Below are 54,949 nucleotides of genomic sequence, written 5' to 3'. Positions count from 1 at the left end.
GCGGGGCCGCTTCTCGCCGATGGAATCGTCGACGTCGACGATGAAAGGCACCTCCGCGAAGATCTTCTTGAGTTCGGCCGTGACAGCGCGGCGCGTGGCCGCATCGGGACCGTAGATTTCGGCGAGCAGCGTCGAGAGCACCGGCGGCCCGGGCGGCACTTCGACCACCTTGATGCTGGTGCCATTGGGCGGATCGAGCGCCTTCAGCTTCTCGCGCAGCTCGAGCGCGATCTCATGGCTGGCGCGCTTACGCTCGCCGCGGGAAGCCAGGTTGACCTGCACCTCGCCGAGTTCGGGCCGCTCACGCAAGTAATAGTGCCGCACCAGGCCGTTGAAATTGAAGGGCGCCGGTGTGCCGGCATAGGATTGCAGCGAGGTGACCTCCGGCAGTTGTCGCGCGAGCTCGGCCGCGCCGAACAGCACGCGCTCGGTCGCTTCCAGGCTCGCTCCTTCCGGCAGATCGACGACCACCGCGATCTCGGACTTATTGTCGAACGGCAAAAGCTTCACCGTCACCGACTTGGTCGCAAACAGCGTCATCGACAGCAGCGTCGCGATGCCGACACCGAGCAGGAATATCCAGGCCGATCGCTTGCTCCGCACGATCGGCGCGGCGAAGCGCCGGTAGATCCGGCCGAGCCGGCCCTCATCGTGCGCTGCATGGGCGGCCGCATTGTCGCCTTTGGGCGCGAGCTTGAGCATCAGCCATGGAGCCACCACCATCGCGACAAAGAACGAGAACAGCATGGCTGCCGACGCATTGGCCGGAATCGGCGCCATATAAGGACCCATCAGGCCCGACACGAACAGCATCGGCAATAGCGCGGCGACCACCGTCAGCGTCGCGACGATGGTCGGGTTGCCGACTTCCGCAACCGCCTCGATGGTCGCCTGCAGGCGCGGCCGACCATCGCGCATGGCCCAGTGCCGCGCGATGTTCTCGACCACCACGATGGCATCGTCGACGAGAATGCCGATCGAGAAGATCAGCGCGAACAGGCTGACGCGGTTGATGGTGTAACCCATCAGGTTGGCGGCGAACATCGTCAGCAGGATCGTCGTGGGGATCACGACGAAAGTCACCAGTGCCTCGCGCCAGCCGATTGCGATCGCGATCAGGACGACGATCGAGATCGTCGCGAGGGCGAGGTGAAACAACAGCTCGTTGGCCTTCTCGTCGGCCGTCTCACCATAATCGCGCGTCACCGTCACCTGGACGTCGTCCGGGATCAGGCGGGACTTCAGTCCTTCGAGACGTTTGGCAATGTTTTCCGATACGACAACCGCATTGGCACCGGCGCGTTTGGCCAGGGCCAGGCTGACTGCTGGCGTTCGTGCCCACTGTCCTCCGGCGTCGTGCGTATCCGTCCAGACCCGATGCTCGATGGTGCTCGGCCCGACGACGACGGAGGCGACGTCCTTGACGTAGACCGGGCGGCCGTCGCGGGTCGTGATGAGCAGCAATCCGATGTCCGGGATGCCCGACAGCGTTTGGCCGGCCGCGACGTTCCGCACGAGACCGGCATCGCGCACCTGCCCCGCCAGGAACGAGCGGTTGGCATCCTTCACCTTGGCCACGAGTTGCTGCAGCGTGATTCCGAACAGCGACAGCTTCTCCGGATCTGGCTCGACCCGGATCTGCTGCGCCGCGCCGCCGGAAATGTAGGTCAGGCCGATATCGTCGACCTTCATCAGCTCGGCGCGCAGCTTGTCGGCGAGCTCGTAGAGATCCTTGTCGGTCCAGCGGCTGGCCGCTTCGGGCTTGGGCGAGAGCGTCAGCACCGTCACCGCGACGTCATTGATGCCCCGGCCGACGATCAGCGGCTCGGGGATGCCGACGGGAATGCGATCGAGGTTGGCGCGGATCTTCTCGTGCACCCGAAGGATAGCGTCCTCGAACTTGGTGCCGACCAGGAAGCGCGCGGTGACCATCACGCGATCGTCCTCGGTCTGGCTGTAGACGTGCTCGACGCCATCGATGCCCTTGACGATCGATTCCAGCGGCTTCGTCACTAGCTCGACCGCGTCCGGTCCGCGCAAACCGTCGGCCGTGATGCGGATATCCACCATGGGAACGCTGATCTGGGGCTCCTCTTCGCGCGGGATCACCACCACGGCGATCAACCCGACGACGAGCGCCGCAAGCAGGAAGAGCGGCGTCAGCGGAGATGCGATGGTCGACCTCGTCAACCGACCCGACAGTCCGAGATTCACGGCCGCACCAATTGGTCGCCGGCTGAAATGCCGGACAGGATCTCAAGTCCGTCGGGAAGCGTCGGCGTCGGCAGGTCGCGGCCGCGCTGCACCGGGACGTCGATGGTTCCGGCGTCCTTCTGAAGCCGAACGTAATCGATGCCGAACCGGGTCGTCACGTAGCCCGACGGCACAATGAAGGCCGACCGCGTGCCACCGGAGATCCAGACCCGCAAGCGGTCACCGACGTAGTACTCGCCGAGCCCGTCGACGGTCGCGTCCGCGATGACGCGGCCCTCCTCGATCTGCGGATAGACGAGGTCGATGACGCCCGATTTGGCGCCTTCGCCGACGAACTCCGCGCCGTCAATTCGAATCTTGTCGCCCGCCTTGAGGAAGCGCGCATGCCGCTCCGGCACGCGGAGCCGCAGTTTGAAATTCTGCTGGGCGACGGTGACGATGGGATCGCCCGCGAGCACGACGGAGCCAACGGTGATGAGCCTCTTCAGCACGCGACCATCGGCCGGCGCGAGCACTTGCCCCTGATTGAGCTGCTCGTTGATGACAGCACGTTCTGCCGTTTTGGCACGCAAGCCGTTTTCCGCGACGTTCAGCGCCGTGCGCTGCTCGTCGAGCTTGATCCGTGGCAGGATACCGCGCTCGACCAGACCTTCGGTCCTGTTAAAGTCGAGCTGCGCCTGGTTCGCCTGTGCCTGCAGCGCTTCGATCTGCGCATCGAGCGATTTCATCTGCAGCACGAGCTTTTCGTCACCGATGGTCGCGATCGCCTGGCCGGCGGCGACGCGATCCCCTTCCCTGACCTTGAGCTGAGCCACGGTGCCGCCGATGCGCCCGCGCGCCGGCACGACGCTGATGCTTTCGACGGTGGCGAATACCGCCTTTTCGTCTGCGATCGATTGCGGCGCGACGACGAGCGTTTCGGCCGCCGTCGCCGGTGTTCCAGACAGGCCGATGGTCGCGAAGGCGGCCAGCAAGCCCACATATCCTGCCATACATCGCATGGGACAATTCCGTTTCGTCATCAATGCATCACGCTGCTGCGCGGGTCATTTCATCTGCATCGGAGTGGGGCGCGTTGATCCTGCTCAAGGCGACCTTCCCGAGCTCGCTTATGCTTCATTTGGTCCTGGCTGACTTCGGCGCACAGAACGCCTGATAGAGCGTCTTCAGCACTTCGCGCGCCGGCTCGCTGGCGATCGAATAAAAGATGGTCTGCGCCTCGCGTCGGGCGGACACCAGGCCATCCTTGCGAAGGAGCGCAAGATGTTGCGACACGGTGGAGTCGCGCAGATCGAGGAACTCGGCGAGTTCGCCAACCGATCGCTCGCCATCGATCAACTGGCAGATGATCAGCAGGCGGTGCCGGTTGGCGAGCGCCTTCAGCAGCTCGCTCGCCTGGTCCGCCGCCCGCTCCATGATGTCAGCATTCATATTCATACTTGCGTATATACGAAATTACGAATATATAGTCAAGCACTGCACGACGGCCGGAACTGAACCGGCGGAGCAGATTGGTCCAACGGAGGTACCCATGGCGGAAGTCGTTGTAATCGGAGCCGGCCTGAGCGGAACGCTGATGGCCTATGAATTGCTGCCCCAGTTGAGAAAGGACGATCGCCTCAGCGTCATCTCGCAAGGCGCCGTTTATCATTTCGTGCCCTCGAATCCCTGGGTTGCGGTCGGCTGGCGCAAGCGTGAGGAGATCGAGATCGATCTCGCTGACATCATGAAGCGCAAAGGCGTGCGGCTGCTGACGCAGGGCGCAAAGCGCGTGCACCCGACCGAGAACCGCGTCGAACTCGGCGACGGCACGTCGATCGGGTATGATTACCTGGTCGTCGCGACCGGCCCCGAGCTGGCGTTCGACGAGGTTCCGGGTCTCGGGCCGCAGGGCCATACCCAGTCGATCTGCCACGTCGATCATGCCGCGCATGCCCAGGAGGCCTTCGAGAAGCTCGCCGCCAATCCCGGTCCGGTCGTGATCGGAGCCGTTCAGGGCGCATCCTGCTTCGGCCCGGCCTACGAATTCCTCTTCATCCTGGAAACCGAGCTGCGCCGGCGGAAGCTGCGCGACCGGGTCCCCATGACGTTCGTCACCTCGGAGCCGTATATCGGCCATCTCGGTCTCGACGGTGTCGGCGACACCAAGGGCCTTCTCGAAAGCGAGATGCGCGAGAAGCACATCAAGTGGATCACCAATGCCCGCGTCGACAAAGTCGCCCCAGGCATGATGTCGGTGGAGGAGCTTGCCGACAACGGCACGTCTCACAAGGCCCACGAGCTGCCCTTCGCCTATTCGATGATGTTGCCGGCCTTTCGCGGCGTCGAAGCGGTGCGCGGCATCGAGAAACTGACGAATCCGCGCGGCTTCGTCATCGTCGACAAGCATCAGCAGAACCCCACCTTCCCCAACGTCTTTGCGGTCGGTGTCTGCGTCGCGATCGCGCCGGTGGGCGCGACGCCGGTGCCGGTCGGTGTCCCCAAGACCGGCTTCATGATCGAGTCCATGGTGACGGCGACCGCGATCAACATCGGCGCCCTGCTCCGCGGCAAGGCTCCGACGGCGCAGCCGACCTGGAACGCGATCTGCCTCGCCGACTTCGGCGATTCCGGCGTCGCCTTCCTCGCGCAGCCGCAGATCCCGCCGCGCAACGTCAACTGGTCGTCCAAGGGCGAGTGGGTGCACTTCGCCAAGGTCGCCTTCGAGAAGTACTTCCTGCGCAAGATGCGGCGCGGCGAGAGCGAGCCATTCTACGAGCGCTTCGTTCTCGACAAGCTGAACATCGCCAAGATCAAGGAGGTCCGAACCGGCACATGAGCACCACACGCCAGATCGTCTGTGGCAGTTGCGGGCGCGTCAATCGCCTGCCCGTCGAGCGCGCGGCGGAAGGCGCGCGCTGCGGCGCCTGCCACCAGCCGATGTTCACCGGTCATCCGATCGAGGTGGACGAGGAGGCCTTCAGCCGCCATGTCGCGAACAACGACATTCCCGTGCTGGTGGACGTCTGGGCACCGTGGTGCGGTCCGTGCCGCGCCATGGCGCCGATGTTCGAGCGCGCCGCACAACAGCTGGACCCGAAGGTCCGGCTGCTGAAACTCAATTCGGACAACGCGCCTTCGGTGTCGTCACGCTTCAACATCAGCGGCATCCCGACGCTGCTGCTGATGCGCGGCGGGCGCGAGATTGCCCGCCAGGCCGGTGCGATGGACGCACGCAGCATCGTGGCCTGGACCGAAGCCGGCCTGACCCGTTCGGAACGTGATCATCCTTAAGAGGAGCATACCATGAATGTCGATAAAGCCGTTCTCGCCTTCGCAGGATTCGTCGTCCTGCTCGGACTTGCGCTGGGCACATACGTCAATGCGTACTGGTACCTGCTGACGGCCTTTGCCGGGCTGAACATGTTGCAGGCCTCGTTTACCGGCTTCTGCCCCGCGGCGATCGTGTTCAAGAAGCTGGGCCTGACGAGCGGCTGCGCGTTCTCGTGAACGCGACTGCGTAGATCGTGATGCGGGGGAATTTGCCATGACCGACGACACCTTCATCGAAGGGCCTCTCTACGAGAAGCGCAAGAAGGTCTATCCGCAGTCGGTGCACGGGCAGTTTCGCCGCATCAAATGGGCGGTCCTCTGCGTCACGCTGGGCATCTATTATCTGCTGCCCTTCGTGCGCTGGAATCGCGGCCCCGGCCTGCCCGATCAGGCCGTGCTCGTCGACCTGCCCCATCGCCGTTTCTACTTCTTCTTCATCGAGCTGTGGCCGCAGGAGGTCTATTACTTCACCGGTCTCCTGATCATCGCCGCCCTGACGCTGTTTCTGATGAACGCGGTGGCGGGCCGGCTGTGGTGCGGCTATTTGTGCCCGCAAACGGTGTGGACCGACCTGTTCTACGCCGTCGAGCGCTGGGTCGAAGGCGACCGGCGCGAGCGCATGCAGGCAGACAAGCGTTACTGGAGCTTCGGTCACATCCGGAAAGTCGCAACCAAGCACTTTCTCTGGATCATGATCGCGTGGTGGACCGGCGGCGCCTGGGTGCTCTATTTCGACGACGCGCCGACCCTGGTGAAGCAATTGGCGACTTTCCAGGCCCCGTTCATCGCCTATCTCTGGATCGGCATCCTCACCGCCACGACCTACCTTTTCGCCGGGCACGCCCGCGAGCAGACCTGCATCTACATGTGCCCCTGGCCGCGCATCCAGGCCGCACTGACCGACGAGTGGGCGCTCAACGTCACCTATCGCCGCGACCGCGGCGAGCCGCGCATGTCGGTGAAGAAGGCGGACGCCGCCCGCGCCCATGGCGATGTCGCCGGTGACTGCGTCGACTGCCATCAGTGCATCAATGTCTGCCCGACCGGCGTCGACATCCGCCATGGAATCCAGCTCGGCTGCATCCAGTGCGGCCTGTGCATCGACGCTTGCGACAACGTGATGCGCGAGATCGGCCGGCCCACCGGCCTGATCGGCTATGACACCGACATCAACATGCAGCGTCGTCGCGAAGGCAAGGCGCCGATCTACCGCGTGATCCGTCCGCGCACCCTGATCTATGCAGCCGCCATCGCGGTGGTCGGGACCATCATGCTCTATACGCTGGCCACGCGCGCGACGATGGACGTCAACGTGCTGCACGAGCGCAATCCGCTGTTCGTCCAGCTCTCGGATGGTGGCGTGCGCAACGACTACACCGTACGCATCCTCAACAAGGGTGCGGAGCGATCGTTCGCGCTCGACCTCTCCGGCCTGCCAGGTGCAACCATCCGTGTCGCCGGCGTCGTGGCCGGCCCCGACGGCAAGCCGGTCGTCGAGGTCGGGCAGGATCAGACCCGCGAGGTTCGCCTCTCGGTGCAGGTCGGCAAGGCCAATGTGCCGCCGGCGTCGCGCGACATCGATATCACCATCACCGACACGGCCGGCGGCGGACAGGCCAGCGCCCGCGACCACTTCATCCCGGGTGACCAGTGACATCAGGAATCCGGCGGCGTGCCGCCGGATGCTCAATGAGCCGTTAACAATACCGCTCGAATTGAAGCCGCATCCCCACGGTATTTTCCAATCTTTGCGCTAAGCATGCGCGGCAACGCCGGTTCCTGCCGGCGTGAACGGGGACGACGGGACGTGGTCGACATCGCTCACCAGGCTGCGACTGGTTCGGCATCGGCAAAGGATGCAACGCCCGCGCTCGTCCCGCTGATGGCGATCGAGCCCGGCCGGTGGCGCGCGCTGGCGCAGCGGGCAGTCGAGCCGAACGGCTATTATTTGCCTGCCTGGGAGCTCGCCGTCAGCGCAACCGCGCGCGGCCGCATGGGTGCCTCGGCCCTGTCCGTCTGCGGCGGCTCGTCGACGCGGCTGATCGGGCTGCTGCCGGTGGTCTCGCTCTGGCAGGCCTGGAAGATTCCCCTGCCCGCGCTGGTGAGCGCGCATCCCTATGGCACGCTGTGCAGCCCGCTGGTCGATCGCGATGCCTCCGCCGAGGCCGCGACACGCCTGTTGCAGCGGGCGCGCAAGGCCGGCGCACATGCGCTGATCCTGCGCGACGTCGCGCTCGATGGCGCCGCGATGGCATCATTCAAGGACGCGCTCGGCCGTGACGGCCTGAGGCCACGCGTGCTCAGCTCCTATGTCCGTGCCAGCCTCGATGCGTCACAGGATGGCGACAGGCTGCTGCAGGAGGCTCTCGGCGCCAAGAAGCTCAAGGAGTTGCGCCGGCAGCGCCATCGCCTGGAGGAGCACGGCGCGATCAGCTTCGACGTCGCGCGCAAGGTGGATGAGATCAAGCCCGCGCTCGAAACCTTCCTGCAACTCGAAGCCAGCGGCTGGAAGGCCGAGCGGGGCACCGCGCTGATTCAGGACCCGGGTGATGCGGCCTTCATCCGCCGTGCCGTCCCTGCCCTCGCCGAGACCGCGCAATGCGAGATCGTGACGCTTCGCGCCGGCGCAACGCCGGTTGCCGCCGGCATCGTGCTGCGCCACCAGGATCGCGCCTTCTTCTTCAAGCTCGGCATCGACGAACGCTTTGCCAAATATTCGCCGGGCGTGCAGCTCACGCTAGATCTGACGCGCCATCTCTGCGCCGATCCGCTCATTGCGAGCGCGGATTCCACTGCAAGCGCGGACCATCCCATGATCAACCCGATCTGGCGCGGCCGCTTTGCGATCGGCGACGTGCTGATCCCGCTGCGGCGGCATGATCCGATGGTGGCGCTGATTCACGCATCGCTGGTGGCGCGCGACCTCGCACGCGAGACGGCGCGCCGCGCAATCCACCTGCTCCGCAAATAACTCGCGTTACTCCGCCGCCTGCGCGTTGATCTCCGCGGACACCTGGCGGATGGCGCGGGCGAGCAGGTTCGGATCCTGGGCGCCTGAGACGGCGTATTTTTGCGCAAACACGTAGGTCGGCACGCCCGAGATTCCTTTCTCGGCGGCCTCCTGCGCGTCGGCCGAGACGCGCGCGACGTCCTCGTCGGTGGCGAGGCGCCTGCGCACATCATCGCCATCAAGGCCGACATCGGCCGCCGCCTGAACCAGCACGTTGACGTCAGTGAGATCGCCACCGTCGCGGAAATACAGCTCCATCAGCCGCTGCTTCATCTCGGGCGCCTTGCCGATCGCCTCGGCCCACAGGATCAGGCGGTGGCAGTCGGTCGTGTTGGGCTGACGCGCGACCAGCTCGGGCTTGTAGACGAGCCCCTCTTCGCCGGCGGCAGCAACCACGCGGCCGGCGATGCCCTTGTAGGCCTCGACAGAGCCGAACTTGGTGGTGAGATAATCCTCACGGCTGATGCCCTCGCGCGGCACCCAGGGATTGAGGAAGAACGGACGGAAATTCAGCTTCACCGGCACGTCGGGCACGAGCGCCAGCGCGCTCTCGATCCGGTGCTTGCCGATATAGCACCACGGGCACACCACGTCGGAGACGACATCGATCTGGAGCGGTTTCAGGGTGCTCATGAGCGCCTCCTTCGGGCCAACAAGAGTTTGTCCCAAGATAAGCCGAACCCGCACCGAGGCAAGGGCACTGGATGAGGCCGCTAGGACAGGGCGGCGGCCATCTGCCTGAGCCGCTCCGCAGTGCGCTCGTCCGCCGGGAAGAACGTCTCCAGCGCCAGCTCCGAAAGCGTAATGTCGACCGGCGTGCCGAACACCATGGTGGTGGAGAAGAAACTCAGTATCTCGCCGTCCTGCCGCAGCTTGAAGGGAATCGCAACGTTGTCGCCCGACAACGGTCCCGAGCGCGCCGGAATCGGGTAGCTCTTGAGATCGTGATAGAGCTTGATCAACTCAGGGTCGGCCGTCGCCTCGCATTGCCGGTGCAACCGCTCGAGCAGATGCGCACACCACTCCGCGAGATTGACGGTCCGCGGCGCCAGTCCTTCGGGATGAAAGGCGAGCCGCAGCACGTTGAAGGGCTGGCCGAGCAGCCGCTCCGGGACGCCGGCGAGCAGCGGCGCCACCATACGGTTGGCGGAGACCAGGTTCCAGTGCCGGTCATAGGCCAGCGCGGGATTGGGCTCGTGCGCTTTGAGGACGAGATCGATCGCCTGACGGGCTGACTTCAAGGCGGGATCCTCCAATGGGCGCTGCGGAAAGGCCGGCGCATAGCCGGCGGCGACCAGCAGCACGTTGCGTTCGCGCAAGGGAACGTCGAGGCGCTCGGCGAGCCGCAGCACCATCTCGCGCGAGGGTGCGGCACGACCGGTTTCGACGAAACTCAAATGGCGCGCGGAAATCTCCGCCTCGCCCGCGAGATCGAGCTGGCTCATGCGGCGGCGCTGCCGCCATTCGCGCAAATGGTCGCCGATATGGACCGGCTGGGAAGGTTCGGCGCGTGCCGTGGATGCATGTGCGTTCATGCCAGAAACCTACCACGCGCATTTCACCCCATCCATTACCCCCGAGGTAATCGAATTCGGTCCTGCTCGCGCGCATCTTCGGTCACGACAGGAGATGACCATGATCGCGTTGCTGCTCTATCGGACCGTCGCCGACCACATCCTCCCCTGGGTCATGGCGTTCGCGACCCGGATGCTGGCACGAGCGCTCAACATGCCCGAGCCGCTGGTGCACTCGGCTGGCGACTATGTCGTCGCGCAGGTCACCGCCTTCGAGCACAGCGTCGGCAGGAGCCTGTGCCCGTTCCGCCTCGCCCGTCTGCTTCGCGCCTGGTGGCGCGGATGCCTTTGAGTTCCCTCAAGCCTAACCAACCATGGAGACCTCTGATGATCGACGCATCCACCTTCCTGCGCCGCGCCCTGCTCGCCGACGCCGTCTTCAGCGGGCTCGCCGCACTCGGTTTCACCTTCGGCGCCGGTGCGTTCGCGACAACGTTCAACCTGCCTGAAGCGCTGTTGCGCGAAACCGGCCTGTTCCTGATCGCCTACGTCGCGTTGGTCGGCTGGCTCGCCTCGCGCACGACGGTGCCGAAACCACTTGTGCTGCTGGTCGTGATCGGAAACGCGGCCTGGACGGTCGGCAGCATCGCGCTGCTGCTCTCGGGCGCTGTGTCACCGAACATCGCCGGCGAGCTCATGGTCGTGGCGCAAGGGGTCGCGACCGGCGTATTTGCCGAGCTGCAATATGTGGGCCTGCGGAAGAGCGGGCGTGTAGTGACTGCGTGAAGATCTCGTGTCCCGGACGCGCTGCAACGCTCTCGCGTTGCGGCGCTGAGCCGGGACCCACGCCGTACGGAGAATTACACCTTCGCTCGGCCGACCTTGCCGGCAAAATGCTTGCCGTTCAGCTTCTTCTTTTTCACCGCGGTGGTTTTCGCACCCGCCTTCTGCGCCTTGCGCTCCGCGCGCGCCTTCACCTTGGCGCGTTCGGCACGCGCCTCGGCGCGCTGCTTCTTGCGCTTGTTTTCGCAGGAGGGACACTTGCAGCCGATCGGTTTCAGATAGGCTTTGAAATAGTCGGTGCCGTAATCGTAGTTGATCTCCTCGCCCGGCTCGATGTTCTTGATGGCGCGGATGAACACCTTGCGCTCGCGCGGACGAACGTCGGATTCGGCGTTGGGCCGGCAGGAATGGTTGATGTAGCGGGCGAGATTCTTGCGCACCGAGCCGTCGATGGTCCAGCGGCCGTTGAGCTCGAACAGATATTTGTTCTCGATCTCGTCCTGCTCAGGAATGCGGCAGTCCAGGATCGGCCCGAAATAACGGATGATCCGGGTGCCCTTCTTGATCGGCATGGTGGCGAAGAGGCCAAGTCCGGTCTTGGAACGACCGACGCGATAGGCTTTGCGAGGAGCGATGGCTGGCATGATCGAAAGAGATGAGGAACGCAAACTGGGCCGGATGCCCAAGCGAAGCCGCTCTTCTAGAACGATTCCGCGCCGCTGTCAGGTCTATCCGCGTCTGAGCCTTGCCCACTGTGAACTTGCCCACAGTGAAGATGTCGATTGACGGAGTTCCGCAAGCTGCAGGCGTCGTCGTGGTGTGTGTCATGTCGGCCTGCCCGGCACTACCTCGGGAGTTTCCCCGCCACCGCCGACTTCAGGATCGCTTCCAGAAGCTGTTCGGCCGTCGTGCCCTCGGGCAGCCGCTGCAATATATCCTCGAGCCTTCCGTCGAGCAGCAGCATGGTGAAACCGTGCACCATCGACCAGGCCCGCGCGATCGCAGCCCCCTGCTCGATGGTCAATTTATGGCCGCTGATCGGCTCCTGCCGCATCGCGCCGATCGCATTGGCAAGTCCGGCGAAAGACGATTCCGCGGCCTCGTGCAGCGATGGCCTGGAATAGTCGAGCCGCTCGGTCCGGAACATCAATCCGTACATGCCGGGATGCGCCTGCGCATAGGCGACATAGGCTTTCGGTCGCGCCAGCGCCCGTTCCAGCGGCGAGGTGATCGTCTCGCAGGCCGCGGCCATCGCCGCATTGAACTGGCGGAAGCCGATCGCCGCGAGCTCGCTGACGAGCCCGGTGAGATCGCCGAAATGATGGGTCGGCGCGGCATGCGAGACGCCGGCCTCGCGCGCCACCGCGCGCAGCGTCAGGCCGGCGAGCCCGTCACGCTCCAACACCCGTTCGGCCGCCTGGAGCAGCGCCTCGCGCAAGGCGCCATGGTGATAAGGCGTCTCGGTCTTTGCGCTCGCCGGGCGGCGCGCCGGACGCGATGCCGGCGAAGTCTTTTTCGGGGGACGCGGGCTCCGCGCGGTTTCGCTCTTGGTGTCGGCGGTGGTGTTTCTCTTGGCCATTTGCAAGCTATATGACGCAATATTGACAGTGTAAAGATTTCGCTTGACGAATGCGACTTTCGGCTCTATGCGATCTTTACGATGTAAAGATAGGGAGGATACGCCGTGCTTCAGGATGCGACCGCCGAGCGCCGCAACAACATCGCGCCGATCCCGTTCGAGGCGGACGCGCCCTTTCTCAACATCGTCGGCGAATTGCCGCGCGAGCTGAACGGCACGCTCTACCGTAACGGACCCAACCCGCAGTTCTCTTCGCCGGGTGCTCACTGGTTTGTCGGCGACGGCATGTTGCATGCCTTTCATCTCGAGGAGGGACGCGCAAGCTATCGCAACCGCTGGGTCCGCACGCCGAAATGGCTCGCCGAGCACGATGCCGGCCGCGCGCTGTTCGGCGGCTTCGGCCGCAAGCTGCCGGATGCGCCGCCAGGTCTCACCGATGGCGGCGTCGCCAACACCAACATCGTCTTCCATGCCGGCAGGCTGCTTGCGCTCGAAGAGGGACATCTGCCGACCGAGATCGAGCCGGGCACGCTAGCAACGCGCGGCTATTGCAATTACCAGGGCCGCATCGCCGGCCCTTTCACCGCACATCCAAAGATCGATCCCGTGACGGGCGAACTGGTGTTCTTCGGCTACAATGCGGCGGGGCCGCTGACGTCCGCCCTCTCCTACGGATCGGTCGATGCCACCGGCAAGGTCACGCGCTTCGAGCGTTTCGAGACGCCCTATGCCAGCATGGTGCACGACTTCATCGTCACCGAGAATCACGTGCTGTTTCCGATCCTGCCCCTCACCGGCAGCATGGAGCGCGCGATGAGCGGCAAGCCGCCCTATGCCTGGGAGCCAGAGAAGGGCGCCTATGTCGGCGTGATGAAGCGCAACGGCACGGCAAAGGACATCGTCTGGTTCCGCGGCGAATCCTGCTACGTCTTCCACATCATGAATGCGTGGGAGGATAGAGGGCGCATCGTCGCCGACGTCATGCAGTTCGAGGAGGCCCCGCTGTTTCCGCATCCCGACGGACGGCCGACGGACCCGGAGAAATCGCGCGCCCGTCACTGCCGCTGGGCCTTCGACCTCTCGGGCAATACCGATCACTTCCAGCAGACCTATCTCGACGATCTGACCGGCGAATTCCCACGCATCGACGATCGCCGCGCCGGCCTGAAAAGCCGTCACGGATGGTATGCCTGCGCCAATCCGAAGGCGCCGATGTTCGGCGCGCTGTCAGGCATCGTCCATGTCGACGGCACGGGAAAGCGGCTCGGCCAGTATCTGCTGCCGTCAGGCGATACCATCTCAGAGCCGGTGTTCGTCGAGCGATCAAAGGATGCGGCGGAAGGCGACGGCTGGCTGCTGGCGGTGGTCTGGCGCGCGCGGGAGAACCGCAGCGACCTCGCCGTGTTCAATGCCACCGACATCGAGGCCGGCCCAGCCGCGCTGGTGCAACTCGGCCATCGCGTGCCCGACGGCTTTCACGGCAATTGGGTCGGCGCGCCGTAGCTCCCCCTCGTCATTCCGGGGCGACGCGAAGCGTCGAACCCGGAATCCATTTCGCCCCGGAAATTGCCGCCCGATGGATTCTCAGGTGCGCAATTGCGCACCGTAGCTCGGCGCTTCGCGTGCCCCGGAATGACGGCAAGAGGAGGCCCGCATGCACGTTCCCACAATCACGGCGAACTATCTCGCCGTCCTCGCGCTGATCTACGCTGCGCTCGCGCTGCAAGTCGTCCGGCTGCGGCGGAGCGGCGGCGCGCCGTTCGACGATGGCGGCAACGAAGGCCTGCGCAGCGCGATCCGTGCCCATGGCAATTTCATGGAATACGTCCCCATCATCGTCCTGATGGTCGCCCTGCTCGAAATGTCCGGCGCATCGGCCTTGCGCGTTCACCTGATGATGGGGACGCTCGTGCTGTCCCGGCTGTTGCATCCGCTCGGCATGTACGCAGCGCCGGGCTCGCTCAAATTCACGATCTGCCGCGCCGGCAGCATCTTCCTGACCATCGGCCTGTTGATCTACTGCGCGCTGACCATCCTGTCGCGCCTGCCCTGGGCCGCGCTCGCCGACGAGATTTCGGATCAAGTCATTGCAGGAATTGATCTTTTGAAGATGATCGCTCTTATTTTGACAGTGTAAAGATTTAGCTTGACCCGCTCCTCGTCCTGAACTATCAATCTTTCCACCGTAAAGATTGGTTCGACCGAGGCGACCATGACGATCTTCCTGATCCTTGCCCCCTACGGCGTCTACACCCTCCTCATGTTCCTGACGTCGGCCACGATCAGCGTGTTCGCCGCCTCCGCAATCTGCCTCGCCACCATCGCAATCGACATTGCGCGCGGCCGCTCGGTGAAAATCCTGGCCGTAGGCTCGGCGGTCCTGTTCGCCGGGATCGGCCTCTACCTCGCACTCGTCGATCCCGGACTCAGCGCGCTCGGCGTCAAGCTCTCGGTCGACATCGGCATCTTCATCATCTCGCTCGGCTCGATGCTCGCGCGCCGGCCCTTCACACTGCAATACGCGATCGAGACCGTTCCGGCCGAGACCGCGGCGATGCCGGGCTTCCTCGCCGCCAACTACATCATCACCGCCGCATGGACCGGGGCCGCGCTGCTGATGATGGCAGCCAACATCGTGCTGCTCTACTTCCCAGGCCTGCCGGTCTGGCTGGGCCTCGCCGTCGCTTTTGCCGCGCGCAACAGCGCAATCTATTTCACGAAGTGGTATCCTGAATATCGCCAGATCAAGTATGGTGCGCCTCATGGCGCGCTGCCCGAAGCCCAGTGAGACAGGACCGACAAATGAAGGACGTATTCGCCCGCCTCGCCTCTGACTTCCTGTCGGCCATCGTCTTCCTGGTGATCTACCTGCTCACTGACAACGTCATCCTCGCAACATCGGTGGCGATATCAGGCGCGATCGCGCAGGTGATCTACGCCCGCGTCAAGGGGCGCGAGCTCGGCTACATGACCTATGCGAGCATCGCGCTCGTCGTCGTCCTTGGCACGGTGACGCTGCTGACCAACGATCCCCGCTTCATGATGGCAAAGCCCGCGGTCGCACATTTCGCGATTGGCCTGATCATGCTCAAGCGCGGCTGGATGCTGCGCTACATGCCGCCGATGGTGGTCGAGACTGCGCCGGAATATGTCACCGCTGCGGGCTATGTCTGGGCCGCGCTGATGTTCGTCCTCGGCGCCGGCACGATCGCGGTCGCCGCGACCGGCGACCTCAAGCTGTGGGCGTTCTACATCTCCGCCGTCGCGGGCGGCGCCAAGGCCCTCGCCTTTGCCGTGCAGTACGTGGTGTTCAGGCTCGTCGTCACCAGCCGCCGGCGCGCCGCAGCCCGCGCCTGATTGCCGCTCATAGGGCGTTAGGCGGCGGCTTCAAGTTGCGCTATAGGCTCCGCTCTGGACTGGCTGCGGATCATCGCAGCCCGCCGAAATATCGTTCGGGAGACGCGAATGGCCGTGGACGGCAACTGGAATCTGACCATGACGACGCCGATGGGCGAGCGCCAGGCCACGCTGAGCCTGAAGGCCGCAGGGAGCACGCTCACGGGCACGCAGGGCGCGGAAGGCAATACCGCCGAGATTTTCGACGGCACCGTCGACGGTGACAACGTGTCCTGGAAAGTCTCGATCACCAACCCGATGCCGCTGACGCTGGAATTCAACGGCACGGTATCCGGCGACAGCATCAGCGGCGAGATGGGCATCGGCCCGATGGGCAGCTTTCCCTTTACCGGCACGCGGGCGTAAGGTCCGCAGCTCGTGTCCCGGACGCGGTGCAGCGCGTAACGCTGCTCCGCAGAGCCGGGATCCACATGTCGACGATGGACCCCGAATCAGCAGCGCATCACTTCGTGCTGCGCGGCGTCCGGGGAAAGTAGCCTCAGCCGAGATTCAACTCCTTGAAGAAGTCATTCCCCTTGTCATCGATGATAATGAACGCCGGGAAGTCGACGACTTCGATGCGCCAGATCGCCTCCATGCCGAGCTCGGGATATTCGAGCACCTCGACCTTCTTGATACAGTGCTCGGCGAGGTTCGCCGCCGCGCCGCCGATCGAACCGAGATAGAAACCGCCATACTTTTTGCAGGCCTCGCGCACCGCCGGCGCGCGATTGCCCTTGGCCACCATCACCATCGAGCCGCCGGCGGCCTGGAACTGGTCGACGAAGGAATCCATGCGACCCGCCGTGGTCGGACCGAACGCGCCGGAGGCGTAGCCTTCGGGCGTCTTGGCGGGGCCGGCGTAGTAGACCGGATGGTTCTTGAAATAGTCCGGCAGGGGCTCGCCGCGCTCGAGCCGCTCGCGCAGCTTGGCATGCGCGCTGTCGCGCGCGACGATCATGGTGCCGGTCATCGACACCCGCGTCTTGATCGGGTGCTTCGAGAATGTCGCCAGAATGTCCTTCATCGGCTGGTTGAGGTCGATCTTGACGACCTCGCCGCCGAGCGATTCTTCCACCTCCGGCAGATATTGCGCGGGATTGTGCTCGAGCTCCTCGAGATAGACGCCGTCCCTGGTGATCTTGCCGAGCACCTGGCGGTCGGCCGAGCAGGACACCCCTAACCCGATCGGCAGCGATGCGCCATGACGCGGCATGCGGATCACGCGGACGTCGTGGCAGAAATACTTGCCGCCGAACTGCGCGCCCACACCCAGGCTTTGCGTCATCTTGTGGATTTCCTTCTCCATCTCGACGTCGCGGAAGGCGTTGCCGTCAGGCGAGCCGTGGGTCGGCAGCGCATCGAAATAGCGGGCGGAGGCGAGCTTCACCGTCTTCATGCAAAGCTCGGCCGAGGTGCCGCCGATCACGATCGCAAGGTGATAGGGCGGGCACGCCGCGGTGCCGAGCGTGAGGATCTTCTCCTTGAGGAAGGCGAGCAGCCGGTCCTTGGTCAGCACCGACGGCGTTGCCTGGAACAGAAAGCTCTTGTTGGCGGAGCCGCCACCCTTCGCCATGAACATGAACTTGTAGGCGTCATCACCCTCGGCGTAGATCTCGCACTGCGCCGGCATGTTGTTGGCGGTGTTCTTCTCCTCGTACATCGACAAGGGCGCGACCTGCGAGTAGCGCAGGTTGCGGCGCAGGTAAGCATCACGCGCGCCTTCCGACAGCGCCGCCTCGTCGTCACCGTCGGTGATGACGTTGCAGCCCTTCTTGCCCATGATGATCGCGGTGCCGGTGTCCTGGCACATCGGCAGCACGCCGCCGGCCGCGATGTTGGCGTTCTTGAGGAAGTCCAGCGCGACGAACTTGTCGTTCGGGCTCGCCTCGCCATCCTCCAGGATCGCGCGGAGCTGCTTCAGATGGCCGGGCCGCAGATAATGATTGATGTCGCCAAAAGCCGCCTCCGACAGCGCCCGCAGCGCCTCGCGCGACACCACCAGCATGTCTTTCCCCAGGACCTTCTCGACCCGCACGCCCTCGGACGAGATCTTCTTGTAGGGCGTCTCGTCCTTGCCCAGCGGAAACAGCGGGGTGTGCTTGTAGGGCGGAACGGGCTTGGACTGGTCGGGAAAGGCGGTCGGAGCGTTCATGGGCGGATCTCGGGGTTTGGAGCCCTTTAGGGCCTCTAAGCATAGAAGCGTTCTAAGCTTTTTTGCCGCAAAGGGAAGGCGTTCCGGCGCGGCCGGGGCATCCCGATTCGGTGCCATGGCGGCCATTTTTCGGGACCGGCCTGCACCTCTTGCGCTTCGCGCGCCGCGACGGTTGAATGCGCGCCCTAAGGGGCTTTTCATCATGATTTTCAAACTGGACTTTCGCGGCGCGATGCTGCTCGCCGCTGCAATCATCGGCCTTGTCACCCTCGATGCGCCTGCGCGTGCCGACCAGTGCGACGACATCGCCAGGCAGCTCGCCGGGGGCATCGACGGGCTGAAGGTCAACTTCAAGGCCGCCAACATCATCTATCTCACCCACCCGGCGGCGAAGGAGCTGTCGCTCGGCTGCCGGTCGCAGGGACAGGCCTATTCCAACGAGCTCTATGCCAAGGGCGACCGCAAGCCGACGCCGCAGTTCTACGATCTGGTGGCCTCCGCGGCGGCGATCATCTTCACGGTGACGAAGGACGACACCACGACGGGCGCAACGCGCTGCCTGAAGCGCATGGGCCTGTTACGCGGCGACAAGGTCACGATGCGCTACAAGCGCCTCAACATGGAATGCACGCGCACCAAGTCGGAAGCCGCCATCGCGATCACCCGACCGAAGGACGAGTAGCGAGCTACCGGATCCCTCGCATTTTAACGATTGCGTTGAAGGAAATTTCGCTTCCTCCGGCGCAGGGTCGATCGTTTCCATCTGTGAGGATCCGTGGATGAGCGTTTCCAACATTTCGACGGTTGCTCCGCCGCCGATCGCGATCGTGGTCCCGAACTACGACACGACCAAGCAGGACGACCAGACCAAGACCGGGGATAACGACCCGACCTATCAGCCGACGCCGCCTGCGCCGCTGCCGCCGGGCCAGGGCACGCGGATCGATCAGCTCGCCTGATCGATCCTGCCGACGGAGGTTCGCCCGATCCGGTTGATCGGGCCTTTCGCGCGTCCGGCCCCATCTTTGCCGGATAGCATGGCCAAGGTCGTGCGAGATTGCCCGGGGATCCGCGCATGATCGCACGCCTGTTGTTGCAGAACACGATCTTCGTCATCGCGATGGGCGCATTGTTGTTCGCCTCCGCAGGTACGTTGCGTTGGCCGTCGGCCTGGGTGTTCCTCGTCACCTCCGCCCTGGTGGGCCCGCTCTGCGGCTGGTGGCTGTACCGGATCGATCCGGGGCTGCTGGCAGAGCGGCTTCGTCCGGTGATCCAGAGGGACCAGCCCGGCGCCGACAAGGCGTTCATGATCGCCTTCATGGTCTGGCTCATTGCCATCGGTCTCGACCGGCGCGCTGTTGCCTCGAATGTACCGCTCGCATTGCAGGCCCTGGGCTTCGTGCTGTACCTTGCCTGCACGCTCTTCACGATGTGGGTGTTCCGCGAGAACTCATTCGCCGCGCCCGTGGTGAAGCTGCAGGCTGAGCGCGCCCAGCACGTGATCTCGACTGGGCCTTACGCTTATGTCCGCCATCCCATGTACAGCGGCATGCTCATGTTCTTCGCGGGCGTGCCGCTGTGTCTCGGCTCGTGGTGGGGGCTTGCGATCGCGCCGATCCTCGTCCTGTTGATCGCGGTACGCATCCGCATCGAGGAGCGCACGCTGACCGCAGGACTATCGGGCTATGCCGATTACGCCGCGCGGGTGCGCTACCGCCTGATCCCCGGCGTGTGGTGACTCACGCATCCAGCTCCTTGTAGCGCCGGAAGATACCCTGCTCGTTATAGTCAATGCGGCGCTCGCTTGCGAGATAGGCCTTGATGTTCGGTCGGGCCGCGACACGGTCGCGCAGGTCGACGAGGCCGGGGATATCTTTCTCGAACGCCTTCATGCGGTTCGGGAAGGCGTAGCGCAGCCCGTCGACGATCTGGAACAGCGAGAGATCGACGTAAGTGAGACGACGACCGGTGACATAGGCGCCGCCGGCGTCGTCGAGAAGCCGTTCGAAATAGCCGAGATATTTCGGCACGCGCTCGTCCCAGAATTCGGCGCTGCGCTTCTTCGCCGGCGCCTTCTGGTCTTCGTAGTACAGCGACGGACCGAGCGGATGATGTGTGTCGTGGATCTCGACGACGAAATCGGTGATGGTCAATTGAAGCTGGTGGACCCACAGCTTTCCGGCTTCGGTCTTCGGCGCAAGTCCGTGACGATCGCCGAGATAGAGCAGGATGTTGGCGGTCTGGCCAATCACGAGCTTGCCCGCTTTCAGGAACGGCGGCGCAAATGGCGGCGTGCCCGTGTGGGCATCCATCATCTTCATCATCGCAGCCGAGCCGCGCGGGCCCCGCGCGACGTCGACATAACCCGCACCCGCCTCCTCCAGCGCCAGCCGCACATATTCACCGCGGCCCTGGATCTCGGGCCAGTAATAGAGCTCGTATTTCATGAGACAGTCCTTTGAGACGCGCGGGACAAGCCTACCACGCGCCGCAAGTTCCGTCGTCACGCGGCAGAGCGCGCCTCAATTCGCGGCAAAACAATACAACAGGCCGTCGCCGCCGGTGCTCTTCAGATCGGCCTGCGAGCAGCCGCCGTCGGGGCCGCGCGAGAGATGAGAGCTGTTCCAGGATTTTGACACCTCGTCGTCGCGCAGGCCTTGGCGATCGGCGTGACCGACGACCGCCGCGCCTTGCGTGCTCGACGTCCAGTTCTTGCAGGTCTTGTCCTCGCCCGCGGCAAAGGCGGTGCCGTCGGCTTGCGATCCCGTCAGGATGTCATGTCGGTTCGGCGTGTCGCCTCGGCCGTTGATGACCTCGCCCTTCTCGCTGAGCGCGGTCTGCTTGGTGAGGTTGTTGCTCGCGCTGTGCAGGTCGGCGACGTCCTTGGCAATCACCACGCCCTTGGCATTCTGCCACGGTCCCTTGCCGATGCGGTCCTTTGCGTTGACTGCGGGCTTGCCGTCGGCCGCTTGCGTCGAGAGATAGGCGTGCCAGGTCTTGGTGCCGGCGCCACCGGTTTGTGCCAGCTTCTGGCATTGGGCATCGGCCCCCTCCAGGCCGCCGAGATCGGCGCCCTTGCCCGGGCCGCTGGAGGTCACGAAGAACGTCATATTGGCCGACTGCGCCTGTGCCGATGGCGCCGCCAGCAAGACAACAGCGAGCGCGAAGCCTGACATCGTCGCGGATCTATCGATGCGGATCATCCTGTCCTCCCGGCTGTGTTTATCGTTGGTCGCTTGATGTGAACACGACGCGGGCCCGCTTATTCCGATGCCTCGATGCGAGAGCCGCAAAGAAAAAGGCGCCGTGCTTGAGGCACGACGCCCTCGCTTTGTCGCTCTTGTGCGATCAATTGGTCTGCTGGATCGCCGACAATTCCCAGGGGCTGCCCGGGCGGCGCGCGAAGGTCCAGACTTCCGTGACTTCGCTCGGCTGCTCGCTTCCGGCGACGATTGCGCCGGTGTTGCGGTCGATGGTCTTGTCGATGAGCGCGAAGCGCATCGCCACCGTTGCGTAGTCGGTCTCGCCTTCGCGCCAGGCTTCCGCGAGGTCGCCCTGCAGCAGCTTGACGTTGGTCACCTTGTTGACGGCGTTGCGCGCCCGGTTCTGGGCGAGGTCCTGCTCGAAATAGGAGACCATTTCCGGCGTGGCCAGCGTGTGCAGCTTGGCCACGTCCTCGTTGGACCACGCCGACTGGATGTCGCCGAGCAGGCGTTCGAACGCCTCGTAATCGTCAGGCTTGATCTCGAGCGGCGCGTTGTTGTTGGCGCCGAAGCCGAAGCCGCCACCAAGGCCGCTGCGATAGTTCGCCTGCGGCCCCGGAGCGGCGCCGGCATAGGCTGCTTGCGGCGAATTGCGCCGCTGCCACCAGGACATCGCCAGGCGCACCACGAACACGATCAGCACGATCTGGATGATCAGGCCCAGGATGGACGACAGCCCGCCAAGGCCGCCGAACAGGCCGCCGCCGAACAGCATGCCCAGCAGGCCTGCGCCGAGGAAGCCGGCCGCAAGACCGCCGAGGAAACCGCCGCCACGGCCGAACAGGCCGCCGCGCGAAGGGGCAGCCGTATTGAAGCCGCCGCCCGGCTGGCTGTAGGTGCGGTTGAATTGCGAGGTCGAGCCCGGCGCGGTCGTGGTCGACGGCGGGGCCGAGAAGGTCCGCGAACCGCGCGAACCCGACGAGAAGCCGCCGCCGACGCGGGCGTCAGCGGACGAGATCGCAAGCGCCGTCGGCAGCGCCAGCGCCAGAACGATGGCGATCGTCTTCACGAGACTGCGGGACCATTGCGAAAACTTCATGTGCGTTTCCCAAATCCCCGGCATGGGGAAGTGCCAGTAAGATGGGCAGCCCTCACCAAAAGGGAAGCCGGTTCCGCGACTTATAGCTGCGGCGCTCGGTCGCGGGGAAGCGGCAAAAGACGTGATTTGGCGGGGGTTTGGCGGCGGCGGGACACGAATGTGGTCGCCGGTTACCGGCAGTCTGGCGACGCGAATTCCGCTTTCCCGCCCGCATTGACGGCGGATGAGGCACTTCACCCCTGCTTCGTCATCGTCTCCTTCACCGCCGCCACGAGCTGGCTGAGCGTGAACGGTTTCGGCAGGAAGTCGAATTGCTGGCCCTCGGGCAGGCTCTTCTCGAAGGCGTCCTCGGCATAGCCGGAGACGAAGATGAAGCGGATATCAGGGTTCTTCTCCCGCATCGCCTTGAGCAGGGTCGGCCCGTCCATCTCCGGCATCACGACGTCGGAAACGACGAGATCGATCGCGCCGCTCTGCTCCTCCAGCACCTCCATCGCCTCGACGCCGTTCTCGGCCTCGACCACGGTGTAGCCGCGCGAGCGCAGGCCGCGGGCGTTGAGCGCGCGCAGGCCCTCTTCGTCCTCGACCAGCAGGATGGTGCCCTGCCCGGTGAGATCGGTGCGAGGCTTGGCCTCCACCGCTGCGGGGGCGGCTTCCTTCGCAGCGCCGTTCGTCGCAGCGGTCACCGCCGCAGGCTGCTCCTGCACCTCCGGCTCGGCGTGATGGCGCGGCAGGAAGATGTGGAACGAGGTGCCCTGCCCCGGCTCGGAATCGACATAGATAAAGCCGCCGGTCTGCTTGACGATGCCGTAAACGGTCGAGAGGCCGAGGCCGGTGCCCTTGCCGACTTCCTTGGTCGAGAAGAACGGCTCGAAGATCTTGTCGCGGATGTCGGCGGGGATGCCGGTGCCGGTGTCGGCGACTTCGATCCGCACATAGTCCGCCGCTGGCATGCCCTTGTAGGCGAGCTTGCCCGCCTCTTCGGTGGCGACATTGGCGGTGCGGATGATCAGCTTGCCACCGTCGGGCATGGCGTCGCGCGCGTTCACCGCGAGGTTCACGATGACCTGCTCGAACTGGGAGACATCGACCTTGACCGGCCAGAGGTCGCGGCCGTGGATCAGGTCGAGCTTGACCTTTTCGCCGATCAGCCGGCGCAGCAGCATGGTGAGATCGGACAGCGCATCACCGAGATCGAGCACCTGCGGCCGCAGCGTCTGCCGGCGCGAGAACGCCAAGAGCTGCCGCACCAGGGTCGCAGCGCGCGTTGCGTTCTGCTTGATCTGCATGATGTCCTGGAACGACGGATCGGTCGGCTTGTGCGCGTTCAGCAGGAAGTCGTTCGCCATCATGATGGCGGAGAGCACGTTGTTGAAGTCGTGGGCGATGCCGCCGGCGAGCTGACCGACCGTCTCCATCTTCTGCGACTGGTTGATCTGATTCTCCAGCGCGCGCCGCTCGGTGGTTTCGAGCATGTGGACGATCGCAGCTTCCGCGTCGTTCTCGGCCGCGTCGACCGCCGTGACGAAGAACTGGCCCCAGCGCTCCTTGGGCCCCTCCAGCGCCACCTCGACCGGCGCGATGTCGGCCTGGCCTTCGGCAGCCTGGTTGATCGCCGCGATCACCAGATGGCGGTCCCGGGCATTGATGGCCCGGAAAATCGACTTGCTGGCGCTGTCGAGCCCGAGGGCCTGCGCGAGCTTGGCGTAGCGCGCGTTCGCCCGCACGACGTTGCCGGCGCGATCGACGGTGGCGATTGCCATCGGTGTGTGGTCGAAGAAGCGCATGAAGCGCACTTCGGCGGCGCGATCGGGATCGCTGCGCTCGTCGCGGGCCCGGCTGATGACCAGCGTACGCGAGGGCCCCGGCGCGCCATCCGCACCGAAAGCGAGCTTGTGATAGAGCCGGACCGGCATGGTCTTGCCGGTGCGCATGCGCAGATCGATGTCGAAGACTTCGGTCTTCACCTCGCCCGGCACCGCAACGATCGCGCTGAGCAGCGAAGCCCCGTCGCCGGAGACGATGTCGGCGAGCCTCAAGCCGCCCGAACCTATCTCTGCGAGGTCGTAGTCGAGCCAATTCGCCAGCGTCGCGTTCACATAAGCGAGCTCGCCGGCGGCATTGACCGAGAAGAAGCCGCACGGCGCATGATCGAGATATTCGATCGCGTGCTGAAGCTCCTGGAATACGTCCTCCTGGCGCTCACGGTCACGGGTAATGTCGGCGATCGACCATACCGCGTATCTCGCCTCGCGCTTGCCGTCGCCGAGCGGGCGCACCCGCATGCGCAGCCAGCGGCCCTGATTGCCGTCCTGGCCGGAAATGCGGACCTCTTCCTGCTGCCGTTTTCCTTCGCGCGCGGCCTTGAGCAGCCGGAACACGGCTTCCGAGACGTCGGGGTTGCCGATGAAGACGCGCTCGACCGGACGCACGTCTTGAGGCCCGGTCGCGCCGGTCAGGCTCTGATAAGCGGAATTGGAATAGACCACGTGGCCGCGCGCATCGGTCACCGCGAGCCCATCGAAGGCATGATCGGAGATGCGGGCGATAATGGGATCATCGAGATTGCGGTCGGCGAAGCGGACGATGCCGGCGGCGAAGGCGAACAGATTGAACAGGCCGATCATCGCCAGCACGGCGAGGATGCCGAGGATATAGGGCTGCGCCTGCGCGCGCCCGAGCGTCATCAGCCCGATGGCGACCGCGACGAGGCCGGTGGCCACCAGCAGCACCAGCGCAATGCTGCCCGAGCGCGGCGACGGCTCATGCGCCGCAACGGGCTCGCGTGACAGGTCGTGGTCGGTCTCGGCGGTCATTTCACGCAAGGTCAGCCTGTCGGCAGAGAATCAACGCGCCACGGGGCACGTGGGGTCCTCCCTGCCTGAATCGGACCCGCAGACGCAAGGGCGACAGGGCCGAAAGGTACGCTGATTCCCAGTTTACGGCCATTTCCGGTACTTTTCGGGGTTTTATTGCCTCGCGGCGCTGAATCCGCGCTTCATCCGCATGACGTAACCGATGACTTCGGCGACGGCATGGTAGTGCTCCATGGGAATTTCCTGGTCGATCTCGACGGTGGCGTAGAGTGCGCGGGCCAGCGGCACGTTCTCGACGATCGGAATGTCGTGCTCGCGCGCGATCTCCCGGATCTTGAAAGCGATGACGTCGACGCCCTTGGCGACGCAGATCGGCGCCGACATGCCGCGCTCGTAGGAGAGCGCAACGGAATAGTGGGTCGGGTTGGTGATGATCACCGAGGCCTTGGGAACCGCGGCCATCATCCGCTTCTTGGAGCGCTGCTGCCGCAATTGCCTGAGCTTGCCCTTGATGTGCGGGTCGCCTTCGGACTGCTTGAACTCTTCCTTGATCTCCTGCAGCGACATCTTCTGCCGCTGGAACCAGCTGCGATATTGGAAGAAATAGTCGCCGATGGCGATGATCGCGAGGGCAGCGACCACCGCGCCAAGCAGGTGGACGGTCAAGCCGGTGGCGGCGCCCATCATCGCCATCGGATCGAGCTTGACCATCGCCTCCATGCGGTGCCGCTCCGGCCACAGGATGGTGGTCATGACCGCGCCGAGCACGACGAGCTTGCCGATGCCTTTCAGGAAATTCACTCCCGCCTGCTTGCCGAAGATGCGCTTGAAGCCGGCTGCCGGCGAGAGCTTGCTGAATTTGGGCTTGAGCGATTCGCCCGACCACACCAGCCGGTGCTGCAGCATGTTGCCGGCAATGGCCGCGATCACCAGCATCAGCAGCGGCACGCCAACCGCGGCAAGCACTGCGACTTCGATCTGCTGCATCAACGCAAGCAGGTTTCCGGGATCGGTTTTGATCATCCAGGAATTGGCGAGCAGATTGCGCATCGGCGTCAACAGCCCGCTGCCGACCGAACCCGAGAAGGTCGAGACCACGAGCGTGCCGCCGGCAATCATGAACCAGGTGTTGATCTCCTGGCTTTTGGCGACGTCGCCGCGTTCGAGCGCCTCTTCGAGACGTTTTTGCGTCGGGTCTTCTGTTTGACTCTCTGGATCGTTGTCGTCCGCCATGTAGCGCCCGCTTTCCGAAGTTCGTCACTCTTGCAGCTCCTGTGCGCGAATTTCGGAAAGCACAAGGCGCTACAAGACTCTAAGGTTGCTAGTGCCGCTGATCGATTTGAAGTTCCTGGTCGGATTTGCGGCTGGCACTGCAGGAACTTCAAATCGGCGGCACTAGCCTCGCTCTTATTTCAACGGCATCATCTGGTGCATGACACCGATGAAGTAGTCGAGATAGGTGCCCATCATCGCCGCGAGCACCACGGCCAGCACCATGAAGCCCGCGAAGATCGACAGCGGCACGCCGACGAAATAGACCTGCATCTGCGGCATCAAACGCGCCAGCACGCCGAGCCCGATATTGAAGACGAGGCCGAACACGAGGAACGGCCCCGACAGCTGCAAGCCGAGCAGGAACGCGGCCGAGAAGGCGCGCGTCGCCAGCGAAGCAACGTCGCCGCTCGACACGGTCTCCCCCGGCGCGAAGATCGAATAGCTGTCGTTCAGCGCCGCGATCACCAGATGATGGCTGTCGGTGGCGAACAGCAGGGTGACCCCGAGCATAGTGAGGAAGTTGCCGACCAGCACGCCCTGCTGCCCCTGGGTCGGATCGACCGAGGTGACGAAGCCGAGGCCCATCTGCTGCGCGATCACGGCGCCCGCGACCTGGAGCGCCGCGAGCGTCACGCGCGCGGTCGCGCCGAGCACGATGCCGATAACGATCTCATGCAGCATCAGGACCAGCATCGGCGCGAGCGAGCCCATGTCGACGTGATAGGCGTTCCGATGCAGCGGCAGGATGATCAACGTCAGAACCAGCGCGATCGACAGCTTCACCCGCGTCGGGATATTGCTCTCGCCGAGACCCGGCAGCAGCATCACCATCGCACCGACCCGGGCGAAGGCCAGCATGAAGGCCGCGGCAAGCGCTGGCAGCAGCGAGACGTCGATGCGCATGACCGAATGCCTCGGCTCCAACATTCGCACGCCATTGCGGCTGGCACTTTTGCGAATGTTGGAGCCAAAGAGGCATTCGCAAAAATCAATCGTCGTGCGGCTATTGGATTTGACATTCGCCGGCGCGACTAGCGGAGCCCCTGGGGCGAATGTCAAAGCCACCGCACGACGCATTCTGCCTCAGCCGCCGATGATTCGCGACGATATCCGCAGCATGTGGGAATGGAGCGCGTCCGCCATGAAAGGTAGCGCCAGTAGCATCGTGGCGAAGATGGCCAGGATCTTCGGCACATAGACCAGCGTCTGTTCCTGGATCTGCGTCAGCGCCTGGAACAGCGACACGATCACGCCGACCACGAGCCCGACCACCATGAGCGGCGAGGACACGATCACGATGGTCCAGATCGCATCGCGTGCGACGTCGAGGGTCTCGGGTCCGGTCATTTTGGATTTCCGCGGTTAGCTGGTTTCATGACTTGAGAATGCGAATGGCGAGTAGCGAATGGCGAACAGGAGATCCCCATTCGCTACTCGCCATTCGCCACTCGCCCCCCAATCAAATCGGCATCTTCATGATGTCTTCATACGCCGCGATCACGCGGTCGCGGACCGAGACCAGCGTCGACACCGCGACGTCGGTGTCGGCGACCGCCGTCACCACGTCCATCACGTTGGCCTTGCCGTTGGCCATCGCCACGGTCTGCGCGTCGGACTTGCGGCCGGACTCCAGGACGCTGCCGACAGCATCCTTCAGCAGCGAGGCAAAGGACTGTCCGTTCGGCTCACTGCCCTTGCCGGCGCCGCCGTTCTCCAGCACGCGCGCAAGGTTGGCATAAGCATTGGCTGCGATTGTCGGTGTTGCCATGGCCTAAGAATTCCTGTCAGGTCTTGAGGATGTCGAGCGTGCGCTGGATCATGCGGCGCGTCGCGCTGATGATGTTGACATTGGCCTCGTAGGACCGCTGCGCATCGCGCATATCGGTCATCTCGACCACCGAATTCACGTTGGGATATTTGACGTTGCCGCTCGCATCGGCGGCCGGATTGTTTGGCTCGTATTTGACGCGGAAAGCGGATTGGTCGGGCTTGATCCTGCCGAGGGTGACGACCTGCGCATCGAGCGTGCGGTCGAGCGCCGAGGAGAACGTCGGCACCTTGCGCCGATAGGGATCGCCGCCCGCGGTCTGCGAGGTCGAGTCCGCATTCGCTATGTTTTCCGAGATCACCCGCATCCGCCCGGCCTGCGCCCGCAACCCGGAGGTCGCGATCGCCATGGAACGGGCAAAGTCACTGCTGTCATTGGCCATGATGAGGCTCCCCTAGCTCTAGCCCTTGCCGATCGCGGTCTTCAGAAGATGCAGGCTCTTCGCATAGAGCGAGGTTACCGCCGCGTAATCCATCTGGTTGTTGGCGGATTTCATCATCTCCTCTTCGAGATTGACGGCGTTGCCCGCGGGGCGGGTCTCGAAACCCGCATTCCTGTTCTGGTCGAAGCTCGAGGCCGCGCCGGAGGGCGTCATGTGCGAGGCGCTGGTGACGGTCATGGCCAGGGGGCCCATCGAGCTCGCAGGCGTGCCCGCCTTGTCGAATTTCGGTTCGACCAGCTCGCGCGGCCGGAAATTGGGGGTGTCGGAATTGGAGACGTTCTCGGACAGGACGCGCTGGCGTTCCTGGTGCCACTGCATCTTGGTGCGGAGCGCCGACAGGACCGGGAGATCGTTGATGGACATCGTTGCGGCTCCTTCCGCCTCGCAAGGGGTCCCAAGTGCAAACCTTGTCCCCAAGCTAGGCAGAATTTGCCGCGTGTATGGTTAACAGGTGGTTAAGGCACGGCGGATGCATGTTTCCGATTGAGACATGAAATGGCTCCCCGATGATTCGCCCCATTCCAAAAGCCGCATTAACCCAACCGCTTGGCGGCCTGAACACGGGCCAAGAAGTCGTTTTGGATCGAGCGATTCATAGGTTATTAAGAGGTGGGGACGGCAAAACTTGCCGTGGGACGTTAAGAAATCGCAGTTTTGGGGCATCGCAGGCCGTGGTCGGCCATCCGACCATAGGCACGAGAGAAGCGCCATTTACCGGGGACAGGTATGAACGGTAGCCCTATCACCTTCATCGTCGCGTTCATCGTCGTACTGGCGTTGATCGGCGTCGCGGCATGGCTGGTTCGCCGATTCGCGACCACCCGGCTCGGCGCCAATACCCAGCGCGGCAGGATGCCCCGACTTGCCGTAATCGACGCCGCGGCGGTCGATGGCCGCCGGCGCCTCGTGTTGGTCCGCCGCGACAATGTCGAACATCTCCTGATGATCGGCGGCCCGACCGACATCGTCGTCGAGCCAAATATCGTCCGAGCCGCGGCTGGCCGCGACCAGATTCCGCAACGCCCCAGCGCGGCCGAGGCGCCGCGCCTCGCCCCGATGCCCGATGCCGGCAGCTGGGCGGATGAAGCCCCGCGGCCCGAAGTGCTCGACCATCCCGAACCGCACATGCCGGAGCCGCCGCCGCGACCCTCACGCCCCTCTTTCGCCGATGAGGTCCGTCGGCCGGCGCCCACCCTGGCCGAGCGCCGCGGCGAGCCGCAGCTCGGCGGCTTCTCACCTGAGTCGATGCCACCGCGCTTCGAGCGCGAGCCCCGTCCCGAGCCGGTGCCGCCGCGTATTGCGCGCAGCGAGCCGCCGCCGATGCCGCGCCCGCCGCGCCAGAGCGATCCGGCGAAGGTGCCGCCGGTGCGCGCCGAGCGCGCAGCCGCGCCGCCGCCTACACCGCCCGTGCCGCAGGCCCCGTCCGGATTGCAGGCGCCGCCCATTGCGCCGCCGACCCCTGCTGCTGCCGCACCGTCGAGCGCCGAGCAAAATCTTGCCGAGATGGCGCAGCGCCTCGAGGCGGCCTTGCGCCGTCCGGCCGGTGAGAGCATCGCTCCGCCCGTTGCACCGGATGCGCCTCCGCCACGCGCCGCACGCGTCGAGCCGCCTCCTCCGGCGGCGCCGCCCAAGCCGGCCACGGAGAAGACCAGCTTTGAAAATCTCGAAGACGAAATGGCCTCGCTGCTCGGCCGTCCGAAGCCGTCTTCGTGAGGCTGCCGTCCTTCCCGCGTAGAGTTCTTGTCCCTTCTGTTCTGATCGCCGCGGCCTTGCTCGCCACGGCTTTCCTTGTCACGCCTGCGCACGCGCAGGACATCAGCATCAATCTCGGCGGCCAGGGCGGTGGCGGCGTCACGGAGCGCGCGATCCAGTTGATCGCGCTGCTCACGGTGCTCTCGATTGCACCATCCATCCTGATCATGATGACGTCGTTCACGCGCATCGTGGTGGTGCTGTCACTGCTGCGCACCGCCATGGGCACGGCGACCGCGCCGCCCAACTCGGTGATTCTTGCGCTGGCGATGTTCCTCACCTTCTTCGTGATGGGACCGGTGCTGCAAAAATCCTATGACGACGGCATTCGTCCGCTGGTCGCCAACGAGATCGGCGTCGAGGATGCGCTTCAGCGCGCCGCCGTCCCCTTGCGCGGTTTCATGCAGAAGAACGTGCGCGAGAAGGACCTGAAACTATTCCTGGACCTGTCGGGCGAGCCGCCGCCGGCGACGCCCGACGAACTCGCGCTGCGCATCCTCGTCCCCGCCTTCATGATCTCCGAACTGAAGCGCGCCTTCGAAATCGGCTTCCTGCTGTTCCTTCCCTTCCTGATCATCGACCTCGTCGTCGCCTCGGTGCTGATGTCGATGGGCATGATGATGCTGCCGCCGGCAACGATCTCGCTGCCGTTCAAGCTGATCTTCTTCGTGCTGGTCGACGGCTGGTCGCTGGTGGCGGGAAGTCTGGTGCAGAGCTACGGGGGCTAGCGTCCCGGCGACGGAGGGGCGATGCGCATGGTGACATCATGCCAGTGTTTTGCCCGACGGGTCAACTTTATTTCGTAAAATCCTCATTCCACGCGCAACATCGGCTAACCCGTTGATCCGGTTGCGGCCGCCTACTGTGCATGGGGTTGTTTTCGCTACCGCGTCATCTTGATCTGCCGCACCACCGGAATCGTCGGCAGCGAGCCGGTGTGCTCGGCCTCGTCCTTGGCTTGCGGCGAGCTAGGTGCGCGGGCGGTGGCATCGGGGAAGCGCTGCTTCATCTCGCGCAAGAAACCATCCAGCGTGTCGACGCTTGCGGCGAGTTTGGCGATCTCGGCGAATTCGGCGCTGGAGGCGGCGGCCGGCTTGCTGGCGATGTCGAAGGCGAGCCGGTCGGCGCTCTCGCTCATCAGGGGCGCGTATTTCTCGCGGAAGCGCGACAGCCCGATCGAATCATCGGCGAGCGCATAGCCGACGGCGGCACGGATGATGTCGCTCTTCTCCACCGCGTTGAGCGGCTTGAAGTCGCGGAACCGCTCGCCGTAATAGAGCTCGATCTGCTCGGCGGACTCGCGCCAGCGCCGCGCCGCCCAGAAGATGTCGGACCGCAGCCGCAGCACCTCGCGCCCCGAGACGTTGGAGACGATGTCAAGCGCGAGGTCATGGCGGCCGACGTCGCTCTGCGCGCGCGCCTCCAGCAACAGGCGCTGCTGCCTCAGCTCGCCGGAGAGGTCGCTGATGCGGCTCGCCCGCAGCGCCGTGATCGCCATGTCGGGCTTGCGGTTGGCAAGATAGATCATGGCAAGGCGCGCGGCGACCTGGGCCCGCGCCGCGCCTTCGAGGCGGTGGTCGACCTGGTATTGCAGCAGCTCGGCGGCCTGGTCGAGCAGATCGACCGAGGCGAGACGATCGGCGAGGCGCCGGATCAGCTCGTCGCCGCGGCGCCCGATCGGCGTCAGCTCGCGGAACTCGTAGAACATCCCGAGCGCCTCGACCGGCGGCAGCTCGTCGCCCTTGGACCCCAAGAAGATCTGCGTGAACAGGTCCGACGCCAGATCCTGCGCCTGGCGCGAGGCTTCCGCGTTGGGCTGCAGCCTGGTCGCCGTCCGCGCCGCGGTGAGCGCGTCACGGTAGCGTCCATTCTCGGAATAGAGCTGCGACAGCATCTGCAGCGTCCTGACCTCGATCGCATCGCCGCGCCAGGTCATCGACAGCGTCTCGAGCTCGCGCAGCGCCTCGTCCTTGCCGATCTCGTCGCGCTTCTGCCGCAGCGCGACCTCGAGCTGCTTGGCTTCGGCGGCGGCCTGCCGGTCCTTCGAGTCCACGGCGAACTTGTAGTCGTCGAGCGCGTCCTTGTCGTGGCCGAGCGCTTCGGCGAGCCGTCCGCGCAGCACGGCAAAGCCGGGCGCGGCCTCCGGTGGCACACCGATCACCTCGATCTCACTGCGGCGCTTGGAGGCGCCGGCATAGTCCTTGACCTCGAGCGAGGCGCGCATCGCGTCCATCGTCACGATGCGCTGGATGTCGAGCGGCAGCGAGGCGATGGCGAATTCGACGTTCTTGAATTTTTCGCGGGCATCCGCCCATTTGCCCTGGCGCGCATAGGCGAGCGCCTTCCAGAGCTGGGAATCGTGGCTGTTGCCGATCACGGGATTGGCGAGATCCTTCAGGCCCTGTGCCGGCCGCCCGATCAGGATGCTCGCGATCGCGTGGATGATCAGCGCACTGCTCTCCTCCTTGTTGAGGGGATCGGCCAGCATCAGTTCGGTCACGGATTTGGCTTCGTGATACATCGCGCGCGACATGTAGAACTGCGCGAGATCGAGCCGCGGCAGCGAACGCTGCGCCGGTTCGACAGCCGCGATCGCCGAGATCAGCTCGCTCTGCCGTGTCCAGAAATCTTCCGACTGGCCCTTGCGCCAGGCCTCGGGACTGAACACCGGACGCACCGCGGTAGGTGCGCGCTCGGCCGAGACGTCGACCGGCGACAGCGTCAGGCCGCCCTTCTTGCCGAGAATGACCTTGTCGGATCCGACCTCCACACCGACATCGTCGGAGTTCGGCCGGATCGCGATGCCGTGTGCGGATTCCAGCAGCGAGAGATCGACGAGGTCCTGCCGCTTGATGAAGCCACGGACCGGCCGCTGCGCCGTGACGACGTAGAGCATGTCGCCGGCATCGGGATCGGTGACCTTGTGCATCAGGCCCGGATTGGCAAAGGGGATCGCGATATTGGCGAGCGCTGGATCGGTGATGTTGCGCGACACCATCAGCGGCAGCGGCGTCGCCTGGATCTTGTCGGCCAGCGTGAGCAGCCAGTTGGTTTCCTTGCCGACCTCTTCGCTGGTCAGCGAATAGACCAGCGGGCGCGTGAGACGGATACGCACCGCCTGCCCTTTTTCGAGCGGAATGCGGCCGACCTCGCCGATCATCGCGCCGCCCCGGGCGCGGATCGGTTCGACGTCGATCGGTTTCGGCGAGTCGAACACCAGCCACACCGTGTCGCCGCGGCGGAACGCTGCTGCAGGCGTTGTCACGGCAAATGGGAACGTCACGCGCAGGCCGTCGCTGTCGCGCCGCGCATCGACGCTGGCAACGGAAGCCGATGGCGCAGATTGCGCCTCTGCAGGCGCGGGCTTGGCTGCAGGCTTCACGACCTCTTTCGGAACGTCCCTGACCGGCTCCTTGGCCACTTCTGCCGCGACCTGCTTTGGCGCTTCGGCAACGGCGGGCGGCGCCGGCTTGGCGGGCACGGCCGCTTCCTTCGTGGGCACCGCGGCCTCTTTGGGCGCATCGGTGGCGTGCGGGGCTTCAGTCACGGGGACCGCAACCGCAGGCGGCGGCTTCGGCGCCTCAGTGATAGGCATCGTGGCCGGCGCTTCCGGCTTCGCCTCCGACTTGACGTCGGGCTTGACGTCGATTTTGGCTTCGCGCGCGATCGTCTCCGAAGTCGGCGGCGTGATCTCGCGATGGGCGTCTTTCGGCTTCGCGGCCGCCGGCTTTTCCGCCGCGGGTCCGCGACCGCCAGCCCCGGCCTGTGCAATCGCGGCTTCAGGCGTTGCGGCCGCCTTGCTCCTGTCGGGCTGGAAAGCGACGTCGACGACATAATTCTTGTCGTCGCGGAAGGAGTGCACGTCGGAATCGCCGATCAACGCGATCTCGATGCTGGTCTGGTCGACGTCGGCCTTCTGCTTGATCGAGGCGACGTTCGGAGGTGCGGCAACGACGGCATCGGCGAGGTCGAAATTGAGGTTGGCGTTGAATGCGAGCGTCAGCTTCTGCTCGTTGAGCACCGACGAGACGCCGACGCCGTCGGGCATCTCGAACACGAAGCGCACGAAGGTCGGCTGCACTGAAGCGCGCACACGGATCGGCGGATGCTTCGTGGCCTCCGCCGCGGCGCGTTGGGCGCGCAGCGCGCGCTCGGCCGCACGCGCGCGCTCGGCGAGTTCCTTCACCACGTCCATCGGCAGGCTCGGCGGCGGGCCCTTCCAATCCTCCGGCAAGAGGTCGATGAAGGTTCGCTCGCCCGCGTTCATGGTGTTGACGGTGACGCGCCGGGCCAGCGACAGCCGGATAGCGCTGCCGTCGGGGTCGCGCCGGGCGGAGTTGACGTAGTCGGGCGCGCTTTCCGGCACGCGCTCGACAGGAACATCGACGGGGCGGTCGAAACGAATGATGAGGATGGAGCCGGCGGTCGTCACCTCGGAGGGAACATCCTCGCCAAGCTTGATCACGAGACGGGCAAAGCCGCCGCCGGCCGAAAAGCTCGCCTCGCCCCTGATCGCATCGGCCGCGCGGGCGACGGAGCTAAGGCCGATCAGCGCACAGGCCGATAGCAGGACAGCCTTGCGGACATGTCGCGACAGACCCAGCGCGAAGGCGCGGGCTCGCGACACAAATCCAGCGGCAGCCTCTCGCGCCATTGGCGGCATTTCTTCCGGCTCGACGGGTCCACGCCGGCACTGGTGCCGGCCCATGCCCTCGAATGTAGGTTTTGCGAATTAAGGACTTCTTAAGTATGAGCCCTCAATTCGGCTTTTGCGTCGGCTTGCCGTCGATCTTCGGCAGATCCCCGGCGGAGGCGGACTGATCCCCGCCGCCGCCGTTGGCCCGGCGAGCCATCTCGACGGTCAGGCGCTCGGCGGCCTCCGGCGTCATCAGGCCCAGAATGTCGGACATCTTGCGTGGTGCTATCGCCGAGGCGATCTCGATCAGCACGCCCATCTCGAGGCGGTCGAACACCCGCGCGGCATCCTTGGGCTTCATGCCCTCATACATGGTGACGAGGCCCTTCATGCGCTGGGCCTCAGCGGCCTTCTGCTCGGCCTGAGTCGCGGAGATGCGTGATTCCACCGCCTTCATCTCCTCGACTTTGCCCTCGATGCGCTTCTCGGCGGACTTCAAAAGGCTCTCGCGGATATCGATCTCGCGCTGGCGCGACTCGATCTCCTGGCGGCGCGCCTGCAAGCGCTCCAGGATCGCGCGCTCCGAGGCCGAGACCTGCGGCTGAGCCTCCTCCATCTTGACCGGGGTGCCCTCAGGCTTGCTCTCGGGCGCGGCAGGCTTGGGCGCTTCCTTCGGCTCGCCATGGGTCGAGCCAGTGATGTCAGGATCCTCGCGTCCGGTCGGGAAGTTCAAATTCTCCTGCGCCCACGACTTCTTCAGCGTGTTCGGCTGATAGTCGAAGACATAGCCGCCATTGATGACGAGCCCCGCTACTTTCAGCATGGCGAGACCTGCGACCGCAACGAGGACGACCGGAATGACGCGGATGTTACGAAAGGACTTCATACCCTGACTTTATGCGGCGAGACCGTTGGACCGTCGGCGTTCGGAGAAGGCTTCGGCGGCGGCTGCCACAGCCTTCGCTGGCGACGGCTTGGCCGCGGCGACGGTGGCGGCTTCCGGATTCGTGACCGGACGCGCCGCGATCGCGATCTTGGAGAGGCGGCGCACCACGTTGTCGGCCTCGCCGAGCTGCTTGTAGAGCTGGTCGGACATTTGCGTCGCGGCCGCGAGCTGGCTGCCGAGATTCTCGTTGACGTCCCGCACGGCGAGCTTCAACCCGCCGATCGCGCGCTCGGCGATCTCGGTCGCGGTGATCAGCTCGCCGATCACCGCCTTCAGCGAATGCTCGTCCGCCTTCAGCCGCGTCAGCCGCTTGTTCAGCAGGATGCAGTAGCCGATCGTGAGCATCAGCAGGATAGCCACCAGCGTCTCGATCGCCATTCCCAGGGAGTGGTTCATGGGGCCTCCATCAGCTTGTTCTGTTCGTCCACCTTCTCGAACATCGCAAGTGTCGTACTTGGCTTGCGCAAGGGTTTCGTCACGCGGATCGCGACGCGGTCGCCGACCCGACCCATCCGCCCTTCGGTAAGGATGACGTCGCCGCAGCGCACGGAGACGTTGGCGTCGGCGCGCATTTCCAGCGGCAGCGTGTCGCCGACCTTCAGCCGCATCAGTTGCTTGAGCGGAATATCGGCCTCGTAGAGCACGGCATCGACGGCGATCTCGGCCTGGACGATCTCCGTGGCGAAATGGCCCTCCCAGATCGGATCGCGGCCGAACTTCTCGCCCATGAACATCTGGAGCAGAACGGCCCGGATCGGTTCGATGGTCGCGTAGGGAAGCAACAGCTCGATGTTGCCGCCGCGGTCTTCCATGTCGATGCGCAGACGCACCAGGATCGCGGCATTGGCGGGACGGCTGATCGCGGCGAAGCGCGGGTTGGTCTCGAGCCGGTCGATCTTAAAGGTCACCGGCGACAGCGGCCGGAACGCCTGCTCGGCGTCGGCCAGCACCACCTCGACAAGGCGCTTGACCAACTCGGTCTCGATCGTGGTGTAGGGACGCCCCTCGATGCGAAGCTGGCTGTTGCCGCGGCGACCGCCGAGCAGCACGTCTATCATCGAGTAGATCAGGCTGGAATCGACCGTCGCCATGCCGAAGTTTTCCCACTCTTCGGCTTTGAACACCGAGAGCACGGCGGGCAGCGGAATCGAGTTCATATAATCGCCGAACCGCACCGAGGTGATGCGGTCGAGCGAGACTTCGACGTTGTCGGAGGTGAAATTGCGCAACGAGGTCGTCAGGAGCCGCACCAGGCGGTCGAAGACGATTTCGAGCATCGGCAGACGCTCGTAGGAGACCATCGCCGAATCGATGATCGCGCGAATGCCGGAATGGTCGTCGAGCGTGACGTCACCGACGGTGAAGCCGAGGAGATTGTCGATCTCCTCCTGCGACAGCACCCGCTCGCCGGAATTCTTGCCGTTGCCAAGATCGCGGCTGCCGTCCTCGACCATCGCCGCCCATTGCAGCGCCATGGTCTCCGATAGCTCGTTTTCGGCAGCGGCCTTTGCCGCCTCCGCGGGATCCTCGGAATCGAGCGACGCCTCCCATTGGGCGGCAATCGCATCCTGGTCCATCTGCTCGTTGCCGGCCATGACGCTAGCCCGTACCCTTCCGCAGCATCCTCACTGGAGCACGACTTCCTTGAACAGCACCGCGCTGACCTGGATCGGCGCGACTGCGGCGTTGACGCGCTTCGTCAGTTCCTCCCTGAGGCGGAAGATGCCGGCGGAGCCGTTGAGGTCGGAGGAGCGGAGCTCGCGCACATAGGTCTGGAAGATATCGGTGACCCGCGGCATCGACGGCTTGATCGCCTCGATCTGCTTCTCTTCCTTCAGCTCGAGCACGATCTTGAGCTTGAGATATTGCACGCGCTCGCCGGGCGCGCCGGCGAGGTTGACCATCATGTCGGGCACGTCGACGAAGGCTGGCGGCTTCGGCGGAGGCGCCGCCTCGGCGTGATGCTCCTCGTCGCCGTGACGGAAGAAGAAGAACCAGGTGGCGGCGCCGCCACCGAGGACGGCAAGCAGGCCGACGGCCATGATGATGAGCTTCAGCTTATTCTTCGGCGCAGCGGCTTCCGCGCCCTCAGTGGCTGCGCCTTCCGCTTCATTCTCTGCCATGGTCGTCCGGGCTCGCTCATCTCAAAACGGAATCGAAAGAGCGAAGCCTCCTGAAGACAGTGACGCGATACAAATGCCCCGGCGCGATGCGCTCCTCTTAAGCGCAAACGCTACGGTAATAATGGTTAACGGAACCTTTCCATCGGGCCTCCGCTAGGAAAAATCTGCCGGGCAAACATGGCTAACAGAACCTTTCTGCCTCCCGCCGGGACCGCCGAAAAATCTCCAATCGATTGTAATTACGCATCTTTCCGAGTTGGCACGGCTTTCGCTGAGGAAGGCCCGAGACCGAACGGTTTGGGAGAACCCGACGGCCTCGTTCACGGGATCGGCCAAGGCGCTTGGGAGAGCGAAATGGCGGACCCCACGCAGGGGAGATCGACCGATGCAGAATGCGCTTCTGATCGGCTTGTCACGGCAGATGACGTTGGAACGGCAGATGGATGTCATCGCCAACAACGTCGCCAACGTCAACACCAACGGCTTCAAGGCCGACCATTCGCTGTTCGAGGAGTATCTCAACTCGAACGCGCATGAGGACAATTTCACCGGCTCCGACCGCCGGGTCTCCTATGTGCAGGACCGCGGCACCTACCGCGACGTCGGCCAGGGGCCGATGGAGGCGACCAACAACCCGCTCGACATGGCGATCAGCGGCAACGCCTTTTTCGCCGTGCAGGCCAATGGCGCCGAGCGCTACACCCGCGACGGCAAGTTCGCGCTCAGCAGCACCGGCCAGCTCATGACCTCGGACGGGAATCTCGTGCTCGGCACCGGCGGTCCGATCGTGTTCCAGCCGACCGACCACGACATCAATGTCGCCCCCGACGGCACCGTGACGGTGCTGGAAGGCACGGCCAAGACCGACTCGATCCGCGGCAAGATCCGCATGGTGACGTTCGACGATCCGGCCAAGCTGATCAAGCTCGGCGCCAATCTCTATGACACCGGCTCGGCCACCCAGCAGACCGACACCAAGTCCACCCTGCAGCAGGGCTATGTCGAGAAGTCGAACGTGAACTCGGTCGGCGAGATGAGCCGCATGGTCGAGGTGATGCGCAGCTACACCGCGATCGCCAACCTGCTCCAGCAGCAGAGCGACCTCCACAAATCGGCGATCGAGAAGCTCGCCGACGTTCCGGCCTGATTGAAGGAGAACTGACATGCAGGCGCTTCACACAGCAGCGACCGGAATGGCGGCACAGGAACTGAACGTTCAGGTGATCTCCAACAACATCGCCAACCTGCGCACCACCGGCTTCAAGAAGCAGACCGCGGCGTTCCAGGATCTGATCTATGAACACATCCGCCGCGTCGGTGCCCAGGCTTCCGACCAGGGCACCATCGTCCCTGTCGGTGTCGACATCGGCGGCGGCGTCAAGACCGTGGGCACGCCGCGCAGCATGACTCAGGGCACGTTGTCGCAGACCGGCAACGACCTCGACCTTGCGATCTCGGGCGAAGGCTTCTTCAAGATCCTGATGCCCGACGGCACCTTCCAGTACACCCGCGACGGCACCTTCCAGATGGACAATCAGGGCCGTGTCGTCACCGCACAGGGCAACCCGGTGCAGCCGACCATCACGATCCCGAACAACGCCTCGGGCATCACCGTCAACGAGCAGGGTCAGGTGACGGTGACTCTGCCGGGCTCGTCGAGCAACACCGTTCTCGGCCAGATCGGCTTGACCCGCTTCATCAACAAAGCGGGCCTGCAGCCGGTCGGCAGCAACCAGTTCATTGAGACGACGTCGTCGGGCACACCGCAGGACGGCACCGCGAACTCCGAAGGCTACGGCAAGATCACGCAAGGCAGCCTCGAGCAGGCCAATGTCGATGTCGTCTCGGAGATGAGCGACCTCATCGCTGCACAGCGCGCCTACGAGATGAACGCCAAGGTCATCAGTGCCGCCGACCAGATGATGCAATCGACCACGGCGCTGTTCCGCTGAGGTGATGACCATGATTCGTACCACGCTCGTCACCCTCTCCGTGCTGCTTGCGCTGGCGCTCCCGGCGCAGGCTGCCGACGACGGCATCGCCGCGCCGACGCTGCGCGCCAACGTCACCGTCACCTCCGACGTGGTGCGGGTCGGCGACCTGATCGACAATGCCGGCTCGGCCGCGCTGATCCCGGTCTATCGCTCGCCCGATCTCGGCACCACCGGCGCACTGCCGGTCGGCCAGGTCCTGAGCGTGCTCCGCGCCAAGCAGGTGATCGGCGTGATGACCGGCGACATCAAGGAAGTCCAGGTCACCCGCCTTGCCCGCACGATCGCGAGCAAGGATCTCGAGAACGCGGTCGCCTCCGCGCTCGAGCGCCGCTTCGGCCTGGGGGATGCCGCCAACATCGCCGTCACCTTCGACCGCGGCCTCTCCGACATGCGGCTCGATGCCTCCAACACCGGCGCGCTACAGCCGGTCGCGACCCGCTACGATGCTCGCGGCGGCCGCTTCGACATCGCCTTCGAAATCAGCAACGACAGCAATCCGGTTCCGACCAAGCTGCGCCTGACCGGCACCGCGATCGAGACCGTTGAGGTCGCCGTCCTGACCCGCGACATCGAGCGCAGCGAAATGCTGAAATCCTCCGACGTCGCCCAGGAGCGCCGCCCGAAGGCGGACGTGACCGGCGAGCCCGCGCTGCGCGAGCGCGCGGTCGGCATGCAGCTGCGCCGGGCGATGCGCGCCGGCACGCCGATCCGCGTCGCCGACATCGCCAAGCCGGAATTCGTGTCGCGCGACCAGAGCGTCACCGTCATCTACCAGGTCCCCGGGATCTATCTCACCACCCGCGGCAAGGCCATCGAGAGCGGCGCCGAGGGGGACACCGTAAGCGTCCTGAATCTACAGACCAAGCGAACGCTGACCGGCGTCGTCACTGGCCGGGGGCAGGTGACGGTGCAGGGCGCCAGCCAGTCTGCACCGATGCCAGCGGTGGTCGAACAGACCTCCTCGGTGAAGCGCGACGAAGCGCCCGCCCCTGTCGACACCGCAGCCCTCCTCCGCAACCTGGTCCAGGCTCCCGCCTCGCCCGGCCAGATTGCAGAAGCCCAGATCCCGCAAGCTCGCGTCTCGCAAGCCCAAGCCAAGTAAGAGTTCGTCATGTCCGCTTTCAGTTCGGTTTCCCGTTTTCGTCGCCTCGCGATCTCCGCCCTGCTGCTGGCCAGCTGCGCGCTCGGTGGCTGCTCCTCGATCGACCGCCTGTCGCAGATCGGCGAGCAGCCGAAATTATCGGCGATCGACAATCCGACGACGCAGCCCGGCTACAAGCCGGTGCAGATGCCGATGCCCAAGCCGGAAGTCGCCTCCTACAATCCAAACTCGCTGTGGCGCAACGGCAGCCGCGCGTTCTTCAAGGACCAGCGCGCTACTCACGTCGGCGACCTCCTGACCGTGACCGTGAACATCACCGACAAGGCCAACCTCTCCAACGAGACCCAGCGCAGCCGCACCAACAAGGAAAACTCGGGCATCGACGATTTCATCGGCGCGAAGACCCTCGGCTTGCAGGCGCAGAAGGTGCTGCCCGGCCGCATCCTGACCGCCGACTCCACCTCGTCCAGCGACGGCAAAGGTTCAGTCAACCGAACTGAAGCGTTGCAGACCAACGTCGCCGCGGTCGTGACCCAGGTGCTGCCGAACGGCAACCTCGTGGTCGAGGGCAAGCAGGAGATCCGCGTCAACTACGAGATCCGCGAGCTCGTGGTCGCCGGCATCGTCCGCCCCGAAGACATCCAGAGCGACAACACCATCGATTCCAGCAAGATCGCGCAGGCCCGCATCGCTTACGGCGGCCGCGGCCAGATCACGGACGTGCAGCAACCGCGGTACGGCCAGCAAGTCATGGACGTGCTGCTGCCCTTCTAGCCTTACCCAGAGCTCCCACATCGTGTTCGCGAACCTAGGCGCGAACGACGATGTACTACGCGGCCCTCGCTAGCTCCCCTGGCGAGGGCCGCATGTATTTTTGCGACTGCGAGTCAGGCTGGCGCAACCGGATCGATGCTGCCGCCTGCCGCTCCCTCATTGCGAGCGAAGCGAACCAATCCAGACTGCCGCCGCGGACAGACATTGGTTCGTCGCAAGGGCTCCCGCAATAACGCCGAGATGCCGTTACGTAAACTCCGCCTCCACCGTCCCCAGCCCGGCCAGCTCCATCCGCACCTTGTCGCCGGCTTTCAGCCACAGCGTCTTCACCAGGCTTCCGGTCAGCACGAGTTGCCCCGCATGCAGGCCCTTGCCTTCCGCGGCGAGGTGGTTGGCGAGCCAGGCGAGTGCGTTGTGGGGATGGCCGAGCACATCGGCGCCGGTGCCGTGGCTGACCTCCTCGCCATTGACGAGGGCGCGGCCCTTGACCGCCCTCAGGTCCGGCACGGACGAGCGGGGCACCGCTTCGCCCAGCACGCAGCCGGCGGCGAAGAAATCGTCGGCGATCAAGGTCGGCGCGCCCATCGCCTCCCATTTCACATAGCGGTCGTCGACGATCTCGATGGCGGGATGATAGCTTTCAACGGCCTCGCCGACCCATTCGGCGGTGAAAGGCGCCTCGCCGGCAGCGAGGTTGCGCTTCAGACGCACCGCGATTTCGCATTCGACGCCGACGCGGACATAGTTGGAGGACGCGAGCTTCACCCCGCTCTTATGCACGCCCTTCTGGAATACGCCACCGCCGCAGGGATGCGGGATGCCGATATAGTCCTGCATCACCTGGCTGGTGCAGCCGATCTTGTAGCCGACCAGCGGGCCGACATGCGGCAGCAGGAGGTCATGCAGCGCGCGCTGGACCCGATAGCCCTCGGCCTCGTCATAAGGAGGATGGTCCAGCGCCGCGAGCGGCGCATGGTTGCGGCGCGCCAGCGCAATCGCCTTTGCGGCTTCGAGAATTTTGTCCATCGGCGCCGCCTCCCACGCTACGCGATCTCATTCGAGGTCGTCACTTCAGCATCCCCGCCCGGGCCTGACAAGCTCTGCGGACCCCTCGGCCGGGACGATTGCGGGTTGCGGCCGGTGTTTAAGGAAATATTGAGCGGGTCGAGGCTTTATGGACACGCGCGCCTCGCAGCGTCGCATGTGGCCTGATTGCACCGAAACATGATGCTGCTTGATCAGCGTCTCAGCATCCGGGTCGATCTCGTTGATGCGACTCGTAAAACCTCCCGCACCTGAAGTGAAGGTTGTTTCTCATGTGAACTCACGTGAGCTTGCAGCTTTTGACTCTAGCTCATTGATCGCGATTCACTTTTCGCGATCCCGACGATCACCGCGGTGTCGTGGCGCCTGAACCGCCGCCACGACACGACGAAACCGAACTTGCTCGCCTCAGGCGAGGCCAAGCGCCATCCGGATCGCGATCTCGACCGGCGAGTAACTGCCATCGGCGCGGTCGAGCCGGTACGGTTCGGCCGGAGGCAGATCCGGCTGCGCCATGAAACGCGGGGTCTTTCCGCGATGCTTTTGCGCAGCATGCACCAGGAAAGGGTGACACAGATAAACCGTTCCGGCCTCCCCGGTCGCAAGGGCGAGCGGGCAATCGGCACCCATCTCGTCCAGGATCATGCGCGAACGTCCGGCCTCGCCAGCAGGCGCCAGATAGCGCGCCATCGGCATGTGCGAGCCGATCCTGATCCGGGTCGGCGCATCGTCTTCGCCGACATCGGAGAACAGGAACAGCATCAACAGCGCGCGGCCGTGCGAGACAATGTTGGCCCGCCACGCCGAGAACTCGTGCCGCTCGTCGCGATTGCAATCCTCGCCGGGAAAGCTGACGTCGATATGCCAACCGGCGTCGCCAGGATCGTCGGGATGCGGGAAGCGCACCGCGAAGGTGCCGCCGATATCCTTGCGCGGCCGCCAGCGGCCGACGCCGACCAGCTGGTCGAACGCGCGATGCAGCACCTTTGTGTTGGCGATCTCCGGGAACGGCGGATTACCATAGCCGGACAGCCGGATCACCGGACGCGTCCAGGTCGAGGGGTCGTGCTCGCTGCAGGGCAGATCGCGCCACAGGATGGCGCGGCCCTGTTCGGCGAGCGCGCGCGGAAAGGCGTTGTCGATCCGGACAAAGCCCTGTTCGATAAATTGCACAATTTGCGCGGCGCTGAGCGCACGCGTGTCATCTCGATCGGTCATGATTGTCTCTCAAGCTGTCGCCAGCCATCGTCGGTCCGTCTCAGGCGGAACCGGGCCGGCTCATTCGGTTCACTGGAATCCCGCGCGCGAAAACGGTCGGCGTCGATCAGCGCTTCCGTGCGGAAGCGGGATCAGCCCAGGAAGAACACCGAAGCGATATTGAGAGTGCAAATCATCATGGCGGCGCGAATCTACGCGCCAAACCGGTGGCGCTCAAGCGGCACCGTGAGCCCAAAAACAAAGAGCCGCATCGCTGCGGCTCGGACTTTATTCGTCGCGATAGACCTTCTCGCGTTTCTCGTGGCGCTCCTGCGCTTCCACCGAGAGCGTCGCGATGGGCCGGGCTTCGAGCCGTTTCAAAGAGATCGGCTCGCCGGTGTCCTCGCAATACCCGTAGGTGTTGTCCTCGATACGCTGGAGCGCGGCGTCGATCTTGGCGATCAACTTGCGCTGGCGGTCGCGGGCGCGGAGTTCGATGGCGCGGTCGGTTTCGGACGATGCCCGATCGGCGAGATCGGGGTGGTTCACGTTCTCCTCCTGCAAAGCTTGCAGGGTGAGCTTGGACTCTTTGAGGATCTCATCCTTCCAGGCAAGGAGCTTCATACGGAAGTACTCCTTCTGCCGGTCGTTCATGAAAGGCTCTTTTTCGGTCGGTCGGTAGTTTTTCAACTTTTCCAAGGGCGGCCTATCTTCTTAAGCAACGACTCGCGAACGGAACGGGGTCCGTTGAGCCGGGCCTTATATAGTGGCCTCCTGTGACAGACAATATTTCCTTAATGGTGCGGTTAGCGCCCCCAAGCCCTTGCACAGGAAGGTTTATCCTGGAGGGCCTGGAGGCGGCCAAAAGCCTAGTAGCCGACCGTGAATCGCTGCCTTAGGTGGGCCGGCTTCTCGATCTCGTCGGCGAGTGCAATGGCGTAATCGGCAAAGCTGATCCAGCTCTTGCCGTTCGCATCTGCGAGAAGCTGGTCGGTGCCGAGCCGGAACTTGCCCGTGCGCGCGTCCTCCACGAACAGTGCCGAGGGGGAGAGGAACGTCCAGTTCAGCTCCTTTTCCTGCCGCAACAGGTCGAGGAACGCAGAGCCCGCCTCCGCTTCGGCCTTGTATTGGGCCGGAAAACCGGGAGCTGTAACCAGCTTGACGCCGGGGGCGACCTCAAGGCTGCCGGCGCCGCCGACGACCAGATAGCGCCCGATCTTGGAATCCTTCGCGGCACCGATCAGCTTGTGCGGGTCACTGGCCAGGAAGTGCACGGAACTCACCGCAACGTCATGCCCCGCCCAGATTTTGGCCAGACCAGCCTGATCGAGCACATCCCCCTTAGTCGGGGTCACGTTCGGCAGTGCGGCAATCTTCTCGGGGTTCCGGGCAATGGCGGTCACCGCGTGGCCGCGGCGTGACAGTTCCTTGGTGATCTCCGAACCGGCTCTGCCCGAGGCACCGGCAACTGCGATTTTCATGGAAAGCTCCTTCGCTTCTATAGTAACCAATAGTGACTAGATATCGCAAAGAATGCTGGTGTTAAGAGAGCACTTTGTGCTTACCTGCTTACGTAGGAGTAACCGGTGAGCGCAAGCGAGCACGAGGGGACTGAGATGAAACCGAATGTCTATGCAGCCGAGTGCCCGACGCGTCAGATCCTCGATCGTGTCGGCGACAAATGGGCCGTGCTGATCCTGTTGCTGCTGCGCGAAGAGCCGATGCGCTTCAATCAGTTGCGCCGCACGATTGAGGGCATCTCGCAAAAGATGCTGAGTCAGGTTCTCAAGTCGCTCGAACGCGACGGCCTGCTCAGGCGCCGCGCCATCGCCACCGTTCCGGTGACGGTCGAATATTCGATCACGCAGCTCGGCCTGACGCTTGCCGCCACAGTCGATCCGCTACGCGATTGGGCCGAGGAGAATCTGAAAGACGTGCTCGTCGCTCAGCGCCGCTACGACGCGCAGTCAAAGGAAGAGGCTGCCTAGCGCGCGCCGCCACTAGCAGATCCGTCATCCTGAGGTGCGAGTGGCGCGATGCAAAGCATCGCGCCGGGAGCCTCGAAGGATGGACGGCCGAGATGGCGTCGTGTCCAGGTGTCTCGCGGATACAGCCGGGCCCTCGCCCTTCGAGGATTGCCCTGCTTCGCAGGGCGCGCACCTCAGGATGACGGCTAACGTGACGATCAGCCCCGCCCGGCCTTCGCCAGCTCGACCTCGACGCGCAGTTCGATCTCGGACAAGACGGAATCCAAACCGGGATCGCCTGAGGACGATTTCAAGTTCGCCGCCGCATCGCGCAGCCGCATCACCGTCGATGCATCGAGATTGCCGGACAAGAGGCCCATCTTGAGATCGTCGAGCACGTCGAGCGCGGTCTTGCCACGGGCGACCGAGCGCTTGCGGCGCTCGATAGGATCCTCCTCGATCCCTTGCAGAGCGAGCAGCCCGTCGATGTTGGCGGTGGCCTTCGGTGCGGCAGCGCTGCGCGTCTCCTGCGCCGACGAGGTGTCCGGCAGCACGAAGGTGCCGGAGCTCGTACGCCTTGCCTGGCTGGCCGGCGTCCCAAGCGTGGTGCCATTCGGTCCGTAGATGCGCATCGAAGCAATCCGGGTGATCGATGCGCCACTTTCGCTGCTTTATGGTTAACGGGGCGTAAACGGCCCGGCAAAATCTGCCGGGAGGCGGCAGTTTCGCTCCTCAAGGCGAACGCCGGTTAGCACTGATCGAAAGAGATTTATTCAAGCTATTCAATCGCCTACCTTCGCCGCCCCACGTTGGCACAGCGCTCGCAAGGAAAGCGTCGGACCAGCTCGTCATGGGAGTGTCGCAGACGGTCCGACGTGTGCGGAGGCTCTTTGAGGAGCTTGGGGAGCAGAGAATGCCAGGCGTTCGTTGGGTGAGGATTCTGAGCGGGGCCGTTGCGGTGGCCTGCGCCGTGCTGTCAGCGCTGGCGCTCTCGGTCGCGCCCGCGAGCGCGACTTCGCGTATCAAGGATCTCGCCAATATCGAAGGCGTGCGTCAGAACCAGCTCATTGGCTATGGCCTCGTCGTCGGCCTCAGCGGCACCGGCGACACCCTCAACAACATCCCTTTCACCAAGCAGTCGCTGCAAGCGATGCTCGAACGCATGGGCGTCAACATCCGCGGCGCCACCATCCGCACCGGCAACGTCGCCGCCGTGATGGTCACGGGCAATCTGCCGGCCTTCGCGACTCAAGGCACGCGTATGGACGTCACCGTCTCAGCTCTCGGCGATGCCAAGGATTTGCGCGGCGGCACCCTGCTCGTCACCCCGCTGCTCGGCGCCGACGGCAACGTCTACGCCGTGGCGCAGGGCTCGCTGGCGATCTCGGGCTTCCAGGCCGAGGGCGAAGCGGCGAAAATCGTGCGCGGCGTTCCGACCGTGGGCCGCATCGCCAACGGCGCCATCATCGAGCGCGAGATCGAGTTCGCGCTGAACCGCCTGCCGAACGTACGGCTCGCATTGCGCAACGCCGACTTCACCACAGCCAAGCGCATTGCGGCGGCCATCAACGATTATCTTGGCGTCAAGAGCGCCGAGCCGATCGATCCCTCGACCGTGCAACTTTCGATCCCGCCGGAGTTCAAGGGCAACGTGGTCGCGTTCCTGACCGAGGTCGAGCAGCTTCAGGTCGATCCGGACCTTGCCGCCAAGATCGTCATCGACGAACGCTCGGGCATCATCGTGATGGGCCGCGATGTCCGTGTTGCGACCGTTGCGGTCGCACAGGGCAACCTCACGGTCACGATCTCCGAGACCCCGCAGGTGAGTCAGCCCAACCCGCTGTCGCGCGGCCGCACCGTGGTCACCCCACGCTCCAGCGTCGGCGTCACCGAAGACGGCAAGAAGCTGGCCCTGGTCAAGGACGGCGTCTCGCTCCAGCAGCTCGTCGACGGCCTCAACGGCCTCGGCATCGGCCCGCGCGACCTCATCAGTATCCTCCAGGCGATCAAGGCCGCCGGTGCGATCGAAGCCGACATCGAGGTGATGTGATGCAGACCGGCATGCTCAACTCCGCGCGCCTCGCCACCGCGGCTCTCTCCTCGAACCCGGCTTTCTCCGTGGAAAGCCGCAACGGCCGGCCCGATTTCGAGCTCGCCGCCGCGCTTCAGAAGGTCTCGCCGCAGCAGCAGGCCAAGGCGCAGAAGACCGCTACCGACTTCGAGGGCATGTTCCTCAACAGCATGTTCGCGCAGATGACCTCGGGCCTGAAGGGCGAAGGCCCGTTCGGCGACACACCGGGCACCGGCGTGTGGCGTTCGATGCTGACCGAGCAGTATTCCAAGAACTTCGCCAGCGCCGGCGGCGTCGGCATCGCCCGTGACGTCTACCGTACCCTGATCATGCAGCAGGCCAAAACCACTCTTCGTACGGCATAAGGTCAAACGAGATGAACCACTTCAATGCGTCACGTCAGCCGATGCCCGCGCGGCGAGCGATCAACGCGCCCGGCAGCGCCGAGGCGCGCAAGCTCGCAGAGGACCTGATGGACGCGATGAGCGCCCTGCTCGGCCTGATCGAGCGGGAGACCGAGCTGGTCCGTGCCGGCAAGGTCCGCGAGGCGATGTTGATGGAAAGCCAGAAGCAGGAGCTGTCGCGGCGTTACGTCGGCGCCGTCGGTCAGTTGAAGGCGAACCAGGACAAGCTTGCGAAATCCGCGCCCGAGCTGCTCTCGACGCTGCATCGCCACCACGATGCCTTCCGCGCCATGCTGCAGGTCAACCTCACCGTGCTCGCGACCGCACATGCGGTTTCCGAGAGCGTCGTGCGCGGCGTCAATGCCGAGATCCAGAAGCGCAACGTGCCGAATACCTATACGGCGGCCGGCCGCAGTGCGACTCCGGGCCCGCGCCACATCACACCGCTCGCGGTCAGCCGCTCGCTCTGAGCGCAAAAAAACTGCTGCAAATTTTACGAAAAACCGCGCGACAAAGGCGTCGCGCGGTTAGCTACGTTTCATAACCGGGTGTTCAATCCTGGTGTTCCATGGTTGCGTATTGAGAGGGGTTGGGATTTGACTCACGTAAGGCAACCAGGAGGCTGCCATGAGTACAGATTTCAGCATCAGGCCGGTGGGGATCCCGGCCGCCACGCAGTTCGTGACGACGTCCAATTCGGCGGCGAACGATGCCGTGCAAACCGATTTGCCGGTGAGTCAGACCGTCGCCGCGAGCGATACCAGCGCACCCGCGCGCAATGATTTGCAGAGCAACGAGAACATCTCGCGCCAGGTCATATTCGACCAGGCGGCGGCGTCCATGGTCTTCCAGGTCGTCAACGACAAGACCGAGGCGGTGGTCGACCAGTTCCCCGACGAGGCGATGCTGCGCCGGCGGGCCTATTTCCACGCATTGGATTTGAAGTCCGAGCCCTCGCGCCCGCTCAACACGGACCTCAGCGCCTGACCATCACTTCTCGAGAGTGGCCTGGGCCGTATCGAGATAGGTCGAGCCTGTCGCAGGATCCGTGACGACGTTTTTGATCTGCGCCTTGCCCACATTCGTCAGCGTGAACTTTGTGTTGCCGAAGCGAAACGAGCTGTCCTTGATCAGTACCTGCTGGTACTGCGACGTGCCGCCGCTTTGGTAGCGGATTTGCGCCCGAAATCCGTCGACCTGCGAGATGCTGAGCGAGAACTTCTTGCCATCCGGATAGGAGCCGCTCCAGGTTCCCTGGTAGAGCGTCGGGTCGACAGGAACATATTTGGTCTTGCTCGGCACGGAGACGTTGCCAGCCGCCTTGTACGAGCTCGACAGGATGCTCATGACGTCGGCCATGGCGAGGCTCCGTTACGGCCGGCCGGACAGGCCGGCGGCGATGTTGCGATTAATCTCGATCAGCGGACGGAAGTGATCGAACTGCGGGCTCATCTGCAGCGCTGCGGTCTGGCTCAGCACGAACACGCTGATATTGGCGATCTTCTGCCTGACGTCGAGCGGTTGCGGATTGTTGTCGCGCATGGCTTCGCTGAGGAAGATGGTCCAGAGCTTGCGGTTGAACATCAGCGCCTGCATGGTCTGCTCGCTGAGGGGATCGGCGCTGTTGATGGCGTCCTGCAGCTTGTTGGCGGCCTTCAGTAGCGTCTGCGCCTCAACATCGCGGGGAGATGCAGTATTCGTGGCTACACGCGCGTAGGCCGAAGCAGCAGAACTCGACATTGATCACCCTGGAGGTTACCTCGCCCGTGCATGGGCTTAAGGATTTCTTTCCCAACTCTAGGCAGCACCGCTTAAGATTTTGCTTATGTGAGAGGGTAGAGGGACTCCGGACAATTACGGGGCGGGGATTCTACCGCAGACTCAAAACTAGACGCGTGTGCGTGCGCTGTAAACGACTGCATTAATGGTGCGCTGGTTTCAGCTAATCGAGTCTTAGCGATCTCGATCAAAAGAGCGGCGAGGTCTCTGCTTCGCCGTTCTTCGCGGAATTGCAATGGTCAGCCTAGCGCTTAGCGGAGCAGCTGCAGCACGCTCTGCTGCGACTGGTTGGCGAGCGACAACGCGGAGACCGCGATGGACTGGCGGGTCGACAGCGCCTGGCTGTTGGCCGCTTCCTCGTTGGTGTCGGCGAGCGTCAGATTCGACGAGCCGGTCTGCAGCACGTTGATCAGGTTCTTCGAGAAGTCCTGCCGCACCTGCACGATCGAGAGATTCGAGCCGAGCGCCGACGCTTCCGAACGCAGCGTGCTCGAGGCCGAGTTCAGCTGGGTGAGCACCTTGTTGGTGGCGCCATTGTCGATGAAGTCGACGCCAGGGACCAGATTGCTGAGACCGAGGCCGGCCGAGTTGAAGACCACGCCGTTGATGTTGAGCGTCGAAGAGCCGGTTTCGTTGAAGATGAGCTTCAGCGTATCGCCATTGAGTAGGTTGACGCCGTTGAACGAGGAGTCCTGAGAGGTGGTGTCGATCTGCGCCAGGATGTTGTTGAGCTGGCCGACCAGATTGGAGCGCGCGGTCTGCGCGACTGGATCCTGAATCGGCGGCTGTGCAGTCGTGAAGGAGGCCACACTCGTGATCGTGCCGCCAACCGCGCCGCCGGCGAGCGTAGAGCCGAGCGTCGAAGAGGCGTACTCGTTGACCGTGGAGATCGTGAGCAGACCATTGGCGTCGACCGTCGCCGTCAAATGGTTGGCCTGGAGCTGCGCGTTGAGTTGGTCGAGCGTCTTGACCGTGCCGTTGGTGCCGTCGCCGAAGGTGACGTTCACCGGCTTGCCGCCGTTGAAGGAGGTGAAGGTCAGCGTCTTGCCGCTGATGCCTCCGACGCCGGAGGTCCGGGAGGCCGTGAACGCAGTGGCCGTCCCTGTCGCACCGGTGAGGCCAAGAGCGGAAAGCGCGTTGCCGGTGCCGGTGATCGACAGATCCGCGTTGGTGCCGGTGCTCAGCTTCAGGGTGCCGTTCGACGCGATCGTGGAGGCAACCCCGGGCGTGGCAATGGCGGCGACGCCACCAGAAATCGAGGCCGTCTTGGTGCCGGTCGCGAGGTCGATCGCGGTCAGCACGTCCTGCAGGGTGCCGCCTTGAAGGTAGATCGTGGAGTTGCCCGATCCGTCGGTGATCAGGTTGGTGTTGAAGACGCCCGAGCCGGTCGGCACGGCGCCGAGCGCGGCGGCATTGCCATTCTTGAACGTGATGATGTGGCCGTCGACGTTCAGGGTCGAGCCGTCGGTGATCAGGGTGCTGAGGCTGCTGCCAGTCGTCTGACGTGTCGCGGTGATCGTGGTCGGGCCGCCGCCCGTCGCCCCGGTGAGCTTGAGCGCCGCGAGACTGTCGGCCTTGCCGGTGAGTGTCAGGTCGGCACCGGTCGAACTCGTCAGGGTCGTGATACCTGCAGCCGTGTTGCTGGCCGTGCCGCCGAGCGTGGCGACTAGGGTCGAGGCGTTGATCGAGGCGACATACCGGGCGCCACTCGCAAGATCGAAGGCGGTCGTGAGATCCTGAACGGTTGCGGTGGAGTTCGCACCCGTGCCGAGATAGACGGTCGTATTGCCGCTACCATCGGTGACATCGTTGCCGACGATGCTCTGGCCGGCGGACAGCTGGGCGGCCGTCGGAAGCGCCGCAACTCGGATCGTGACGGTGTGCCCGTTGACGGTGAACGTGTCGCCGTCCTTGAACGACGACGCGGCCTGGGTGGTCAGAGCGCCGGCAGCACCATAGAGCAGAGTCGTGTTGGTGATGGGCGTCGCACTGTTGTCATTGACGACGGCCGACGAAGCCACAGTGCCGGCCGTCGCACCGAGGGTGTTGGTGCCGATTGCAGCCGTCGCGCCGCCGGCCGCGCCCGAGTAAACCACGTTGCTGTTGGCGACGGCGTTCGCATAAGAGGTCGTGCCGCGCAGGTCCGCTGGCGTCGCACCGGGAATGGTGGTCGAGATGTTCGACTTGGTGGAATAGCCGACCGTGGTCTGCAGCGCTTGGTTGGCGATCGACTTCGCACTGTCGATCAGTTTCGACAGCGAGGTGATGCCGGTATTCGCCGCCTGCAACACCTGCACGCCGTTATTGATGCCATCGAGCAGGTTGCTGATATCGCTGGCGCGGTTGTCGAGCCCCTGCGCCGTGAAGAAGTTGGTCGGATTGTCCAGCGCCGTGTTGACCTTCTTGCCGGTCGCAAGGCGCTGCTGCGTCGTAGCCAGCAGGTCGGCCGTTGATTGCAGCGACAACAGGTTCTGACGAACGGACGCCGAGAGAACGATGTTGGACATTGGCGGTCTTCCTCTTGAACCGGATACGAATCGGGCTCGCCGATCTGGAAAGCGGGCTTTGGTGGAGTCTTAGGGGCTCTCCTTTAAAGTATGGTTAACGGCGACTTAAGGGATAGGGTTAATGCCGGGTTACGCAACCATGGGCCGAAACGGCGCAACAAAAAGCGGCGGGGCCGAGGCCCCGCCGCTCTCTTTTGTTGCTTTAATTCAGATACTTATCGGAGCAGCTGGAGCACACTCTGCTGCGACTGGTTGGCCAGCGACAGCGCGGAGACCGCGATCGACTGCCGGGTCGACAGCGCCTGGCTGTTGGCCGCTTCCTCGTTGGTATCGGCCAGCGTCAGGTTGGACGAGCCGGTCTGCAGCACGTTGATCAGGTTCTTGTTGAAGTCCTGACGAACCTGCACAACCGAGAGGTTCGAACCGAGGGTCGAAGCCTCCGATCGCAAGGTGCTCGAGGCTGAGTTCAGCTTGGCCAGCACCCTGTTGGTCGCGGAGTTGTCGATGAAGTCGGTGCCCTGCACCAGCCCGGCCAAACCCAGACCCTTCGAGTTGAAGGTGACGCCGGTGATGTTCAGGCTCGACTTGCCGGTCTCGTCGAACACCAGCTTGAGCTGGTCGCCGTTCAAGAGGTTCACGCCGTTGAAGGACGAGTCCACCGAGGTCGTGTCGATCTGCGACATGATGTTGTTGTATTGGGAGACCAGGTTCGAGCGAGTGGCCTGGGCAACCGGGTCGACGGTTGGCGTGGTCGGATTGGTCCATGTCAGCGCCGTGGTAATCGTGCCGCCGATCGCGCCGCCAGCAACGGCCGAGCCGATCGTCGAGGACGCATAGTCGTTGGTGGCGGAGACCGTGAGCAGGCCGTTGGCGTCGATCGTGGCGGCGAGATTGTTGGCCTGAAGTTGCGTGTTGAGCTGATCCAGCGTCTTGACCGTGCCGCCGGTGCCATCGCCGAAGGTAACATTGACCGCCGTGCCGCCGTTGAAGGAGGAGAAGGTCAAGGTCTTGCCGGAGATGCTACCAGGGGCCGCAGCGCGGCTCGCGGTGAAGGCCGTGCCGGTGCCCGTCGAACCGGTCAGTCCAAGCGCAGACAATGCATTGCCTGCCCCCGTGATCGAGAGATCCTGTGTCGCACCGGTCGAGATGTGCAGCGCGCCGGCGACGATCGAGGAGGCGGTCTGGCCGCTCGCAGTGTTGACGGTCGCCGTACCGCCGGAGTTGGATGTGGTCCGCACACCGGTGGCAAGGTCGACCGCCTTCAGCACGTCGGCGATCGTTGCCTGGTTCAGGTAGATCGTCGAGTTGCCGTTGCCGTCAGTGACGAGATTGCCGCTGACGCCAGAGCCGCTCGCGACTTCCGCCGCACCCGGCGTGCCGCCGTTCTTGAACGTGATGATCTTGCCGTCGACATTCAAGGTCGAGCCGTCCTGCACGAACGTCCCGAGGCTTGCTGACGTCGTGAGACGGGACGCGGTAATGGTCGTGTTGCCCGTACCGGTCGCGGTGGTCAGCCCCAAAGCCTTCAGGGTGTCCGCCTTGCCGGTGATGCTCAGATCAGCGCCCGTCGAGCTGTTGAGAACCAACGCGCCACTGCCGTTGACGGTCGAGGGCGTCTGGCCGCCGTTGGACGTCAGGGTACCCGAGACGTTCCTTTGCGCGCCGCTGGCGATGTCAACTGCGGTCAGCACGTCACCGATCGAGGCTTTCGTCGTCGAGCCGAGATAGACGAGCGAGTTGCCATTGGCGTCGGTGAAGACGTTGCCGGTGGTCGTGTTGGCGATCGCAGTGACCTGGGTGTATCCCGTAGGTGCCGTGGTCGGAGCGTCACCCGAAGCAAAGGTGATCGTCTTGCCGTCAACGGTGAACGTATCGCCTGCAACGACACCGGCGTTGGCGTCGCCCGCACCTGCGCCGTTCAAGAGCTTGGCCGCGGTGGTGGCCGCGTTGATCGCCGTGCCGGTGACGGTCGCGACGGCCGCGCTGCCGAGCGTGGTCGTGCTCGATGCAGCGTGAGCACCACCGGC

Annotated in this window: 58 protein-coding genes (1 of these 58 cut by a window edge); 26 read left to right on the top strand and 32 right to left on the bottom strand. The window is 64.4% G+C overall.

The window, feature by feature from the left end; genetic code table 11:
* The 3 genes from BM374_RS15595 to BM374_RS15585 form a co-directional block, all read right to left on the bottom strand.
* Positions 1–2,214, bottom strand: partial view of an efflux RND transporter permease subunit gene (locus BM374_RS15595; protein WP_092293644.1) — the 5' portion only. Its footprint begins 1,011 nt before the window's first position; 2,214 of the gene's 3,225 nt are visible here — the first part of the coding sequence; the start codon lies at positions 2,212–2,214; the stop codon falls past the left edge of the window.
* Positions 2,211–3,206, bottom strand: coding sequence for an efflux RND transporter periplasmic adaptor subunit (locus tag BM374_RS15590; RefSeq protein ID WP_244552631.1), 996 nt, complete (start codon positions 3,204–3,206; stop codon positions 2,211–2,213). Before BM374_RS15590 ends, BM374_RS15595 begins: the two co-directional genes overlap by 4 nt.
* 124 nt (positions 3,207–3,330) lie before the next feature.
* The gene (locus tag BM374_RS15585) at positions 3,331–3,630 is read right to left on the bottom strand and encodes an ArsR/SmtB family transcription factor (RefSeq protein ID WP_177248401.1); all 300 of its coding nucleotides are present in this window, start codon (positions 3,628–3,630) and stop codon (positions 3,331–3,333) included.
* Between the two features lie 115 nt (positions 3,631–3,745).
* Here BM374_RS15585 and BM374_RS15580 point away from each other — a divergent pair, with 115 nt between their 5' ends.
* The 5 genes from BM374_RS15580 to BM374_RS15560 all read left to right on the top strand — a co-directional run bounded on the left by BM374_RS15580 (position 3,746) and on the right by BM374_RS15560 (position 8,497).
* Positions 3,746–5,032, top strand: coding sequence for an NAD(P)/FAD-dependent oxidoreductase (locus BM374_RS15580; protein ID WP_092293638.1), 1,287 nt, complete (start codon positions 3,746–3,748; stop codon positions 5,030–5,032).
* Positions 5,029–5,487: a thioredoxin TrxC gene (gene trxC, locus BM374_RS15575; protein WP_092293636.1), complete on the top strand. Its 459-nt coding sequence runs from the start codon at positions 5,029–5,031 to the stop codon at positions 5,485–5,487. The genes BM374_RS15580 and trxC overlap by 4 nt, the downstream gene beginning before the upstream one ends.
* Before the next feature lie 12 nt (positions 5,488–5,499).
* On the top strand, positions 5,500–5,703 hold the full coding sequence (locus BM374_RS15570) for a YgaP family membrane protein (protein ID WP_092293634.1): 204 nt from the start codon (positions 5,500–5,502) through the stop codon (positions 5,701–5,703).
* 37 nt (positions 5,704–5,740) lie between these two features.
* Positions 5,741–7,180, top strand: coding sequence for a cytochrome c oxidase accessory protein CcoG (gene ccoG, locus BM374_RS15565; protein ID WP_092293632.1), 1,440 nt, complete (start codon positions 5,741–5,743; stop codon positions 7,178–7,180).
* Between the two features lie 153 nt (positions 7,181–7,333).
* Positions 7,334–8,497, top strand: coding sequence for a GNAT family N-acetyltransferase (locus BM374_RS15560; protein WP_092293631.1), 1,164 nt, complete (start codon positions 7,334–7,336; stop codon positions 8,495–8,497).
* Between the two features lie 6 nt (positions 8,498–8,503).
* Here BM374_RS15560 and BM374_RS15555 read toward each other — a convergent pair whose 3' ends face one another.
* Positions 8,504–9,169 carry a DsbA family oxidoreductase gene (locus BM374_RS15555; protein WP_092293629.1) on the bottom strand — a complete coding sequence of 222 codons (666 nt, stop codon included), beginning with the start codon at positions 9,167–9,169 and terminating at the stop codon, positions 8,504–8,506.
* Positions 9,170–9,249: 80 nt separating this feature from the next.
* Positions 9,250–10,071 carry a helix-turn-helix domain-containing protein gene (locus BM374_RS15550; protein WP_092293627.1) on the bottom strand — a complete coding sequence of 274 codons (822 nt, stop codon included), beginning with the start codon at positions 10,069–10,071 and terminating at the stop codon, positions 9,250–9,252.
* Between the two features lie 100 nt (positions 10,072–10,171).
* On the opposite strand from BM374_RS15550, the gene BM374_RS15545 reads away from it, so the two are divergent.
* Both BM374_RS15545 and BM374_RS15540 read left to right on the top strand, forming a co-directional pair.
* Positions 10,172–10,402, top strand: a complete 231-nt coding sequence (locus BM374_RS15545) for a hypothetical protein (protein ID WP_092294910.1) — start codon at positions 10,172–10,174, stop codon at positions 10,400–10,402.
* A gap of 35 nt (positions 10,403–10,437) precedes the next feature.
* On the top strand, positions 10,438–10,836 hold the full coding sequence (locus BM374_RS15540; RefSeq protein WP_092293625.1) for a hypothetical protein: 399 nt from the start codon (positions 10,438–10,440) through the stop codon (positions 10,834–10,836).
* 74 nt (positions 10,837–10,910) lie between these two features.
* Here the strand turns inward: BM374_RS15540 and BM374_RS15535 are convergent, their stop codons facing one another.
* Positions 10,911–11,477, bottom strand: a complete 567-nt coding sequence (locus tag BM374_RS15535) for an SET domain-containing protein (RefSeq protein ID WP_092293623.1) — start codon at positions 11,475–11,477, stop codon at positions 10,911–10,913.
* A 200-nt stretch (positions 11,478–11,677) separates the two neighbouring features.
* Complete coding sequence (locus tag BM374_RS15530; RefSeq protein ID WP_092293621.1) at positions 11,678–12,412, bottom strand: TetR/AcrR family transcriptional regulator; 735 nt, start codon at positions 12,410–12,412, stop codon at positions 11,678–11,680.
* 105 nt (positions 12,413–12,517) lie between these two features.
* On the opposite strand from BM374_RS15530, the gene BM374_RS15525 reads away from it, so the two are divergent.
* From BM374_RS15525 to BM374_RS15505, 5 genes are all read left to right on the top strand, one after another.
* Positions 12,518–13,915, top strand: a complete 1,398-nt coding sequence (locus tag BM374_RS15525) for a carotenoid oxygenase family protein (RefSeq protein ID WP_092293619.1) — start codon at positions 12,518–12,520, stop codon at positions 13,913–13,915.
* A gap of 151 nt (positions 13,916–14,066) precedes the next feature.
* Positions 14,067–14,549, top strand: a complete 483-nt coding sequence (locus BM374_RS15520; protein WP_092293618.1) for an MAPEG family protein — start codon at positions 14,067–14,069, stop codon at positions 14,547–14,549.
* A 75-nt stretch (positions 14,550–14,624) separates the two neighbouring features.
* Positions 14,625–15,200, top strand: coding sequence for a hypothetical protein (locus BM374_RS15515; RefSeq protein ID WP_092293616.1), 576 nt, complete (start codon positions 14,625–14,627; stop codon positions 15,198–15,200).
* Positions 15,201–15,214: 14 nt separating this feature from the next.
* Positions 15,215–15,769 (top strand): inner membrane-spanning protein YciB, encoded by a 555-nt coding sequence (locus BM374_RS15510; protein WP_092293614.1) that lies wholly within the window; start codon positions 15,215–15,217, stop codon positions 15,767–15,769.
* Positions 15,770–15,877: 108 nt separating this feature from the next.
* A complete protein-coding gene (locus tag BM374_RS15505; protein ID WP_092293612.1) occupies positions 15,878–16,174 on the top strand; it encodes a hypothetical protein in 297 nt (98 codons plus the stop codon).
* A gap of 133 nt (positions 16,175–16,307) precedes the next feature.
* Here the strand turns inward: BM374_RS15505 and BM374_RS15500 are convergent, their stop codons facing one another.
* Positions 16,308–17,963 carry a fumarate hydratase gene (locus tag BM374_RS15500; RefSeq protein WP_092293610.1) on the bottom strand — a complete coding sequence of 552 codons (1,656 nt, stop codon included), beginning with the start codon at positions 17,961–17,963 and terminating at the stop codon, positions 16,308–16,310.
* 202 nt (positions 17,964–18,165) lie between these two features.
* On the opposite strand from BM374_RS15500, the gene BM374_RS15495 reads away from it, so the two are divergent.
* The 3 genes from BM374_RS15495 to BM374_RS15485 all read left to right on the top strand — a co-directional run bounded on the left by BM374_RS15495 (position 18,166) and on the right by BM374_RS15485 (position 19,701).
* The gene (locus BM374_RS15495; RefSeq protein ID WP_092293608.1) at positions 18,166–18,645 is read left to right on the top strand and encodes a hypothetical protein; all 480 of its coding nucleotides are present in this window, start codon (positions 18,166–18,168) and stop codon (positions 18,643–18,645) included.
* A gap of 97 nt (positions 18,646–18,742) precedes the next feature.
* Entirely contained in the window at positions 18,743–18,922 is a 180-nt protein-coding gene (locus tag BM374_RS15490; RefSeq protein WP_092293606.1) for a hypothetical protein, read from the top strand.
* Positions 18,923–19,038: 116 nt separating this feature from the next.
* Positions 19,039–19,701, top strand: a complete 663-nt coding sequence (locus BM374_RS15485; RefSeq protein WP_092293604.1) for a methyltransferase family protein — start codon at positions 19,039–19,041, stop codon at positions 19,699–19,701.
* A gap of 1 nt (position 19,702) precedes the next feature.
* Here the strand turns inward: BM374_RS15485 and BM374_RS15480 are convergent, their stop codons facing one another.
* From BM374_RS15480 to flgB, 10 genes are all read right to left on the bottom strand, one after another.
* Complete coding sequence (locus tag BM374_RS15480) at positions 19,703–20,410, bottom strand: glutathione S-transferase (RefSeq protein WP_092293602.1); 708 nt, start codon at positions 20,408–20,410, stop codon at positions 19,703–19,705.
* Positions 20,411–20,485: 75 nt separating this feature from the next.
* Positions 20,486–21,166 carry a lectin gene (locus BM374_RS15475; RefSeq protein WP_092293600.1) on the bottom strand — a complete coding sequence of 227 codons (681 nt, stop codon included), beginning with the start codon at positions 21,164–21,166 and terminating at the stop codon, positions 20,486–20,488.
* A 145-nt stretch (positions 21,167–21,311) separates the two neighbouring features.
* Complete coding sequence (locus BM374_RS15470; RefSeq protein WP_092293598.1) at positions 21,312–22,289, bottom strand: Tim44 domain-containing protein; 978 nt, start codon at positions 22,287–22,289, stop codon at positions 21,312–21,314.
* Between the two features lie 209 nt (positions 22,290–22,498).
* Positions 22,499–25,081 (bottom strand): cell cycle histidine kinase CckA, encoded by a 2,583-nt coding sequence (cckA, locus tag BM374_RS15465; protein ID WP_092293596.1) that lies wholly within the window; start codon positions 25,079–25,081, stop codon positions 22,499–22,501.
* A gap of 153 nt (positions 25,082–25,234) precedes the next feature.
* Positions 25,235–26,314, bottom strand: coding sequence for a flagellar biosynthesis protein FlhB (flhB, locus tag BM374_RS15460; RefSeq protein ID WP_092293594.1), 1,080 nt, complete (start codon positions 26,312–26,314; stop codon positions 25,235–25,237).
* Positions 26,315–26,488: 174 nt separating this feature from the next.
* Positions 26,489–27,259 carry a flagellar biosynthetic protein FliR gene (fliR, locus tag BM374_RS15455; protein WP_092294908.1) on the bottom strand — a complete coding sequence of 257 codons (771 nt, stop codon included), beginning with the start codon at positions 27,257–27,259 and terminating at the stop codon, positions 26,489–26,491.
* A 180-nt stretch (positions 27,260–27,439) separates the two neighbouring features.
* Positions 27,440–27,703, bottom strand: coding sequence for a flagellar biosynthesis protein FliQ (gene fliQ, locus BM374_RS15450; RefSeq protein WP_027534765.1), 264 nt, complete (start codon positions 27,701–27,703; stop codon positions 27,440–27,442).
* Positions 27,704–27,815: 112 nt separating this feature from the next.
* A complete protein-coding gene (fliE, locus tag BM374_RS15445; protein ID WP_092293592.1) occupies positions 27,816–28,124 on the bottom strand; it encodes a flagellar hook-basal body complex protein FliE in 309 nt (102 codons plus the stop codon).
* 16 nt (positions 28,125–28,140) lie between these two features.
* Positions 28,141–28,566, bottom strand: coding sequence for a flagellar basal body rod protein FlgC (flgC, locus tag BM374_RS15440; protein ID WP_092293590.1), 426 nt, complete (start codon positions 28,564–28,566; stop codon positions 28,141–28,143).
* A gap of 18 nt (positions 28,567–28,584) precedes the next feature.
* Entirely contained in the window at positions 28,585–28,989 is a 405-nt protein-coding gene (gene flgB, locus BM374_RS15435; protein WP_092293588.1) for a flagellar basal body rod protein FlgB, read from the bottom strand.
* 363 nt (positions 28,990–29,352) lie between these two features.
* On the opposite strand from flgB, the gene BM374_RS15430 reads away from it, so the two are divergent.
* The gene (locus tag BM374_RS15430; protein ID WP_092293586.1) at positions 29,353–30,339 is read left to right on the top strand and encodes a flagellar biosynthetic protein FliO; all 987 of its coding nucleotides are present in this window, start codon (positions 29,353–29,355) and stop codon (positions 30,337–30,339) included.
* On the top strand, positions 30,336–31,106 hold the full coding sequence (gene fliP / locus BM374_RS15425; RefSeq protein WP_092293584.1) for a flagellar type III secretion system pore protein FliP: 771 nt from the start codon (positions 30,336–30,338) through the stop codon (positions 31,104–31,106). Before BM374_RS15430 ends, fliP begins: the two co-directional genes overlap by 4 nt.
* Before the next feature lie 155 nt (positions 31,107–31,261).
* On the opposite strand, the gene BM374_RS15420 is transcribed toward fliP, so the two are convergent.
* The 5 genes from BM374_RS15420 to fliL form a co-directional block, all read right to left on the bottom strand.
* Entirely contained in the window at positions 31,262–35,032 is a 3,771-nt protein-coding gene (locus tag BM374_RS15420; RefSeq protein WP_177248334.1) for a tetratricopeptide repeat protein, read from the bottom strand.
* 103 nt (positions 35,033–35,135) lie between these two features.
* Entirely contained in the window at positions 35,136–35,900 is a 765-nt protein-coding gene (locus tag BM374_RS15415) for a MotE family protein (RefSeq protein ID WP_092293580.1), read from the bottom strand.
* Positions 35,901–35,909: 9 nt separating this feature from the next.
* Positions 35,910–36,356, bottom strand: coding sequence for a DUF6468 domain-containing protein (locus BM374_RS15410; protein WP_092293578.1), 447 nt, complete (start codon positions 36,354–36,356; stop codon positions 35,910–35,912).
* Positions 36,353–37,555 carry a flagellar motor switch protein FliM gene (gene fliM / locus BM374_RS15405; protein WP_092293576.1) on the bottom strand — a complete coding sequence of 401 codons (1,203 nt, stop codon included), beginning with the start codon at positions 37,553–37,555 and terminating at the stop codon, positions 36,353–36,355. The genes BM374_RS15410 and fliM overlap by 4 nt, the downstream gene beginning before the upstream one ends.
* A 30-nt stretch (positions 37,556–37,585) precedes the next feature.
* Positions 37,586–38,083 (bottom strand): flagellar basal body-associated protein FliL, encoded by a 498-nt coding sequence (gene fliL / locus BM374_RS15400; RefSeq protein ID WP_092293574.1) that lies wholly within the window; start codon positions 38,081–38,083, stop codon positions 37,586–37,588.
* 385 nt (positions 38,084–38,468) lie between these two features.
* Here fliL and flgF point away from each other — a divergent pair, with 385 nt between their 5' ends.
* Genes flgF through flgH form a run of 4 tightly spaced genes read left to right on the top strand, consistent with a single transcriptional unit; the run spans position 38,469 to position 41,953 of the window.
* The gene (gene flgF / locus BM374_RS15395; RefSeq protein WP_092293572.1) at positions 38,469–39,230 is read left to right on the top strand and encodes a flagellar basal-body rod protein FlgF; all 762 of its coding nucleotides are present in this window, start codon (positions 38,469–38,471) and stop codon (positions 39,228–39,230) included.
* Positions 39,231–39,246: 16 nt separating this feature from the next.
* Complete coding sequence (flgG, locus tag BM374_RS15390) at positions 39,247–40,035, top strand: flagellar basal-body rod protein FlgG (protein WP_092293570.1); 789 nt, start codon at positions 39,247–39,249, stop codon at positions 40,033–40,035.
* 10 nt (positions 40,036–40,045) lie between these two features.
* Positions 40,046–41,179 (top strand): flagellar basal body P-ring formation chaperone FlgA, encoded by a 1,134-nt coding sequence (gene flgA / locus BM374_RS15385; protein ID WP_177248333.1) that lies wholly within the window; start codon positions 40,046–40,048, stop codon positions 41,177–41,179.
* Between the two features lie 9 nt (positions 41,180–41,188).
* Positions 41,189–41,953, top strand: coding sequence for a flagellar basal body L-ring protein FlgH (flgH, locus tag BM374_RS15380; protein WP_092293568.1), 765 nt, complete (start codon positions 41,189–41,191; stop codon positions 41,951–41,953).
* 246 nt (positions 41,954–42,199) lie between these two features.
* Here the strand turns inward: flgH and BM374_RS15375 are convergent, their stop codons facing one another.
* The 4 genes from BM374_RS15375 to BM374_RS15360 all read right to left on the bottom strand — a co-directional run bounded on the left by BM374_RS15375 (position 42,200) and on the right by BM374_RS15360 (position 45,675).
* Complete coding sequence (locus tag BM374_RS15375) at positions 42,200–42,979, bottom strand: 2-keto-4-pentenoate hydratase (RefSeq protein WP_092293566.1); 780 nt, start codon at positions 42,977–42,979, stop codon at positions 42,200–42,202.
* 426 nt (positions 42,980–43,405) lie between these two features.
* A complete protein-coding gene (locus BM374_RS15370) occupies positions 43,406–44,215 on the bottom strand; it encodes a phytanoyl-CoA dioxygenase family protein (RefSeq protein WP_092293564.1) in 810 nt (269 codons plus the stop codon).
* Between the two features lie 267 nt (positions 44,216–44,482).
* Positions 44,483–44,848, bottom strand: coding sequence for an RNA polymerase-binding protein DksA (gene dksA, locus BM374_RS15365; protein WP_008142458.1), 366 nt, complete (start codon positions 44,846–44,848; stop codon positions 44,483–44,485).
* Positions 44,849–45,063: 215 nt separating this feature from the next.
* The gene (locus BM374_RS15360; RefSeq protein WP_092293562.1) at positions 45,064–45,675 is read right to left on the bottom strand and encodes an NAD(P)-dependent oxidoreductase; all 612 of its coding nucleotides are present in this window, start codon (positions 45,673–45,675) and stop codon (positions 45,064–45,066) included.
* A gap of 135 nt (positions 45,676–45,810) precedes the next feature.
* Between BM374_RS15360 and BM374_RS15355 the strand changes: the two genes are divergently transcribed.
* Positions 45,811–46,182 (top strand): winged helix-turn-helix transcriptional regulator, encoded by a 372-nt coding sequence (locus BM374_RS15355; RefSeq protein ID WP_092293560.1) that lies wholly within the window; start codon positions 45,811–45,813, stop codon positions 46,180–46,182.
* A gap of 197 nt (positions 46,183–46,379) precedes the next feature.
* On the opposite strand, the gene BM374_RS15350 is transcribed toward BM374_RS15355, so the two are convergent.
* Entirely contained in the window at positions 46,380–46,793 is a 414-nt protein-coding gene (locus BM374_RS15350) for a flagellar assembly protein FliX (RefSeq protein ID WP_092293558.1), read from the bottom strand.
* Positions 46,794–47,074: 281 nt separating this feature from the next.
* Between BM374_RS15350 and BM374_RS15345 the strand changes: the two genes are divergently transcribed.
* The 4 genes from BM374_RS15345 (at position 47,075) to BM374_RS15330 (ending at position 49,623) form a co-directional block, all read left to right on the top strand.
* Entirely contained in the window at positions 47,075–48,211 is a 1,137-nt protein-coding gene (locus BM374_RS15345; protein WP_177248332.1) for a flagellar basal body P-ring protein FlgI, read from the top strand.
* Positions 48,211–48,597 (top strand): flagellar assembly peptidoglycan hydrolase FlgJ, encoded by a 387-nt coding sequence (gene flgJ / locus BM374_RS15340; RefSeq protein WP_177248331.1) that lies wholly within the window; start codon positions 48,211–48,213, stop codon positions 48,595–48,597. Before BM374_RS15345 ends, flgJ begins: the two co-directional genes overlap by 1 nt.
* Positions 48,598–48,608: 11 nt before the next feature.
* Positions 48,609–49,106 carry a hypothetical protein gene (locus tag BM374_RS15335; RefSeq protein ID WP_092293552.1) on the top strand — a complete coding sequence of 166 codons (498 nt, stop codon included), beginning with the start codon at positions 48,609–48,611 and terminating at the stop codon, positions 49,104–49,106.
* A 157-nt stretch (positions 49,107–49,263) separates the two neighbouring features.
* Positions 49,264–49,623, top strand: coding sequence for a hypothetical protein (locus tag BM374_RS15330; protein ID WP_092293550.1), 360 nt, complete (start codon positions 49,264–49,266; stop codon positions 49,621–49,623).
* 3 nt (positions 49,624–49,626) lie between these two features.
* Here the strand turns inward: BM374_RS15330 and BM374_RS15325 are convergent, their stop codons facing one another.
* The 4 genes from BM374_RS15325 to BM374_RS15310 all read right to left on the bottom strand — a co-directional run.
* Positions 49,627–49,995 carry a hypothetical protein gene (locus BM374_RS15325; protein ID WP_092293548.1) on the bottom strand — a complete coding sequence of 123 codons (369 nt, stop codon included), beginning with the start codon at positions 49,993–49,995 and terminating at the stop codon, positions 49,627–49,629.
* Between the two features lie 12 nt (positions 49,996–50,007).
* The gene (gene flaF, locus BM374_RS15320) at positions 50,008–50,376 is read right to left on the bottom strand and encodes a flagellar biosynthesis regulator FlaF (protein ID WP_092293546.1); all 369 of its coding nucleotides are present in this window, start codon (positions 50,374–50,376) and stop codon (positions 50,008–50,010) included.
* Positions 50,377–50,666: 290 nt separating this feature from the next.
* Positions 50,667–52,922, bottom strand: a complete 2,256-nt coding sequence (locus BM374_RS15315) for a DUF1522 domain-containing protein (RefSeq protein WP_092293544.1) — start codon at positions 52,920–52,922, stop codon at positions 50,667–50,669.
* Between the two features lie 215 nt (positions 52,923–53,137).
* The coding region (locus BM374_RS15310; protein WP_092293542.1) for a DUF1522 domain-containing protein at positions 53,138–54,949 on the bottom strand (1,812 nt) is incomplete at its 5' end.

Source organism: Bradyrhizobium sp. Ghvi (genome assembly GCF_900115265.1).
Taxonomy (GTDB): Bacteria; Pseudomonadota; Alphaproteobacteria; order Rhizobiales; family Xanthobacteraceae; genus Bradyrhizobium.
This window is presented reverse-complemented; position numbering and strand designations above follow the sequence as displayed.

Coding starts and splice junctions, on each gene's coding strand:
- flgH (WP_092293568.1), top strand. CDS start 41,189: ATGTCCGCTTTCAGTTCGGTTTCCCGTTTTCGTCGCCTCGCGATCTCC.
- BM374_RS15480 (WP_092293602.1), bottom strand. CDS start 20,410: ATGAAATACGAGCTCTATTACTGGCCCGAGATCCAGGGCCGCGGTGAA.
- flgB (WP_092293588.1), bottom strand. CDS start 28,989: ATGTCCATCAACGATCTCCCGGTCCTGTCGGCGCTCCGCACCAAGATG.
- fliM (WP_092293576.1), bottom strand. CDS start 37,555: ATGGCCGGCAACGAGCAGATGGACCAGGATGCGATTGCCGCCCAATGG.
- BM374_RS15355 (WP_092293560.1), top strand. CDS start 45,811: ATGAAACCGAATGTCTATGCAGCCGAGTGCCCGACGCGTCAGATCCTC.
- BM374_RS15505 (WP_092293612.1), top strand. CDS start 15,878: ATGGCCGTGGACGGCAACTGGAATCTGACCATGACGACGCCGATGGGC.
- BM374_RS15470 (WP_092293598.1), bottom strand. CDS start 22,289: ATGCCGGGGATTTGGGAAACGCACATGAAGTTTTCGCAATGGTCCCGC.
- BM374_RS15485 (WP_092293604.1), top strand. CDS start 19,039: ATGATCGCACGCCTGTTGTTGCAGAACACGATCTTCGTCATCGCGATG.
- BM374_RS15410 (WP_092293578.1), bottom strand. CDS start 36,356: ATGAACCACTCCCTGGGAATGGCGATCGAGACGCTGGTGGCTATCCTG.
- BM374_RS15515 (WP_092293616.1), top strand. CDS start 14,625: ATGACGATCTTCCTGATCCTTGCCCCCTACGGCGTCTACACCCTCCTC.
- BM374_RS15530 (WP_092293621.1), bottom strand. CDS start 12,412: ATGGCCAAGAGAAACACCACCGCCGACACCAAGAGCGAAACCGCGCGG.
- BM374_RS15545 (WP_092294910.1), top strand. CDS start 10,172: ATGATCGCGTTGCTGCTCTATCGGACCGTCGCCGACCACATCCTCCCC.
- flgG (WP_092293570.1), top strand. CDS start 39,247: ATGCAGGCGCTTCACACAGCAGCGACCGGAATGGCGGCACAGGAACTG.
- trxC (WP_092293636.1), top strand. CDS start 5,029: ATGAGCACCACACGCCAGATCGTCTGTGGCAGTTGCGGGCGCGTCAAT.
- BM374_RS15495 (WP_092293608.1), top strand. CDS start 18,166: ATGATTTTCAAACTGGACTTTCGCGGCGCGATGCTGCTCGCCGCTGCA.
- BM374_RS15335 (WP_092293552.1), top strand. CDS start 48,609: ATGAACCACTTCAATGCGTCACGTCAGCCGATGCCCGCGCGGCGAGCG.
- BM374_RS15325 (WP_092293548.1), bottom strand. CDS start 49,995: ATGGCCGACGTCATGAGCATCCTGTCGAGCTCGTACAAGGCGGCTGGC.
- BM374_RS15510 (WP_092293614.1), top strand. CDS start 15,215: ATGAAGGACGTATTCGCCCGCCTCGCCTCTGACTTCCTGTCGGCCATC.
- BM374_RS15345 (WP_177248332.1), top strand. CDS start 47,075: ATGCCAGGCGTTCGTTGGGTGAGGATTCTGAGCGGGGCCGTTGCGGTG.
- dksA (WP_008142458.1), bottom strand. CDS start 44,848: ATGAACGACCGGCAGAAGGAGTACTTCCGTATGAAGCTCCTTGCCTGG.
- BM374_RS15585 (WP_177248401.1), bottom strand. CDS start 3,630: ATGGAGCGGGCGGCGGACCAGGCGAGCGAGCTGCTGAAGGCGCTCGCC.
- BM374_RS15555 (WP_092293629.1), bottom strand. CDS start 9,169: ATGAGCACCCTGAAACCGCTCCAGATCGATGTCGTCTCCGACGTGGTG.
- BM374_RS15370 (WP_092293564.1), bottom strand. CDS start 44,215: ATGACCGATCGAGATGACACGCGTGCGCTCAGCGCCGCGCAAATTGTG.
- cckA (WP_092293596.1), bottom strand. CDS start 25,081: ATGACCGCCGAGACCGACCACGACCTGTCACGCGAGCCCGTTGCGGCG.
- flaF (WP_092293546.1), bottom strand. CDS start 50,376: ATGTCGAGTTCTGCTGCTTCGGCCTACGCGCGTGTAGCCACGAATACT.
- flhB (WP_092293594.1), bottom strand. CDS start 26,314: ATGGCGGACGACAACGATCCAGAGAGTCAAACAGAAGACCCGACGCAA.
- fliR (WP_092294908.1), bottom strand. CDS start 27,259: ATGCGCATCGACGTCTCGCTGCTGCCAGCGCTTGCCGCGGCCTTCATG.
- BM374_RS15315 (WP_092293544.1), bottom strand. CDS start 52,922: ATGTCCAACATCGTTCTCTCGGCGTCCGTTCGTCAGAACCTGTTGTCG.
- BM374_RS15535 (WP_092293623.1), bottom strand. CDS start 11,477: ATGCCAGCCATCGCTCCTCGCAAAGCCTATCGCGTCGGTCGTTCCAAG.
- BM374_RS15550 (WP_092293627.1), bottom strand. CDS start 10,071: ATGAACGCACATGCATCCACGGCACGCGCCGAACCTTCCCAGCCGGTC.
- BM374_RS15360 (WP_092293562.1), bottom strand. CDS start 45,675: ATGAAAATCGCAGTTGCCGGTGCCTCGGGCAGAGCCGGTTCGGAGATC.
- BM374_RS15490 (WP_092293606.1), top strand. CDS start 18,743: ATGAGCGTTTCCAACATTTCGACGGTTGCTCCGCCGCCGATCGCGATC.
- BM374_RS15590 (WP_244552631.1), bottom strand. CDS start 3,206: ATGGCAGGATATGTGGGCTTGCTGGCCGCCTTCGCGACCATCGGCCTG.
- BM374_RS15330 (WP_092293550.1), top strand. CDS start 49,264: ATGAGTACAGATTTCAGCATCAGGCCGGTGGGGATCCCGGCCGCCACG.
- BM374_RS15420 (WP_177248334.1), bottom strand. CDS start 35,032: ATGGCGCGAGAGGCTGCCGCTGGATTTGTGTCGCGAGCCCGCGCCTTC.
- ccoG (WP_092293632.1), top strand. CDS start 5,741: ATGACCGACGACACCTTCATCGAAGGGCCTCTCTACGAGAAGCGCAAG.
- BM374_RS15375 (WP_092293566.1), bottom strand. CDS start 42,979: ATGGACAAAATTCTCGAAGCCGCAAAGGCGATTGCGCTGGCGCGCCGC.
- BM374_RS15430 (WP_092293586.1), top strand. CDS start 29,353: ATGAACGGTAGCCCTATCACCTTCATCGTCGCGTTCATCGTCGTACTG.
- BM374_RS15350 (WP_092293558.1), bottom strand. CDS start 46,793: ATGCGCATCTACGGACCGAATGGCACCACGCTTGGGACGCCGGCCAGC.
- BM374_RS15475 (WP_092293600.1), bottom strand. CDS start 21,166: ATGATCCGCATCGATAGATCCGCGACGATGTCAGGCTTCGCGCTCGCT.
- fliQ (WP_027534765.1), bottom strand. CDS start 27,703: ATGACCGGACCCGAGACCCTCGACGTCGCACGCGATGCGATCTGGACC.
- fliE (WP_092293592.1), bottom strand. CDS start 28,124: ATGGCAACACCGACAATCGCAGCCAATGCTTATGCCAACCTTGCGCGC.
- flgA (WP_177248333.1), top strand. CDS start 40,046: ATGATTCGTACCACGCTCGTCACCCTCTCCGTGCTGCTTGCGCTGGCG.
- flgJ (WP_177248331.1), top strand. CDS start 48,211: ATGCAGACCGGCATGCTCAACTCCGCGCGCCTCGCCACCGCGGCTCTC.
- BM374_RS15540 (WP_092293625.1), top strand. CDS start 10,438: ATGATCGACGCATCCACCTTCCTGCGCCGCGCCCTGCTCGCCGACGCC.
- flgF (WP_092293572.1), top strand. CDS start 38,469: ATGCAGAATGCGCTTCTGATCGGCTTGTCACGGCAGATGACGTTGGAA.
- BM374_RS15580 (WP_092293638.1), top strand. CDS start 3,746: ATGGCGGAAGTCGTTGTAATCGGAGCCGGCCTGAGCGGAACGCTGATG.
- BM374_RS15500 (WP_092293610.1), bottom strand. CDS start 17,963: ATGAACGCTCCGACCGCCTTTCCCGACCAGTCCAAGCCCGTTCCGCCC.
- BM374_RS15415 (WP_092293580.1), bottom strand. CDS start 35,900: ATGAAGTCCTTTCGTAACATCCGCGTCATTCCGGTCGTCCTCGTTGCG.
- BM374_RS15520 (WP_092293618.1), top strand. CDS start 14,067: ATGCACGTTCCCACAATCACGGCGAACTATCTCGCCGTCCTCGCGCTG.
- BM374_RS15570 (WP_092293634.1), top strand. CDS start 5,500: ATGAATGTCGATAAAGCCGTTCTCGCCTTCGCAGGATTCGTCGTCCTG.
- flgC (WP_092293590.1), bottom strand. CDS start 28,566: ATGGCCAATGACAGCAGTGACTTTGCCCGTTCCATGGCGATCGCGACC.
- fliL (WP_092293574.1), bottom strand. CDS start 38,083: ATGGCAGAGAATGAAGCGGAAGGCGCAGCCACTGAGGGCGCGGAAGCC.